The organism is Mycoplasma sp. 5370 (assembly GCF_054343435.1).
The window spans coordinates 1-57,671 of the sequence record NZ_JBTGVF010000002.1; the positions used below are offsets into that span (position 1 = coordinate 1).

Consider the following 57,671-nt stretch of genomic DNA (forward strand, 5'->3'; position numbering starts at 1 on the left):
GCCAATCACTAAATCTGCTTCTCAATGACCGAATTCTTCCCTTAAATTTATGGATCTTGGTCTAGATCACATAGGAAAAACATATTTTGCATCAATTAATCTTTTTCTTACATCTATTTTTCTTTTTCCTCCTTTTACATAAAATTTTCTTAATCTATGTTTAGGAGTTAAAATTCATTTTCCTGTGTTTATTCAATTAAAAACCGTTCTTAAAGAAGGTATTTTTATGTCTTTTATGTTATTCTTTATTAAGTTATATGTCATAATAATTCCACATGTTTCTTTTTCATAATGACTTTTAAAAAGAATATTAAATTCCTTATATTCATTCATTTCATAAAAAAAGAATAATCTTTTATGTAAAACTCTATTTCTTGTTTTAATTTCTGCTTCTTTATGATCGTAAAAACCAAAACTATTAGAATTTCTTTTTATTTCTCTTGAAATAGTTGAGTGACTAACATTTAAAATTTTTGAAATTTTTCTTATTGAAAATTGTTCATAAAATAATTTTTCTATTAAAAATCTTTTTTCGCTATTTAAATGAGCATAATGTTTGGTTGTAGTATAATTCATATTGGTCCTTAAATTAAAAAGTAGTGGTTATAAAACTTTTTTGGGCCACTTTTTTTATACAAAAAAAATCAAGTGTCCCATACTTTAAATTTTACTTTAAAGTGGTGCACTTGATCTTACAATTAAGCAATAGACAATTAATATTGTCTATTTTTTAATATATATTTTTAAATTAATGTTCGCTATTCTATTTCATCTTTATATAAAAATTCTATATTTTTAAGTTTCTGAGCTAAAATCAAAATAGAAAATAAAAAATTCCTTTGGGTTTTTAATTATTTTCTTCTATATCATCACTATATAAGAAATTAATATTTTCATCATGTTCAAAATTGTCATTGTCAATAACATTACTTTTAATAAATAAATTTTTAATTAAAGGTTTTGAATATAATGAATTAAAATTATTTTCAATGTTATTGAAATAATTATTTATTAATATTGGATTAATAAATATATGTTCATTAGTTAACATTCATTTTTTCTTATTATCTATAAATTCTTTTTTGGAATCAAAAGAGAAAAATAAATATTGTAAAAAACTTTTATAAATATTTTTTGTAAAGAATAAAACAAAAGTAGTTTTATTATTTTGCTTTCAAATAGTTAGAGCATGTCTTTTAATTGGTTCAATTTCATTTTTAATTAAAGAAGATTTGGCATCGTGTGTTGTTATTTCTGTTATTATGTTTAAATGTTCCAATTCAGCAAAACCATCTGGTCCATTACCAGGAGCAGTAAATTCTGGAAAAAAATAATAATTTAATTTCGTCCTTGCAAAGTCTTTAAATGACATTTTTTTACTAACTTTAAATTTTTTATCCAAAGAATATCATATAAATAAATTAATAAAATATTCATATAAAATAGAATGCTTAAGTCCATCTACTTTAGCAATATTTTTTTCTAAATAAGTGAATTTATTTTTTACTTCATCAAAGTTCATTTTATTTTTCAAAATAGATAATGTAAATTCATAGTTAAAAGGTAATACGTTGTTTTCCGCTATTTTTTCTAATTTATTTTCTCTAAAAAATTCTTCTATTAATTTAATAATATTAAAATAATAACTTTTTAAATTTGTTATTTCTAATATTTTTATAAATTGTTCTCTTTTTTTGATAAGCAAAAACGAAAACAAAAATTTTATATTTTTTGATTTAAACTCAATATACTTATTTTCATTATTTTTATTAAAATTAAAAATATTTAAATTTTCTAGTCAATAATTAGTAATGCTTAAATATTCATCTTCTGCTGTTATAATATCAGAATATTTTTTAGTTATTTTATTAAATTCAGAAAAACTCATTTCTTTAAAATAATTATTAATATACATCAAATTATCTTTATTAAATTTTCTTTTTAATTCATACCAAGAAATCAAATTAAAAATTTTTCTAATTTTTTCAGAAGATTTTAATTTTTTTACCATTTCTTCCAAAGCAATAAATAAACCTTCTTTATTTTTTGTTTTCATAATTTCTTTCACTTTAATAAAAAATTCTTTATTTTTAGGTGGTTTTCTAAATTCTCATTCATTTTCAGTTTTTTCTTTTTTATTTCCTTCAGATAAATGAAATTTAACCAATTCTTCTTTTTTCAAATAATTTTTAATAACTATTGAAGAAAAAAGTTCAAAAAAAGGAAATTTATTTATATATCATTCATTAATTTGTTTTAAATTAAATTTTAAAATTAAGAAAATTCAGGAAAATTCATTAATTGTTATTGCTAAAAAATTTTCAATATTTTCTTTGTTATTGTCGTTTATAACATCTTTTGTATTTTCTTGTTCTGTTGTTAAATTATAGAAAAAAATTCCGTTGCCGTTTAACATTGGAAAGACTTCTATATTTTGATTTTTATTAATTAAATTAAAATTGATTAAAGTTTTAAAAAGTAAACCAGAATCTTTATTAATATTATTAGATATTTTTTGTTTTAAACCTTCGTTTATACAAAATTTTCAGAAATTTTCCAAATTATTTAAACTATTATATGAATCTGAATTTTTGTCAAAGAAAAACGATAAAACAGAATTATATAAACCAATTTGATTTTTCTTTCTTCAAGAAGTATCGCCTATTTTTCAAAGTATTTCAGAATTATTTGTATTCATAATTTCAAACTAAAATTTCTTTAGTTTGTTTCTCCTTTCTTTGATAATTGCTGTTTTTATAATTTGATTTTATTTCTTTGATAAACAAATTATTTTCTTTTATAAAATTATATAAAATTGAATTTTTTTGTTCACCATTTTCTAAAAAATTAGAAAGTAAAAATTTAATATTTTTTGAATTAATTTTTTCTAAAAGTTTAATTAATCTTTTTTCTTCTTCAATATTTCAATTTGAATTATAAGTTGCTTTTGAAATTAAATATGGAGGATCAAAGTAAAAAAATATAATCTTATTATCAAAAGTAGAAATAATTTTTTCTACAATTTTTTCAAAATCTTCATTGAAATATAAAACATCCTTTTCTTTAATTTTGTTATTATAAGACTTTAGATTATTTTTTCTAAATTCAGTATATCCGCTTTTTCCTATTGGTACATTAAATAAATTATCTTTATTAAATCTTATTTCCGAATTAAAACTAAAGAAAACTAAAATTATTAACAAAACAAGATTTTTATTTTTATTATATTCTTCTCTTAACATCAAATATTTTTCTTTATTTTTTTTATATTCTTTATTATAAAAAAGAGAAAATTTATTTAATTCTTTTGTTATTAATTTATTTATTATTTCAAAATTATTTTTAGAAAGGAATTTTATAATTTCAAAAAGATTTTTATCTTTTTCATTATAAATTAGTTTTTTATAAGGACTGTTTATTCCTACATTAAAACTTCCACCGAAGACATCTACAAATATATAATCATTATCTTTTGGCAAGTGTTTAAATATTTGATCTAAAATTCTAAATTTATTTCCTAAATGATTTAAAGGAGATCTTACAAATAAATTTTTATTCATTTTTTACCGCCATTTTCGAAATTCTCTTAACAGACTTATTAAAATAATCAGTATTAATTTCAGAACCTAGAAATTTTCTATTTGATAATAAAGCGGCAACTGCTGTTGTTCCACTCCCCATAAAAGGATCTAAAATTAAATCCTTTTCCTTGGTGTGAATATTAATTAAATCTTGAATTAGTTTTAATGGTTTTTGAGTAGGATGGATTCTAACTTTTTTAGAATTTTCAACAGAAAACTTATATTCAGGTCTTTGATAAGGTTGTTCTTCTGTTTTTTTGAAATTGAAAGTCCATTTTTTACCAGGTTTTATAGCTCAAATAGCTAATTCGAAATCTACAATATATCTTCTAGAAATGTTTCTTGGCATTGGATTTGGTTTTATCCATCTTATTAAATCTTTAACTAAAAAACCATTTTCTTCTAACTTAGAAGCAATCATACCTAAATTTTTTCAATCATTAAAAATAATTATACTTCCACCAGGTTTAATCAAAGGATTTATTGAATTAATCCATTTTAGTTGATCAAAATCTTTATCTCATAATCCGAAATCAATACCGTTTCTTCCTATTGTTTTAAAATTATTTTGTTTGCTAATATTATATGGAGGATCTGTAATTATTGCATCAACTAAAATTTTTTCTCTTTTCATTTTTTCAAATAATTCTAAACAATCAATATTATAAATTTTATTTTCCATTTTTTACACCTTACAAAATTATTAATAATATTTTACCTTATATAAAAAAAATAATAATTTATTTATAAAAAAATAAAAACTCCCTTTAAGGAGTTTAATTATTTCAATATTAAGCAACATTTAAATTTAAATGTTTGGAAACAAAAGCATCAAGTCTTGAAGTTTTTCTAGAACCATTGTTTTTGTGTAAAACACCTTTAGAAACAGCAGTATTAATTTCTTTATGTGCTTTAGCAACTAATTCATTTACATTAGTAGCATTTTGCACTGCAGCTAGTTTAGCTTTTTTAATAGCTCCACGAACTCTTGATTTAATAGCATTATTTCTTATTCTAGATTTTTCATTTGTTTTGATTCTTGTTATTTTTGATTTAATATTTGCCATTCTATCTCCTTAATGTTTTGTTTCTTAATTATACAATAATTTTTTGTATTTTTAACTATAATATTTTACATTATTTTTATTTTTTGGAAAATAATATTTTTTATTTCAAAAAACTTACTTTATTTTTTTATCAAAGAATTATTAAAAGCAACAATTTCATTGAAATGTTGTTTTAGTCAAGAGTGATTTTGATCTACATTTTTTAAATAAAAAATCAAAGGGCTTTTATCTTGTTCTTTTTCTAGTAATCTGTGAATATTTAAAGTATTAAAATTTTCATCATCATGTTTTAAACCTGCATTAGATGAAAAGAAAATTCCCACTGCTTGTTTATTTTGATTAAAAACACCAGCTCCGGATGCTCCTTTAAAAAACAAATTAGACTTTGGTACTTTAACATAGTTATCTAAATCTTGATTAGCTAAATATATTGTTTCAATAGATGGAGAATCCTTATTAATTGAATTCTCTATATCAAAAGGTTTATTTGTAAGTTTTTCATTGTCTTGAAATCCTTGGTTGATTACTGGCATATTATTGATTATGCTAATACCATTTTTATAAAAGCTTTTGGTTAATTTAAATCCATCAACTTTTTCAGTAACTCTTGTACTCTTATTGTTTTCTAAATCATCTATTTTTACAGGAAAACCAAAGGAAAAAACTTTTTCACCTTCAATTTTTTCTAAAGTTGTATTTACAGTATTTATTAGTGTTGGAGACTTATCATATTCTTTTAAAAAAGCGGGTTTTTCCACATTATCTTTTAGTTTTATTTTAATAACTGCAAAATCTGATCCTGAAAGATATTCTTTTTCTGAAGGTTTACCATTTTTTAGATCAAAATAATTATAAAAAGTACTTTGATAACTAAGCGGTTTAATAACTTCAAATGATTCAAATATATTGGTTTTATCTTTAAAAACGTCAAAATTTTCATTGAAAGTAGCATCTTTATAATTATAAAAATCATTTTGTCTATTTTCAGTAATTTCTTTTGTTCTTTTACCTGCATCATTTATAACATAAGGATCATTTTTGTATTCTGGATAATTTTCTAAACCAATTAGTGATAAAGTTCTTATATCATGTGAACTAAAATAATTTTCTGGCATTTCTCCATTGTAGTTTGGTTTGAAAATTCCTTGAGAATTGAAATTATCTAATTCTTCTTCTGAAATATTTTGATAAAAGTAATTATCATTTTTATTATTTAAAAGTTTTACAGAATTAGTTTTTATTATTGGTTTATTTATGAAAGCTGCTGCATGAATATTTGTAGCAATATAATAAACTCTTTCATCTGTTGGATCTTTATCTAAAACTCATCCGGTAGCAAATTCGGTTTCTAAATTTGAAATTACAAATTTTCTTCTAGAATCATCAGAATAAAGTTCTACAAAGGTTTTTACATATTCAATTTGAAAACTTCTTTTTTTAATAAAATCAGTCACAGAATCACTATTTTCTGTATTTTTCTTGTATATTTGTTTAATTTCTTCTAGTTTTGCATTGTCTAAAACAGAAGAACTGACTTCAAGTGAGAAATTTGGATTTTCTACATTAATTTCTTGTTTTTTATTTTCAATCGTTTCTTTTCCTTCTTTTTTAACAAAAGGAAAAGAACAAGAAACAAGAGATGTACTTACTAATAAAACAGAAGAAAAAGAAAGCAAAAATTTAGTTTTTTTATTCATAATAAAGAACCTTTCAAAAATATTTTATTAATTATAAAGTAAAATAAAAAAGTTTTTCAAAAAGAAAATATAAATTATGTTTTTTAAAATAATAGTTTGTTTTATAATTTAATAATATGAGTAAAAAAGCAAAGATTTTAATATACTTTTCAATCAACGTTTTTTATTTGATATTATTTGCAGTTATTTTTATTGTTTTATATCAAATAAATTTGATTTCCAAATTTCTTTTATTTGGTTTTTTTGTATTTTGATTAATTGTTGCAACTATAAGTTTATGTTGACTTTTATGAGTATTTCTGCATAAAAGTTCCAAAATTCAATCTTCTTTATATGAATATATTAATGATGTTGTTGAAGAAAATAATTTAGGTTTAGTTTTACATACAACAAATGGAAAAATTATTTGAGTTTCTTCATTTATAGAAAAAAGGTTTTCTAAAAAATGAATAGGAAAAAATATTGATGATGTTCTGAAAAATAAAGTTAAAGCAAATGAAGAAAATTTAGTAGGAGATGGTTCTACTTTTTCTGAAGATGGTTATACATATGCAATTAAAAAATATAGAGATAAAAACGCTATTTCTATTAGAGATATAACCTTATATGATAACCTTTTGAAAAGTTACGAGAAAGATAAAGTTGTAATTGGAGAAATTGAAATAGATAATTTTCAATTATTACTTTCTACATTAGGAGAAGAAGATTTTTTCAAGGTAAAAACATCTGTTATTAATTTACTTGATGAGTTATCTAAAAATTATAATTTCTCTTATAGACAATATATTGAAGGAAAATTTTGAGTTGTAACTAGTTATGAAACATTCGCAAAATTAAAAGCAAAAAACTTTTCTATGTTTAATGAAATGGTTGTTAATTTAAATAATTCTAGTTATGAAGCAAAACAAGAAGTAACTTTATCGGTTGGTTTTGTTCATGGAACAAATGAAATTTCTAAATTGAATCAAATTGCAAAAGATGCAATAATTTATTCAAAAACTAGAGGTGGGAATCAAATTACAACTATTAAATATGGTTCTAGACCTGTTGTTTATGGTTCAAATAGTGAAATAAGTTCCAATTCAAGTAGAAGCGAACTAAACTTTGTATCTAAAAAAATGCTTGCAGTTTTAGAAAATCCAGAAGTAGAAAATATCATTTTATATGGGCATAAATACGCAGATTTAGATGCTGTGGGTTCTGCGTTTGGTCTTGGTCAATTTTTAATTAATTATGCTAAAACCAAATTTAATTTAGAAAAGAAAATGTATATTCAAAATGTAACTTTTGATTCTACAACAACACATTTTTTAGAAACCAATTCTCAATATATAGATAAAAAAATATTCATAAAACCTTCAACAGCATCTAAATATACAAACAAAAACACAATGATAATAATTGTAGATACAGCAGAAGCAACAAGAATTGAAAATCAAAATGCTTTTAATACAGCTGATCCGAAAAAAATATTTATTTTTGACCATCATAGAGTGGTTTCAGGAAAACCTGAATTCCTTTCTAAAGGAAATGATTATATTGAAACCACTGCTTCTTCTTCATCTGAAATAGTAACAGAGGTTATAGCACTTAATTCAGATGGTGAAAACAGAATAATTTCACCTTTTAGTGCCCAAATGCTTTTAAATGGTATTTATATGGATACTAATCAATTTAAAAAATCAACAACTATGAAAACATTTAATGCAGCTTCAATTTTAACTAGATGAGGGGCTCAAAGTGCTAAATCTATTGAAACTTTAAAGATAAGTGAAGAAATTTTTAATATAATTAATAAGATAACTAGAAATGTAGAAGAAGTCAAGCCAGGATTTTTACTTGCTTATACAGCAGAAGAAATTGATTTAGATGTTGTGTCTATGGCGGCTGATTTTATGTTAAATATCCAAGGAAGAAAAGCAACTTTTGTTGTTGCTAAAGTAGTAGGAAAAGATAGATTTAAAATGTCTGCAAGAGGTATAAACAATACTAATGTGCAAATTATTGCAGAAACAGTTGGTGGTGGTGGTCACTTCTCTGCTGCTGCTGCAGAAAGCACAACAGAAACATTAGAAGAATTTGTAGACAATATAAGACAAGCGATAGTGAGTGTGAAAAATGAAAGTAATAATAATTAAAGATTGTAAAGACGGAAAAGTTAATGAAGTAATAGATGTATCCGATGGATATGCAAAAAACTTTTTAATCAAAAATGGTTTAGCTATTCCTGTAAACAAAAAAACATCTTTATATTTAAATAAAAAAATAGAAATTTTAGAACAAGAAGAAGAGAAAAAAATTCAAGAAGCTGAATTATTAAGAGATCAAATTCAAGCTATAATTTTAACCTTCAAATTAAAAGAAACAAATAATGTAGTTCATGGTTCAATAACAGCTAAAAAAATTATTAAAGCTCTTGAAGATATGGACATTAAATTACCTAAACATTCTTTAGAAGAGCATGTTCATATTGTAAGTATGGGATTAACTGTATTGAATGTTAAACTACACAAAAAAGTAATAGCTCATTTAAGAGTTAAGGTTGAAAAAGATGAGTAAAAGTTTATTTTTACCTAAGGAAGTAGAGAAGTCGATCCTTTCTTATGCTTTATCATCAGAGGAAGATCAAGCAAAAATTATTCCTTTTTTACAAAAGGAAGATTTTTACGATTTCAAAAATCAAATTCTTTTTGAAGCATTAAATAATTTATATTTTGCTTCTAAAAAAATAAATTATGTTTCAGTTATTAAAGAACTGGATGAAATGAAAAAACTAGAAGAATTTGGTGGAGCAGCTGAAATAGCAGAATATACAAGCGAAATTCCCGTTTTTTCTACAGTTAAAGAAGTAATGAATGATCTTGTTGAAAAAGCAACATTAAGACAAGCATCTATTGTTTTAAAACAAAGTTTTCAACAATTATCAGAAGCAAATAAAACTGCAGATGATATTTTAAATGAATTTGAATCCAAGATGGTTCAAATCACTAGAAATGTTCAAAATAGTGATTTTCAAAATATGAGAGATGTTGCTGCAAACATCTTAAAAGACTTGCTTTCTAGAAAAGATAGTACTAGTTTAAAAGGAATTAGTACAGGATTTAGTAATTTAGATAAAATTACTTCAGGTTTTCAAAAAGGTGACTTAATTATTTTAGCAGCAAGACCAGCGATGGGAAAAACCGCATTTGCATTAAATTTAACAAAAAACATTGTTGAGCAAAACAATAATGTTGTTGTTTTCTTTTCTTTAGAAATGCCAAGTACTCAATTGGTAACAAGAATATTAGCTTCTGAGTCAGGAGTTCCTGGAGATTATTTAAAAAATCCACAATTTTTAACTAATGTAGATTGAATTAAAATTTCCACAACTTTGAATGAAAAAATCAGTCATTATAACTTATTTATTGATGATTCAGCAGGAGTTAAACTTCATGAAATGATTTGAAAAACAAAAAAATTATTAAATAAAATGAAAAAAATCGACTTAATAGTGGTGGATTATTTACAATTAATAGATCTTGGTGGTTCTAACAATAGACAATTAGAAGTTTCTAAAATTTCAAGAAGTTTAAAACAACTAGCAAGAGAAATTAATTGCCCCGTTATTGCTTTATCTCAATTATCCAGGGACGTAGAAAAAAGAGAAGATAAAAGACCTATAATTTCAGATTTAAGGGAATCTGGAGCAATTGAGCAAGATGCTGATATAGTTGCGTTTTTATACAGGGAAAATTACTATAAAAAGGAAATTTCCCCTTATGACATTCAAGAAACAAAATTAATTATTGCAAAGCATAGAAACGGTGCCATTGGTGATTTATCATTACAATTTAATCCAAAAATAGGTCTTTTCTTTGAAGAAGGAGAAACAAACTAGAATGAGTTGGTCGAAAATTATATTTATAATAATTTTAATTTTCTTATTAGTTCTTTCAGCGTTTTTTTCAGCTTCTGAAACAGCTTATTCAACTGTTTCTAGGGCAAAATTAGAAGAAAATTTAAATAGCAAAAAACACTTTCAAAAAAAAGTGATAATTAAAAGATATGAGATGTTTCCATCTACACTATCCACAATTTTAATAGGAAACAACATAGTAAATATTGGTTCTTCTGTAATTTTATCTTCGTTGTTTTCAAGTTGAATAACAGATGAAACTTTTGAAATTATTGTTTCTACTTTAGTTATGACTCCTATTATTGTTATTTTTGGTGAAATGATGCCAAAAATTTTAGCAAGAAAATATCCAATAAAATTTTTACAGTGTACATATTTATTAATTTTATTTTTCCATTACTTATTTTGACCATTAACTTTTTTAATTTCAAAATTCGTTAAATCAGATCAAGTTACTAATACAGAAAATGAACTTAAACACATTTTAGATTTAGGTTATAAAGAAGGTGTTTTAGAAAAAGAAGAATCTATTCTTGCAAGAAATGCACTAGATTTTGATTCCATAAAAGTAACTAAGCACTATGTTAGATTGAAAAAAATAACTTATGTTTCTTATGAAAATAGCTTAGCAAAAATTAAAGAAATATTCCAAAATACGGGATTTTCCCGTATTCCTGTTCAAAAAAATAAAAAATTTGTAGGTATAATCCTTTTAAAAGACATTTTCGGTTTATCTGATGAAGAAATTTTTAATATAGATGATTATATTGTGGAAGTTCCTTATATTTCTTCAAATTCTTTATTAAAAGTTGCTTGAAAAAAAATGAAAGAAAATAAAAGTCAATTAGGTTTTATCACTAAAAGTAATGATGATAAAAAAGTTATTGGTTTAATAACTTTAGAAGATATTTTGGAAGAACTAGTTGGAGAAATATATGATGAACACGATTATAGAGATGAATTAGATTTTTATGAGTTGGAAGAAAGTTCAAAAATCATGGTTAAATATTCTACATCTATCTCTAAAATTAATGATTTTTTCTCTATAAATTTAGACGAAAATGAAAATGAAAATATTGGTTCTTTTTTAGAGAAAACAACAAACAAAAAATTAACTTTAAAATTCAAATTTAATATTAATAACTTATATTTTAAAGTTGTTGAAAACAAAAGAAAAGAAGAACCTAAAATAGAAATTTGAAAAGAAGAATAAAAAATTATAAAATACAAAAAAATACTTTATAATTAAATATATTATTAATAAAAACAGAGGAGTTTTTTATATGGCAAAAAGAAAAATGCTAGCTGAAACTGCAGAATTAGTAATAACAGTTGAAGCAGATAAACAAGAATGATTAGATGCACAAAAAAAAGCAAAAAACAAATTATTAAAATCAGTACAAATTCCTGGTTTTAGAAAAGGAAAAGTTCCTTTAGCAAAAGCTGAAAGTTTAATTTCAGAAGGACAAGTAATTCAAGAAGCAGCAAATTCAATAGCTCCTAAATTAGCTTCTTTAGCAAAAGAACAAATTATAGAAAGTGATAAAGTATTGGATGAAGCACTTTTAAATCCAGTTAAAGTTTCAAAAGAAGAATTAGTAATAGAATTTAAATATCCAGTTTATCCAGAATTTAAAATTTCTAACTACAAAGGATTAGATATTTCTTATGAAGCACCAACTGTTTCTAAAGAAGAAATTGATTCTGAAGTAGATAAAATTGTAAAATCTCATTCACTTTTAATAAGTTCTGATAAAGCAATTGAAAATGGAGATGTTGTTCTTTTTGATTTTAAAGGATTTATTGACAATGAACCATTTGAAGGTGGAGAAGCAGAAGATTTTGAATTAAAAATCGGTTCAGGAAACTTTATTAAAGGATTTGAAGAATCAATGATTGGTTTTGTAAAAGGTGACAAAAAAGAAATTAAAGTGACCTTTCCAAAAGATTACCATGCAAAAAACTTTGCAGGTAAACCAGCAATATTTAAAATTCATGTAAAAGATGTTAAAAAATATGAAAAAGTAAAATTAGATGATGCTTTTGTTTCTGATTTAAAAATTGAAAATGTTTATACAGTTTTTCAATTAAAAGAATATCTAAAAAAACTTTTACTTGAAGAAAAAACAGAAAAATCAAAAATTGATTTTCAACACAAAGTATTTCACAAAATTTTTGAAAATACAACAATTCCTTTAGCTTTAGTTTTAATTAACAAAGAAAAAATGGCAGTTCAAAGAAAAACAGAAGAAAGATTAAAAGAACAAGGTTTTTCACTTAAAGAATATGCTGATTTACTTAAATTAGACACAAAAACATTAAATGACACATTTGAAAAAGAAGCAATTCACAACTTAAAAACATCATTAATTTTTGCTGAAATTTCAAGAATTGAAAAATTAGAAGCAACAGAAGAAGATTATAAAAAAGAATATGAAAAGTTTGCAAAACTTTACAAAACAATACCAGAAGCTGTTGAACAAATGGTTTCAAAATTCCAATTACAAATTCCTATCATAAACAGAAAAGTTATCGATAGATTGATTGAATACAATTCAGGAAAAATTGGACAAAAAATGAAAACAATAGTTTCTAAAGTTAAAAAAGAAGAAAATAAAGAAACAAAAACTTCTAAACCAAAAACATCAGTAAAAAAACCTGTTTCTAAAACAGTTAAAAAAGAAACTAAAAAAACTTCTTCAAAATAAGACCTATTGGTCTTTTTTTCTTTTTTTTCTTCATAAAAATAGTAAAATTTAAAATAATATGTTACATAAAATTAAAAAATTCTTTTCAACATCCACAGAGATGAAAATCGCAAGAAAATTACTAAAAGAAATAAATGAAAAAAGATCCATTTATTCTTCAATGAGTAATGAAGATTTACAAAATCAAACACAATTATTTAAAGAACGTTTAAAAAATGGTGAAACTCTTGAAGACATCAGGGTTGAAGCTTTTGCAGCAGTTAGAGAAGCTACAAAAAGAGTGTTAAACAAATTTCCATATGACGTACAAATTTTGGGTGGTTTAATATTGGATCAAGGTTCAATTGCAGAAATGAAAACAGGAGAAGGAAAAACTATTACTTCTATTGCTCCTGTATATTTAAACGCACTTGAAGGTAAAGGGGTAATTGTTTCAACAGTTAATGAATACCTTTCAGAACGTGATGCTACTGAAATGGGTCAAGTGCATAATTGAATGGGTTTAACAGTTGGAATTAATAAATCACAGATGGATTCTTTAACAAAAAAAGCTGCTTATGCTTGTGATATTACTTATTCCATTCACTCTGAATTAGGTTTTGATTACTTAAGAGACAATATGGTTACACAAAAAGAATCTAAAGTACAAAGAGGACTCAACTATGCTTTAATAGATGAGGTAGATTCTATTTTAATTGATGAAGCTAAAACTCCTTTGATCATTTCTGGTGGTGAAAAAAGTGGCGGAAATAATTATTTTATTGCCGATCAATTTGTAAGAATTCTTAAAGATGAAGATTTTGATATTGATTGAGAAAGTAAAGCGGTTAAATTAAATGATAACGGAATAGATAAAGCAAATCATTTTCTTAACATTGAAAATCTTTATGATATTCAACATTCAGAATTAGTTCACAGCATTCAAAATGCCTTAAGAGCACATAAAATAATGAAAAAAGACGTTGAGTATATTGTTAGAGATGGAAAAATAGAACTTGTAGATACATTTACCGGAAGAATCATGGAAGGGAGAAGTTATTCAGAAGGACTACAGCAAGCTATTCAAGCTAAAGAAATGATTAAAATAGAACCAGAAACTAAAACTTTAGCAACCATAACCTATCAAAATTTTTTCAGGATGTTTAAAAAACTTTGTGGTATGACAGGGACTGCCAAAACTGAAGAACAAGAATTTATTGATATTTATAACACAAGAGTAAATGTTATTGAAACTAATAGACCGATAAAAAGATTTGATGATACTGATTTAATTTTCCCTTCTGCAAGAGCAAAATATAAAGCAATTGTGGAAGAAATAAAAGAAAAATATAAATTGGGACAACCTATTCTTGTAGGAACTTCACAAGTTGATGAGTCAGAATATTTACATTCTCTTTTAGTTAGAGAAGGTATTCCACACACCGTTTTAAATGCTAAACAAAATGAATATGAAGCAGAAATTATTGCTAATGCCGGACGAGTAGGATCAGTAACAATTGCAACAAATATGGCTGGTCGTGGAACTGATATTAAACCTACGCCAGAAGCTTTAGAAAAAGGTGGATTATACGTTCTTGGAACAGATAAATCAGAATCTAGAAGAATTGATAATCAATTAAAAGGAAGATCAGGAAGACAAGGAGATGTTGGTTATTCCCGTTTTTTCCTTTCTATTGAAGATCAATTAATGACAAGATTTTCTCAATTTGATCAAATTAAAGAAAATTTTGGAAGTGATAGTGATGATCCTATTCCTGGAAAGGCTATTTATAAATTTTTCCAAAGAGCACAGAAAAAAATTGAAGGTTTAAACTACGATAACAGAAAAAATGTTTTAAGTTTTGATGATGTTATTAGACAACAAAGAGACTTAGTTTATACACAAAGAGATATCATTTTAGAAAGCGAAGAATTAGATCATTATATCATTAGAATTATTGAAAGATCAGTAGATAATTTTATGAATTTTGATTTCATTTTAAAAACAAACAAAGAAGTAAAATATGACATTTTAACAAAATTTTTAAATGAGAATTTTTCCAGAATTTCTAAAGTAGAATTTACTTATAAAGAAATAAGTGAACACCATTACGATGAATTGATTGAATATTTAAAAGAAAAAATGAAAGACATTTATTTTAACGTGTTAAGAATTAACTTGATCGAAAATTTAAAAGAAGAATATGTAAAATTAGAAAGACAAATTTTACTAGGTGCACTAGATCAAAAATGACAAAATCACATTGATATTATTGATAAGTTAAGATCATCTGCAAATCTTGTTCAATATTCACAAAAAAATCCATTCCAAATTTTTACTGAAGAAGCAACTAAAAAATTTGAAGTATTTATTGATGAAAGTTCAGATCAAGCAATATTAAATTTATTTAATAATTCATATGCTAGAAAAATAGAGTATATGAATATAGAACTATCTAACGGACAAATTTTAACAATTGAAGTAGGGAAATCTCCAGAAGAAATTCAAGCAATCATAGATATGGAAGAAGAAAAAATAAGAATAGCTAATGAATACCAACAACAAATGAAACAAATAACACTTATTGATGGAAAAATCCTTTCTGTTCCTAAAGATATGGATGATGAACAATTGAAAAGAATTATCATAGAAGAAAACGCAGCTATTTTGGAAAGTCAACAAAGATTATTAGAAGAAGAAAAAAACAATGAAAAAAAAGATTAATATAATAGTGTTAATCTTATTTTTTATATCTTTTATAGTTGGATTAATTGAATTAACTTTTTATATTTATAACAATTTAATTAACTACTTTTGATTGATAGTTAACATTGCTTTACTCTTTTTACCTTTTGTAATCATAATAATTTTTTTAATTTTTATTAAACAAATTTATCCAAAAATTAAAAATCATTTTATTAAAGATCAAAGATTTCATAGTGATCTTTGTAAATTTTTAAATAGAAAAAAACTAAAATTAATTTTTATAGTTCTTTGATTTATGCTAATTTTGATAAATATTTGATTAGCTAAATTGTGATGAGACAACTGAAAAAATCAGATAATTACAATTTCATTTTTATTTGAGAATATGTTGTTTTTTAGTTGTCAATGAGTTTGAGTAAAATATAAATGTTCTGAAAAAGAAAATAAATAATTTTAATTTTTGTTAAATTAAAATTAACAAGTAAAAAAATAAATTCAAACCCGAAAACCACTGTAAAACAGTATTATTTGGAAATTTTGAAACTAAACTGGGAAATAAAAAAAGTCAGCAAATAAATGCTAACTTTCTTATAATGTTTCAAGTTCTTTTTCTTTTTTTCAAGGTTGTTTTTTATCAATATGATCAATAAACAATTTTCCTTGTAAGTGATCGAGTTCATGTTGAAAAACAATTGCAACATATCCTGAAACGGTTCATATTTTTTTTTCTTTACTAAAATATGAATAACCTTCAACTTTAATTCTTTTTCTTCTTCTAACAAAACCTTCTTGATGTGGTCATTTTTCATTAACACTTAAACAACCTTCACCATGATGAAGAGCAATTTTGTCTTCAGAAAAACCAAGTATTTTTGGATTTATAATAATATCTCTAAATACTATATCATCAGGTCCATTATTAACATTAATATAGAACATATTTTTTAAGATTCCATATTGAACAGCAGCAACACCTACACCTGGTCTATACATTTTTTGACCTTCAACTTGTGAATAGTCAATATGATCAATCATTTGTTGTGCTAGAAGTTCATCTTCTTCGGTTAATGGTCAAGGAACATCAATTGATTTTTCTCTTAAAACATTATTTGGTAATTGAATTATTTTAACTTTTTTTCTATTCATATGTATATATTATATAAAAATAATTAAAATTCAAATGCAGCTTTTTTGATTTTATCTTCAATACTTTTAACTTTTTCTTCTTTACTTAAAGAAGCAAAAGGTTCAACTTTTGTACCTGTTAATCAAACTGGTTCAACTACTTGAACTCCTAAAAAGTGTCAGAATCCTTTTAAATTTTCTGTAAAATTTCCAAAAGGATATCAATCAGCAGGCGCTCCTTGAGAAGTTAAAATTTGAACTTTTAAATGATCTAAAAGACCTTTTGCTTCTCCTTTTTTGCTGTATTTGTAACTAAAAGTTACATTAGCCATTGAAATAGCATCAATAAAGTTTTTGACAACTGCTGAATAGTTAAAATTAATCATTGAAGTTGAAAAAACAACTTTTTGCACACTTTTTAATAAATCAACTAATTTCATTGCTTCTACATCTTGTCAAAAAGTTTTCATATTTTCTGAATTTAAAGAGATAGAAGCTACTTTTTCTTTATTTAAATCCAATTCAATAATTTCATGTGTTGGATTTTTTTCTTTATAAAATTCTACAAATTTATCTGACATTAATTTTGAATTTGAAGATTCTCCAGACAAAATAGAACCTTTTATAACTAAAACTTTCATTTTTCCTTCTTTCTTTTTTATTAAATTAATTTGCTAAGGTATTATATTATAAAAAGTAGTAAAATTTTCAAAAAGTTTATTTTTAGTAAAAAAATAGTATAATTTTTTATATTTTATTAAAAAATGAGGTATTTACTATGTTTAAATTATTAAAAGAAATTTTTAAATCTTTATCTAAAAATAAAATAACAACAATAAGTTTATCTATTTTACTTTTTTTAACTACAGGAGTTTTTACTTTACTTTTTAGTGTAAAAGAATCTTTTAATAGACAAATAAATAGATATAATGCAGTTTCTAAATTACATGATTCAACAATAGATTTAGATGTTAACTTTAGTGGTAACGCTAAAGATAACGGATATAAAAAAGAAACACCAATTGAATACACTTTGGATCAAAAAACTATAACAGAAATTTTAGATTTTCAAATAAAATCACAATTTATTTTGCTTTCTGATTTAGGAGTTAAGGGTGAAAAAGCAAATTATTATATAAGTGCTCAAGACTTTTTATTTCAGTATGAAGTTAATAAAAATATAAATAATATCGATAATAAAGATTTTAATTTTGATTTAAAAAATAAACAATTTCAAGTTTTAAAAAACGATAGCAAATTTTTTAAAACTTATTTAAAAAATGCTGATGGAACATTTAAAGAAAAAGAAATTTCCTATTACTTAAACAAGGATAATACTGCAGTTTTTTTAGACAAAAGATACAAAATTTCTGAAGTTATAAACATTTCAAGTAACGGTTCAGAAGGCTACTTATTACATAATCAAGGTGAAGATCATATAATATCTTCCATAAATAGAATGGGAATTAATTTAAATACCAAAGAAGCAACTTTTGATGTTTCTAAAATCAACTCATGAGAAAGAAATGGTATTTTATATTTATTAACAGAAGATGAAACAGCAAAATTAATCGGAGTTCATAAAGATAATAACAATAATTGAAAGTTATTTTATAAAAAAGATTATACAAGTGAATTATTTAGTTGAGATAACATAGCAAAATGATCGGCTCCTCAACAAGTTTGAAACTATAATATTGTTTTAAAACCTGATGGTTTAATGAATGGTAGTGAAAATACAACTCCTGTAATTAAAAAATTATTTTTAAAAAATGACATTCATAAATCACTGCCAGATTTTTTCCAATTTTCTAAATCTAATGTATACAAACTTAAAGATGAATGAGTTTCAAGAGTGAGTTATGAAACCAAATTTATTTTACATAATTTTAGTTTATTAGATATCGAACTAGAAAAAGGAAACTTTTCAAAAAACTTTTCGAATTATTTAGTAAATTTAAAAGAAAATGACCCTGAAGAATTCAAAAAAATAGAAAAACTGCATTATTGAGAAAAGCAAATAATTAAAAATGTTTCAAATAAAGAACCTGTTATTATTAGTCAAAATCTTTTAAAAGATGATTTAACCTTATTAATAAAAGGACCCGATGGTAAAACTACATCAATTAAGGATATTGAAAATTTAGGAAATGATTATAATATTCAAAATTTAACTTCACAGCAATTAGCATCTTTATCCAATGAAGAAATAGTAGATTTAACTTATTTAAAACTTAGAAATGCAGTTTCTACAACAATAAAAAACAAAATCTTTGATTATGTGAAAAACGAAAAAGAAGTTGATTCAGTTGGTAGAAGAAGATTTATTACTACAACAGCAATAGATGAAAAAAAAGGAGAAAACAAAATTTTTCAATTTATTGATGCAGGAATAAATGAAGAATATTTTGATCCAAACCACAAGCAAGAAGTGGGAAAACTTTTTAATGAATATTTTCATAAAAGTAACTTATTTATTAATGCTGATCCTAATTTTGATAAAAATGAATTCAATCCTGTATATAGTGCAGAAATTATAAATGCCATTTTTCAAGGTTTTGTTCCTGATTCTAAATACTTAAATCCAACCATTGAATTTATTGATATTCCTTCTAGTCAAAAGTTAGCTTTATTTCCTGCAAATTTTTCAAAAGAAAAAGTAGTAATTTTAGAAAATAAAGAAAAAACAGTGAATTTTGCTGTTGGAAATTCAAAAAATGGTTATACTCTTTATGAAAAAACACAAGATTCCTGAATTAAAGTTTTAGTTGATAATAAAGAGTTTTTAACTCTTACAGAATTAAATAATTTTATGGAATCTAAACATTTAGGTCTAAAAGTTTCTGTAGGAGAAAATGGTTGATACAAAACAGATGAAAACTTTTCAAATACTTATAATGTTCCTTTCATATATAGAGCACCTTCCAGCGCCTTACTAAAAGAAATAGAAACATCAAAAACAGTAAAAACACTTTTTGATAGTCTTAAAAAAACAATAGTTAATAGTGAATTAGTTAGAGAAAACTTCATAAAAGTAGATGAATTAGATAAACTATTAACTGCAACTCAAGATGCTTTTTTCGTTACTGAATATTATGATATTTTTACAAAAGGTAAAAATAATCAATCTTTAATGCAAAGAATGATTTTTGAGTCACTTTATTTAGCAACTATTCAAAATGATGATCAATTTTTAAACAAAATATTTAATAATTTTCTTGAAAACATTCAAAACAAAATTAGAGATAATGGAACTACATTAGATGAACAAAAAACTTATTTTATTGATAACATAGATAAAATAGGTCAAATTCTTTCTAATTTAGGAATTAATGTTTGAAGTGATATTTTAAAAGATAATACAAAAGAAGAGTTAAAAACTATAATAAATAACCCAATTGAATTTATTGATGGTTTAAAAACAATAATTTTATCAATTGATTTTAAATCTTTTTTAACTGATATTCACAATTGATACGAAAACAAATGAAATAAACAAGAGAGAAACGATTCCACTCATGCTTATTATTATTTTAGTGTTTCAGATTTAGTTATTCCATTAATTAAATCCGTTGATTTTGATGTATTTAAAAAAGGTGCAACTATATTAGTTAAAAATATTAATTTTGATTCTTTACTTTCTACCGCTTATAATAAATCAGAGCAAAAATATAAAGGAATTTTATTCAATAAACTTATTAATTCTTATAAAGAAAGTGTTTTAAAAGAAAAAATCACCACTTCTTTAGTTAATATTTTTGACAAAATTAACACAAATAAAGATAAAAATAATTCTTCTGAAAATTTTAAAAACATAAATTCAGGTTTAACTAAAATAATTTCTATTTTAGATAAAGATAGACTTTTAAATATAGTAGAAAATTCTTTAGAAAACACTTATTTTGAAGATTATAAATTTGTAAATGAATCAAAAGATCCACAAAAAGTTTTATTTGTTGCTAAAACTCTTAAAACATCTAATTTAATAACTGCATTTATTTCAACATTTTTTAAAGATTCTGCAACTACCCATACTCTTTTTAGAGCAATAGAAGAAACATTAAATTTATCTGGTAAAACCAAAAAAGAAGGTGCATTAGGTATAACTTATTCAGTACCAGATAAAGATGCTGAAAAACTTGACTTGTTCGATTTACAAAATTTAGAGTTATTATCATATGCTAAATTTGAAGAATTAATTAAACTTTCTGATAAAGTTGATAATAAAATTTTAATCGATAAAGAATTTGATAATACGGAAATTTCCTTTATAAAAAGATATTTATTTTTTGGAAAAGATATCATTAAAGATGTTGATGAAATAAGTCAAAGAAACTCTATTTTCAAAGAAACATTAAAACTTTTTATTTTTAATAAGTTCACTAAAGCAAATAATTCATTTGTTATAAAAAATACAAATACTAGTTCTACTTTAGCAGATAATTTATATGAGATTTTTATTGAGAACACACAAGGTAACAGAGCCTTTAATACAGCAAAACCAAAAGCTAGAGAAATTGTAAGTAATGTTGTTTATTCTTCTGAATATTCTAGTTCTGTAAATAGTTTGATTTTTTATGATTTTTGAATTAAATTTGTTTCTGAAAATAGTCAATTGAGTTCAACGGAATTAAAAGAAGTTTTCAATTTCTTTTTTAGAGAAGCACAAAATCAAAATTCTTATTTATACAAAGAATTAATGGAAACACAATTGTATGATTCTAAGAAAAACTTTGAAAATAGATCATTTTTCTCTAAAGGACTAGACATTCAACCAATAGCACGTGGTATAGCACAACCTTTTGATTCTGCAGATACTTTATTTAAAAACATACCAAATACTGCTGATGCTAATGAATGAAAAAATAAAATAAATAAATTATTTGATTCTGAAATTTATAAAAAGAAAAATGCTATTACAGGTTTAGATTTAGCTGATTGACTTATTTTAAATAAAGTTTCTTTAGTTTCTAATTTAGCACAAATTGCAACAAATGAGAGATATCATAAAGACGCTACAAATTACTTTGTTAATTTACAAAAATCATTTGATTTATTAAACGATTTTGCTTCTAAAGGTGACTTAAATAGAGAAATTTTAAATAATTTAAGAAAGAATTTTACAACTCAATCTGCTGTTTTTACTTCTTTAGGTTTATCAGACACTGTATCATCAACATATTCTAGTGTTATTTTCCCAATAGTAGCAGCTTGATTTACCTCGAATCCAGCAGGAACAGATAATGCAGAAAATAACTCCAATTTAACCTTTGTTTTAAATAATAGAGTAACTGATTTTTCAAAAATTATTAATGAAAATCCTGATAATTATAGAGATATAATAAAAGGAAGATTTTATAATTTATATAGCGATTCTCTTTTTGAATATCATTTAGAAAATCATAGTGTTAAAGGTTTATCATTAGATCTTTCCTATGTAGATTACTTAAATAAAAAAGTATTTTCAATTGACAATCAAGACACCATTTTATTTGATATTAACATTAATAAAATCTTTTTAGATTTAATTAATGCTTCTACAATAATAAGAGAAGAAAATAAATTTTTAGTATTTAAAGATGTTCGTTCCTTGGTTGCAAAAGTAAATTCTAGTTTTTTAAATGAAAACAATAAAGAAATATATAAAGAAAAATTACCTTCTAGTTATATAGAGTTAGAAAAACTAATAAATAGTTTAGATGAAAAATACATAATAAATGTAAGTGGTTCTAAATTTTTAATAGTAGGTGATGAGCAAACTATCGATTATTTATTCCCTGTAATAAATGAAGAAAATTTACAAGTTAATATTAAAAATCAAGCACTTGTTTATGTTAATAAATGAGGTTTTGATAGAGCTCGTGAATCCTTTAGAGGTAGTGCTTTAAAAGATTATTTACTTGTTAAAACAAAACCAGGAACAAATGTTCAAGAATTTAATGAAAAAACAAATAGAGAAATAGCTACTAATTTTGGAAATATAGTAACTAAAAAAGTCTTTTCTAAAGATGAATTAGATATTATTAATCCAGAAAGAAGTTTAAGAATTTCAACAGCTTTTTCATTGATTCAACTTATATCAAATGCTAACTTTTATATGGTTGTGTTAATGTCTATATTAATAATTATTTCTACCGTATTTATTACAAAAAGATATATTTCTACAAGAAATAAGGTACTAGGGATTTTAAGAGCACAAGGTTACAACTCTTGAATGATAGCTTTCTCATTTATATCCTTCCCTTTCATTACAACCTTTATAGGTGGAACTGTTGGGTACATAGTAGGTTTATCATTGCAACAAGTGTTAAAAAACGCCTTTTCATCTTATTGAACTTTACCAACGCAGAGTATATCATTTGAATGAATTCCTTTTGTTTTAACCATTATTCTTCCATTTTTCTTACTTTCAGCTTTAGTTATATTATCTGCTTTATGAATTTTAAGAAAAAAAACAATTGATTTAATGTCTGGTATAGTTGAAATTAATGTTTCAAAATTTGCTATGGTATTTCTAAAAATATTTAGATTTGCTAATGTAAAAACTAAATTTGTTGCTTCATTATCTGTAAATAGTTTTTGAAAATTAATTTCATTAATGATTTCAACAACCTTAACAGCCTTTATTTCCATTTTCTCAATTTCTTCAAACGGAGTATTTAATGAGACTGTAAATAAAACATACCAAAAGAGAAATTATAAGTATAAGTTAGATTTAGAAACACCTACTATCGAAGCTGGACAATATCAAACTTTTGATAAAAATCAATTAGAAAATCTTTTATATGTTCCTTTAGGGGTTGCTTCTGAATCTAATGTTGAAGCAAATAATTACTTCAAACCAGGTAGAGCTCTTGTAAATGGTGATTCAGACAAAAATGGTAATCCAAAAGAAAATGATCCCCATATTTTAACAAGAGCGTCACTTCAATTACAAGTAGAATCATCATTATCCATCTCACCTTGAGATATAGTTTTAAATTCAATGCCTGATAGTCAAAGATCAAGAACTTTAGAAATTTCTAAAATGGCAATTTCAGAAATAGAAAAAACTCAAGATATTCATTTTGTAGAAAAAGTTGATATCACAGGCAAAAAATACAACTTTGAATTTGTAGGAACAGAAGCAAACCCACAAAACTATTTTAAATACATTGAAAATGAAAATGTTTCAACTGGTGGTAAATTCTGATATATGGTATGAAATGTTCAAACTCAAGAATATGATAGAGAAGCAATAACTACTTCTCAACATAGAGATTTATATAGAAAATTCTTAGTAGATGCTTATAAAAAAATTCCTTCTAATGATTTTTATATAGCGTTTAATGGTATTTTATTTAACAATCAAACAAACGAAAAATACACATATATTAATACTTCTTATAATGAAGAAAACAGTTTAAAAATTTATGGTTATAATAACAATTCTAAATATGTATCAATCCAAGATGAAAAAGGTGTTAATTTAATCGAATTAATGGAAAAAACACAGGTAATTAATGATGTTTATCCTATTTCTGTTAATTATGTATTTTTAAATAAAAACAACTTAAAACTCGGTGATACAATTGAATTAGAAGTTAAAAATCCTATTGATAGATATATAAGAATTTTAGAAGGAAATTCCTTTAGAAAATATAAATTTAAAATAGTTGGTATTATAAATACTTTCATTAATAGTGAGTTAGTTACAACAAGAAAAATAGCAAATCATTTAACTGGATTAAGTGAACTAGATCAAGATGGATTCAATGGTATTTTATCTAACGATGTTACTCCAGAGCAAACTATTGGTTCTGTTGGTTTATATGCAAATTCTGGATATTGATTTGGTGGAGACCTAATTAATATTGAGACAAAAGAACAATATGAAACAGCCTTTGCACAAATATATTCAAACAGCGATGATCAACCTGGTGTATTAAAAAATAATGGTTATAGTGATGAATTAATCAAAAAATTATTAACATTTAAAGAAAGAACAATTACTGATGTTGAAAATATCGATTTAAGCTATAAGAATATTACAAGTGATAAATTTAAGAGTGAAAACGCAACCTTAATTAAACAAGGTGTAAATAATTTCATCGACTTATATTCTAAAAATGTTTATAATTCGCTTTCTACAAATGTAGATGCTAAAGATATTCAAATAGGTTTTGTTAATAATATTGCTAATACAGTTTCAAAATTAACACTATCTATAGTTATTATTTTCTTTTTAGTTTCTGTTGTTATTCTAATTATGATTTCAAATATCATAATTACGGAGAACGAAAAAAACATTGCTATATTTTCAATCTTGGGATACAATAACAAAGAGAAAATAAAACTATTTTTTGGAATTTATTTACCTTTAATAATTGTTGCTACAATTATTGCTATTCCATTAGTTATTGGATTTATTGCTTTATTTAATGCGTTTTTAGTTTCATCTAGTTCTATTGCTCTAATACTTACTTTAAAATGATGACATGCTTTAACTGCAATAGGAATTTTATTCTTTGTTTATGGACTTACATCTCTTATTGCTTGAATTAATTTAAATAAAATTAAAGCTATTTATTTATTGAAAGGAAAATAATGACAGAAAACCAAAATAAGAAAGAACTAAAAGGTAAAATAAAAGAAGAAAATGCAGTTTTACTTACTAAAAAAGAAATAAAAAAAATCAAAAAAGCAAATAGTAAACCAAAGAAAAAACACAAAGATATGATCACACAAAATACAGAAAATAATATCATTGAAATTTTCGATGTTAAAAAATCTTATCTTTCTGGTTCGATAATAACTTCTGTTTTAAAAGGTGTTACTTTAAAAATAGAAAAAGGAGATTTTGCTGTTTTATTTGGAAAATCAGGTTCAGGAAAATCTACATTATTAAACATTATTTCTGGTTTAGATAGAGCATCAGAAGGTGAAGTGATTGTTGCAAATAATAATTTGACATATTACAACGATTCAAAATTAACAAAATTTAGAAGAGAAAATGTTAGTTTTATTTTTCAAAGTTATAATTTACTGCAAAACTTAAATGGTTATGATAACGTTGAAACAGGTGCATATTTACAAAAAGATAAAAAGAAAGTTTTAAATATTAATAACCTTTTTAAAGAATTTGAAATAGAAGAAATTAAATATAAATATCCTTCTCAAATGTCTGGTGGACAACAACAAAGAATTTCCATTTTAAGAGCGTTATCAAAAAATGCAGAAATCATTTTTGCTGATGAACCTACAGGTGCTTTAGATGAAAAAACATCAAGAGCAGTTTTAAAAATATTACAATATATTAATAAAACCTATGGAACCACAATTGTAATGGTTTCTCACGATCCGACAGTTGCTGAATTATGCAATAAAGTTATTAAATTAGCTTCTGGAAAAATAGAAGAAATAATAATAAATTCTAATCCTAAAGTTTTATAAATAAAAAATTCCTTTATATAAGATTTGTTCTTTTATAAAGGAATTTTCTTTATTTTAGAGATCGGATTCCAACTCTAAAATCAGGTCTCTGATTTGAATTGCTTTTTCTAAATCATCTTTAGCAATATATTCATTTTTTTGTTTTATTAGTGCTTTTATTATTTCTTCTTTTTCTTTTTTATCTTTGACTTTAGAAGATTTTTCTAAAGCATCAATTGTTTCAACTGATTGAATTGGATCAAAAATAGGTTTAATAATAGTTTTAGGAATAATGTTGTTCTTTTTATTATATTCCATTTGAATTTTTCTTTTTTCTTCATTATCTTTTAAAGTAGCTACAATATTACTTGTAATAGAATCAGCAAATAAAATTGCTCTACCATGATCATTTCTAGCTACTCTACCAATCATTTGAATTAGTGCAGCTTTTGTTCTGGAGAATGAGTTGGTATCGGCTTCAAGAATCATAATTAAAGAAACCTCCGGTAAATCTATACCTTCTCTTAATAGATTAACTCCCACAACAACATCGTAAATTCCCTTACGTAATTTTCTTAATATGTCATTTCTTTCAAAAGTTTTGTGTTCAGAATGGATATAAGCTGATTTATAGTGTTTTTCTCTAAAATTAGATGATAACTCTTCTGCCATTCTTTTGGTTCCTGTTATGATAATAACTCTTTCATTATTTTTAATTTGATTATCAATTTCTTTATACATAGTTTCTAATTGATTTTTAGTTGATTTAATTTCAATTATTGGATCAACAAGACCAGTAGGTCTTATGATTTGTGTTGTAATTTCTCCGTGCGTTTTGTCAACTTCATAATCTGAAGGAGTAGCTGAAATATAAATAATTTGATTATCTATTTCTTCAAATTCTTCAAATTTTAAAGGTCTATTATCTAAAGCGGAAGGCAAACGAAAACCATAATCTACAAGATTTCTTTTTCTTTGATAATCACCTTTATACATTGCTTGTAGTTGTGGAACTGTCATATGGGACTCATCGATAAAGATAAGTGTGTCTTTAGGTAAATAATCAAAAAGTGTATAAGGTTTCTCGCCTTCTTTTCTATCATCCATATGTCTTGAATAGTTTTCTATTCCAGAGCAAAAACCAAATTCTTTTAGTGAGTCAATATCATTACGAACTCTGTCATTTAATCTTTGTTTTTCAACTAATTTATTTTCCTTGTCAAAATAAGATAATCTTTCTTCTAATTCTAATTCAATAGTTTTAACAGCTCTTTCAATTGTATCATTAGTTACTGTATAAGAGTTTGCTGGATAAATAACAAAATTTTTAACTTTTTTTGTAGTTTTTTTACTTAATTTTTCTTGATAGACTATATTTTCAATTTCATCATCAAAAAAATCAATTCTAATAGTTAATTCTTCAGTTCATACAGGAAAAAGTTCTACAACATCCCCTTTAGTTCTAAATTTTCCTGGTTCTAAATCAATATCAGTTCTTTCATAACCTATTTTTGCTAAAGTTCTAAATAAATCACTTCTATTTAATTTCATTCCTACTTCGATATAAAATAGATTAGATTGATATTCTTTTGGATCAAGTGCCCCGTAAATTGCAGCAACAGAAGAGACAACAATTGTGTCTCTTCTAGTTACTAAAGCATTGATAGTGGACATTCTCATAGATTCTAAATCTCAGTTTGTTTTACTGGATTTTTCCGTATAAACATCTTTAGCTGGTAAGTAAGATTCTGGTCTATAGTAGTCAAAGTGAGAAACAAAATATTCTACTTTGTTTTCTGGAAACAAACTTTTCATCTCTGAAAAGAGTTGTGAAGCTAAAGTTTTGTTATGTGATAAAATCAGAGCTGGTCTATTTGTTTCTTTGATAACATTAGCCATAGTAAAAGTCTTTCCACTACCTGTAACACCAAGTAAGACTTGGTATTTTTTATTATTTTTTATTCCGTCGGAAAGTTCTTTAATTGCTTTTGGTTGATCGCCTTGAGGCTTATTTTTTGAAATTAAATTATACATATTATTAAATTATAATTGGAAAATAAAATAATAGTGTAAAATTTAAACTATGAAAAAAATATTTTTATCTATAAGTCCATTATTAGTTTTACCTATCGTCGCTGTTTCTTGTGGCGACAATAATGCAAATACCAAACAAGGAGAGAATCTTGTAAATAAGAAAAATGATAAAGGAGAATTTGTTAATGTTATATTTGATAAAGAACATAAAACCTTTACATTAGACTTGAGCAAAGAATCCATTACAACTATATACACAGGAGCTTTTGCTGGTGAAAAAAGTAGAGAAATTTTATTAAGTGAAACAATAAAAAAAGATGGTGTTGATAACCAAGTTATCGTTTCTTATCATCTTAAAAAAATTATTTTTCCTCCAACTTTAGAAATAATTGAAGATTCAGCTTTCACAAATAGAACATTACCAACATCAAAAATAGATTATGAGTTGCAAGAATTAGATTTTTCAAAAGCAACTATTTTAAAAACAATAGGTAATTATGCATTTGAAACAAACAAAATAAAAGAAGTTATTTTACCAGATTCAGTTACTTATATTGGAAAGCAAGCATTTGCAAATAATCAAATTTCAAAATTTGTTATTTCAGAAAATTCTAATTTAAAATCAATAGGAATTTCAGCCTTTTTTAACAATGAAATTACTTCTTTAGATTTTAAATCAAATAAATTGGAGTTAATTTCAAAAGCAGCATTTGAAAGAAATAAAATAACATCAGTTCACTTTGTAGAACCATTATCAAAATTAATAATAAGTAAAGAAGCATTTAAATTAAATAATATAAAAACAAATAATATTAATGAAATTGATAAAGAAAAAGTAAGTATTGCTTCTGATGCATTTGACAAATCAAATTAGTTTTAAAAAATAAATTAAAAATATCAAACTTGTTAGTTTGATATTTTTGTTTTTATTTTTTGTCACCTTCTTTAAATATTTCAGAAGCAACACTCATTGTTTTAGCAACGTCACCTAAGTTAGGTGGTAAAATAATTTTAGTTGCTTGGCCGTTAGCTAGAACTCCAAGTTGTTCAATAGATTTTAAAGTAAGAATATTTTTTGTAATATTTGTTTGATTTAATAATTCAATTGCTTTTTGATCGGCTTCAGCTTTTAATACTTCAGCTGTTTTTTTAGCTTCAGCTTTTAGAATTTCTGATTGTTTATCAGCTTCAGCTTCAAGAATTTTAGCAGCTTTTTGCCCTTCAGCAAGAAGGATTTGAGAAGCTTTTTTTCCTTCTGCTTCAAGAATATTTGCTCTTTTTTCTCTTTCTGCTTTCATTTGTTTTTCCATTGCTGATTGAATTTCTTTAGGAGGGATAATATTCTTAATCTCTACTCTATGTACTTTAATTCCTCAAGAATCAGACGCTTCATCTAAAATTAATGTTAATTGAGAGTTGATAGTATCTCTTGAAATTAATGCTTCATCTAATTCTAATTCACCAAGTAAATTTCTTAGTGTTGTAGCACAAAGGTTTTCAATGGCTTTCATAGAATTTTCTGCTCCATAAACAAAGAGTTTAGGATCTGTAATTTCTAAAAAGACAACTGTATCAACTCTTATTCCTGCATTATCTTTAGTAATAACATCTTGTTCTGGGAAATCTAAAACTTTTTCTTTAAAGTTTTCTCTTTTAACAATTCTGTCTACAAAAGGTAAAAGGAAATTTATTCCATTTTTAAGTGTTTTGTTATATTTACCAAGTCTTTCAACTACAGCAAACTCAGATTGTGGAATAATTCTAATGCTTCTTATTAAAGCTATTATTAATAATATAATTATCGCAATAGCAAGAACAGAAACAATAATAATTCAAATCATACTAATTTTCCTTTTGAGTTGTTTTTTCTATGTAAAGGATATTTCCTTTTACAAATTTAACTTTTACTCAATTTCCTTTCTCTATTTTTCCTTGACCTTCAACTGAAATAGTTCTATAAAATTTACCATCAATTTTAATTTTTCCATAATTTTGAGTATCTTCTCCATATTCATAACTATCTTCAATTAAAATGTTAGGCTTAGATTTAGTTAAACCTTGAATTCTTTCTACACCTATTTTGGTAGAATAAAGTCTATTTTTAAGTAATTTATATGTTGAAAAATAGATAATAATTCAAACAACAATAAAAGTAAGAATTTGAGCTATTATGCTTCAATAAACACCTTTAGTTGCTAAAGCGATAATTAATGAAGGGATAGCACTTATACTTGTTAATGCTGCTCAAATTCCATTAGTAGCTAGTTCTAAAATGATAAAACTTAATATTATCAATAATCAAATTACTATAAAAATAATTTTTATTACATCTTGTGGCATATTAAAATAATTTAATTACTTAACATTTCTTTTTAAGTTGTGGAAAGTTTTTTCTCCATCGTATTCAGCTGCTTCAGCTAATTCTTCTTCAATTGCTAATAATCTATTATATTTTGCAACTCTATCTGTTCTTGATAAAGAACCGGTTTTAATTTGACCTGCATTTACTGCAACTGATAAATCAGCAATTGTTGTATCTTCTGATTCACCTGAACGGTGTGATACAACAGCTGTAAATCCTGCTTTATGTGCTAATTCAATTGTGTCAAGTGTTTCAGAAACTGAACCAATTTGATTTAATTTAATTAAAATTGAGTTAATTGAACCTTGTGCAATAGCTTCTGATAAAATAGAAGCATTTGTAACTGTTAAATCATCTCCCATTATTTGGTGAGTTGAACCGAATTTTTGATTAAATTTTTTAAATCCTTCTCAGTCTGATTCTGCAAATCCATCTTCTACAGAAATAATTGGATATTTTGCAAATAATTTTCCATAGTATTCTACTAATTCATCTGTTGTAAATTCAACTTTATTAGTTAAACTTGCAAATCCTTCTTTTTTAGCTTCAATAGCTGCTTTTAATTTTCCAAAAGTATATTTTTTAGTTTTTGAATCATATAATTCTGATGATGCAGCATCTAAAGCAATAGCAACAGCGTTTTCACCTTTAGTTGCTGGTGTAAATCCTGCAACTTTAATAGCTTCAACTAAAAAGTCTAAAGCTTCTTCGTGTGATTTTAAGTTAGGAGCAAATCCACCTTCATCACCAACTTGTGTTCCGTGTCCCGCTTTTTTTAATAATTTAGCTAAGTTGTGGAAAACTTTATTAGCCATTTGTAAAGCTTCTCTTATTGTTTTTGCTCCTAATGGCATAACCATAAATTCTTGGAAATCAATGGTATTTGATGCGTGTTCTCCACCATTAATAACGTTTAACATTGGAACTGGTAATTTTCTTGCGTTTGTTCCTCCGATATATTTATATAAAGGAATTTCTAATTCATCTGCTGCAGCTCTAAGAACAGCTAATGATACTCCAAGAATAGCATTAGCACCTAAATTTTTCTTAAATGGAGTACCATCTAATTTAATCATTGCTAAGTCTATTTTTCTTTGATCTGTAACTTCCATTCCTAAAACAACAGGAGCAATTTTTTCATTAACGTTTTTAACTGCTTGCATAACTCCTTTTCCACCAAATCAATTTGATGCAAAAGCGTTATCTTGATCTCTTAATTCTAAAGCTTCTCTTGTTCCTGTTGAAGCACCTGATGGAACAATGGCTGAACCAAAACCACCAAATTCTGTTTTAACTTCTACTTGAACAGTAGGATTACCTCTTGAATCTAACACTTCACGAGCGTGAATGCTTGTAATTTTTGACATTTTTCTCCTTAATAAAATTTTTTATATTTAATAAAAATTATACATTAAAAAGAAATAAAAATGTTTATATTTATCTAAAAAAAGAAAAAATCAAGAACAGATAAACAGTGAAAATTTGTTCTTGATTTTGATATTGAAAACGTAATATAATTTTCAAAATGGATTTTCAATTTTTTTATATTTTTAATTATTAAGATTAGTTATTATAATAACACTTTAAAAGATTTAAAAACTTAGAAAGGAGACTAAAATATAATAGGGGGTATACACAAAATAATCTAATAACAAGAATATAACAATAATAAAAAAATAAATACAATAATTTTAAATTTAATAAATGAAAATATTTGGTTGATTACAACCATAAATAATTATATACCTAAAATAAATAATTGGTTAAAAAAAAATCATTTTTTTCAAAAAAACATAAAAAAATTTGAACTTTTTATTATTATTTCAGAAGTAAATTGCTTAAAATATAATTAAATTAAATAAAAAGTTTAAATAAAAATAGTTTTGCTCTATAAAAAACTCAAAATATTTTGTAATTTTTAAATTAGCACTAAGATAATGCCTAAAAAGTCTAGTAAATTATTTTCAGATATAAAAACTTTTATTAAAGTAATATTTTTGTTAGTTAAAATGATTAAAACTTAAAAGCAGTCCAAAAAAAGCAATTATTTTTTTATTATATTATAACCAAAAAAACATTGCAAAATGATATAATTTAAAAAGATTTAAATAAATTTAAGTCAAAAATTAAAAAAGGATCAAAAGTATTAAAAAAAATGAAAAAAAATATTTTATTTATAACTGCAGTACCTGGTATATTAGTACCTATAACACTAACACAAACAAGCATTGCAGCAAATGAAGAAAAAAGAGTTGAATATAATCCACAAGTAAATTGATGATGATTTTTAGGTCCTTTGGGGGGTGCTATTGCAAATGTAGCAGAACTAAATAGAATAAATTCTGAAAATGAAAAATGAGAAAAAGAACACATAAATGAGTTACAACTTAAAAAAGAAACTGCTTTTTCAAGACAAAATAATAGTAAGTTTTCTGATTATGATTTAATTTTAGAAAAAATGGATAATTCAGGAAATTGAATACAAGTAAGTAGTTCTATTTCTAGTGATTCAAATGATGAATTGATAGAATATGATGTTACAGAATCGTCTAATTTTAGACTAGTTATTAAAAAGTATAAATCTTCTTTATTTGAAAATTCAATTGAGGATAATTTAGCATTTACTTATGTGGTTAAAAAATAAAAGAAAAATATTAATTAGTTTAAGTTTTCCGATGACATTTTCATTATTTTCTTGTGCTCAGAAAGAAATAAAAGAATATATTGAGCAAATTAAAGTAAAATCAATTTATTTTGAAAATCTCATTAAGATTAAACAAGATCAACAAAATATAAAAGCAAACAATAGTTTTATTTTTGATCAATTTAGAGAAAAATTATTTGAAAGCAAAGAAAATAATTTTAACTTTTTAAATGAAAAAAAATTAATAATAAAAACTATTGATGATTTTGATGAAAAAATTTTTAGTAAAATTAATGAATTATATGATAAATTCAATATAAATAATAGATTAACCAAAGAACAAATTACAAAAATGTTTGAACAAGATTTTCTTAATGGAAATAAATTAGAAAATGAATTAACACAAAACAATTTAATTTTATTAGAAAATGAATCTTTATGATATACTAATGATTTTTTAAATTTTATAATTGATGAAAATACAGTTGATAAGTTTAATATCTTAGAAATATCAGTTTTAAATTTGCCTGGAATTGATAGTGGAGAAACTACAAGAAAAACATCTTTAGTTTCACAAAAGAAAAGGTTTACGTTAATAAAAACAGACAAAAATAAAGAAATTATATTTTCTAAAACAAATGAAGAAGAAAACAAAAAAATTTTACTTAATTTATATAAAGAGTTTCAATACAAAGAGATTTTTTTTATTAAAAATGATTTATTTAAAGATTATTGACCTTTAATATTTCAAAAACAAAAAGAGCAAAATATTTTTATATTAGATGTTTTAATTTTTAAAAATAATTCACTTAATTCAAATAATCTTTTATTAAATGATGACATACACATTATCAATAACAAAGAAGAATTTAAAAATAAGATTATTCCTTCTATTAAGGAATTTTACACAGAAGAGAATAGCAAAACTAAAAAAAGCGAAAATGATATTTTAACAGAATTTGAAAAGATTTTTTTCAAAGATAAAACATTTGATCAAATTTTTGAAAATAATAGCATTGTTATTCATAGAACACTAGAATATAAAACTAATTATAATTGTTTAAAACAATCAGTATTAATTAAATCTAAAATTGATGAAGAAAATAAAGTTATTGATTTTTCATTAATTAATGATTCGGATTTTAACTATAATTTAAATGAAAGCTATAATTTATCCAACAGTAAAATTCAATACAATTTCTCTATTGTTCCAAAAAAATATAAAATTAACATTGTAAAAAGTTTATCTTTTAAAACAATTAATGAATTATTGAAAAATAATTAATTTTATGTTTTTGGTTTGTTTTTTTTTATAAAGTTTTTTAGCAGTTTCTAATTTTTTAGTCATAAAAAAATTTTTCCTTATAAATATTTTAGTTTAAATATTTGCTATTGAGAAATTTTTACACAAAATGTGTTACGGTCCCTAATTAAAGGTATTAAAAATAGAAAAAGGTATTAAATTACCTTTTTCTATTTAAATTATTCCTCCTTAACATCTGCTTTAAAAGAGTCATTATCTTCATTTGAAGCGTTTGCTTGTGAATTAGCACTTTGTTGTGCAAAAGCTTGAGCAGCTTGTTCTATTTGGTCTAATTTTGTTTTTAATTCATCAATTTTTTCTTCTTTTAATAAAGTTTTTAATTCTTCAATTTGTTTAGTTAACATTTCTTTTTGAGATGCTTCAATTTTATCTCCTTGTTCAGTTAGTGATTTTTCTAACTGGGAAATTAAAGTTTCTGCTCTAACTGTTGTTTCTACTTTTTCTTTTTTCTTTGCATCTGCTTCTCTGTTTTCTTCGGCTTCTTTTATCATTTTTTGAATTTCTTCTTCAGATAGTGTAGATGTATTTTGAATTGTTATTGTTTGTTCTTTGTTTGTTTTTTTGTCTTTTGCTGTAACTTTTGTAATACCATTAACATCGATTGAGAAAGAAACCTCAATTTGTGGTACTCCTCTTGGAGCTGGTTCGATTCCTGATAAGTTAAATGTTCCAAGAACTTTATTATCTGCAGCCATTTGTCTTTCACCTTGAACTACAGAAATTGTAACTTCTGGTTGATTATCAGATGCAGTTGAGAAAATTTGTGACTTAGTTACTGGAATTGTTGTGTTTCTTGGGATTAAAGGGGTTGCAATCCCACCCATTGTTTCAATACCTAGTGTTAAAGGAGTAACATCTAATAATAAAACATCATCAATTTCTCCTGCAAGCACTCCACCTTGAATAGCTGCACCAATTGCTACAACTTCATCAGGGTTAATGCTTCTATTTGGTTTTTTACCTAATGTATGTTCAATCATTGTTTGAACAGCAGGGATTCTTGTAGAACCACCAACTAATAAAATTTCATCTAAATCTTTAGCTTCCAGTTTAGCTTCTTTTAAGGCATCCATAATTGGTTTTCTTGTTTTATCTACAAGATAAGCAGTCATTGCTTCAAATTCTGATCTTTTTAGTTCTAATTCTACATTTATTGGACCGTTTTCAGAAACTGCTAAAAATGGTAATGAAATTGTAGTGATTGATTGTTCAGAAAGAGAAATTTTTGCTTTTTCTGCTTCTTCTTTTAATCTAGCCATTGCCATTTTGTCGTTTGTGGCATCATATTTATATTCACTTTTAATTTTTTCTAAAAGTCATTTAACAATTTCATGGTCTCAATCATCTCCACCAAGTCTATTGTCTCCACTTGTAGAAAGTACTTCGAATGTTCCTGCTGCTAAATCAAGAACAGAAACGTCAAATGTTCCTCCTCCTAAGTCATAAACAAGAACTTTTAATTCTTTATCTGTTTTGTCAAGTCCAAAAGCAAGAGCAGCTGCTGTAGGTTCATTTATTATTCTTAAAACATCTAATCCTGCTATTTTTCCAGCTGTTTTGGTAGCTTCACGTTCTGCGTTATCAAAATAAGCAGGAACAGTAATAACTGCTTTTGAAACCTTTTTGCCAATTTTTTTCTCTGCATATTCTTTTAAATAAGAAAGAATCATTGCTGAAATTTCTTCTGGTTTGTATTCTTTTCCATTTGCTTTTACAGTTTTGCTTGTCCCCATTAATCTTTTGATAGAAGCAATTGCATCTGGATTTGTTTCTAATTGTCTTTTTGCAATTTCTCCAACAATAATATCTCCATTTTTAAAGGAAACTACAGAAGGAGTTGTTCTTTTCCCATTTGGATTTTCTAAAACTATAGGTTTTTTATCTTCAATTATAGAAACAACAGAGTTAGTTGTCCCTAAATCTATTCCTAATACTATTTCTTTTGCCATATTTATTCTCCTTTTTAATAAGTGATTTTTTTTATTTATGAAAACATTATAGCATATTTTTTAGCACTCACAAGTAAAAAGTGCCAAATTTTTAAATTTATAAAAAAATTAAGTTGGAACTCAACTTTTATTTTGATAAATTTTTAATTCTCACTAGATGTTTTTTAATGTTTTCTTCAAATTTTTCTTTGTTTGTTGTTATATTGATAGTTTCTGTAATATATTTATTTTCTGGATTAGAAAAAAACTTATATAAATTTAAATCAAAGAAAATTTTTCCTCATTCAAATTCTTTGTCACATGTAGGACAAAGCAAAAAACCGTTACATCCTTCAACAATCAATTTATTAGCATCATCGAAAGAAATTTTATTATTTTTAAATTCATTTTTTACATCCGAAACTCTATGTATGTGTGCTGAAATTAAATGTTCTGAAAATTGATAACCACAAACTAAACATTTATCTGGATTTAAATTATTTTCACAATATCAAATTTTTATATTTTCTTTAAAAAGAGGTTGATTTCTTTTTAAGTCTTCTTCAGAGTGGGTTATATCAAAAATAGGTTGAGAAAAGATTGGTTGTTTATTTACTTCAAAATTATTTTGTTTTAAAATTTTTAATAAATTTTGCTTAATTTCAAATAATTTTTCGTTTGTTTTTAAAATTAAAAGTTTTCTCTTAATATCTTTATCTTTTTCAAATATTTTATTGATTACTATTGCACTGATTAAAGAATCTGATGCATTAGCTCCATCAAATTTAGCATATAGTTTAATCTCTTTTTTTAACTCATCATACTCAATATAACTTGATAAATTTCTTTTATTTTGCCTTTTTAAATTTTCTTTTTCTAATTGAAAATGTTTTATATTTTCAAATTTAGTATTCAAATTATTCTTTTGTCTTGCTGTTAAACTATAATTAATTTTTATGCCCAAAGTACTAAAAATTTTAAAATCTTTTAAAATTGTTTTTGGGAATTCTTCAATATATAAAAACAAATCTAAAGGATGTAATGATACAGAAATATTTTTTATATTATTTTCATAACTAAACAACAAAACTGGCAAAAAATTCTGCATAATATAAGTGTTTCTAGATTTTGGTTTACCATTTTCTCCTAATTTTTGAGTAAAATAAATTAATTCATTTAATTCTTCAATAACTAAACCCTGAAACTTTGCTTCTGTATTTTTTCATTCTACTTCATCATTTATATCAATTTTTTTATCTAGACTTAAAATAAGTTTTATATCACTATATAGTTTGTCAGATTCTTCTTTATTCGCTTCTTTGGTTAAATTTGAAAATAAAGACTTTGAGACAAGTATAGTAAATTTTCTTTTATTACATAAATTCTTTTCCATCTTTTTTATAATCTACTCCTTTTCATACTTGAATATCTTTTTCAAACATTTTATTTGCTATTCACATACTTGCAAAAGAAGGTCTATCTAGATTAAAAACATCATAATTTAAATAATCTTTTGTAAAGCACATTCTCCTTTTTAAATGGACATATTGAACTCTTTCAAATTTTTGTAACTCATTACAAAATTTTTCACTATTTAATGCTTGAATTCCAAAAATTAGTGCTCAAGGTTTGTTAAATTCTAACAATCTTTGCAATAATTTAAATTTACCTCTAAAAGGTGGATTGCTGATAATAATGTCAAAATGTTCTGGTTGATAACTGTAAAAATCTTTGTTTTCTAAGATATGAGATGAAATCACTTTGTAACCGTTTTTTTTAAAAACAGTAACAAAATTAGAATCTGGTAAGTCGAAAGGACATCAAATTATTTTATCTTTAGGAATTTTTGCATTATCAATAAAAAATTGAATATCTTCTTTTGTTGTGTATCACTCATCATCGTTAGCATAATTAAACGCTTTTGTAATTTTATTTTTATTTTTTTCAATTTTGTTTTCAATATACTCATCTAAAAAAGAGTTTAAACCAGATTTTTCTTGAATTTCAATATTGTTTATTTTTTCCATTAGTTCTGCTTTAATTTTTTCTTTCATACTTCTCCCTATATATAATTATTATTATAATTCAAATTATTTTTTATAAAAATTTTTTTATTTTTTTGTATGTTTAATAAAAGAAATAAACTAAAAAATAAACAAAATTCAAATAAAAAAAAGTTATCACTACTTTCATAGTAATAACTATAATTTAGTACTCACCTTGCTATATATTGTAACTATCAGATTTTTTTCATTTTACTTATTATTATTCTCTAAATAAGTTTTATAAAGATCATAATATTTCCGTTCAATGTTCTCTATTTTCAACTCACTCTTGCTTAAACAAGGACATAAATTTGGTTTCTTACCAAAGTTATGTCCTTGTTTATATAGAAATGTTTTTTATGTTTAAAACTGGAAATGTTTTTACAAAGTAAAATAAAATTTTAAAACTTTTAATAAATCTTTAACTTTACAAATATAATTAAATTTTCGCCTTTTAAGTTTTTAAAAAAGCAGTTTTCTTATATAATTAAAATTAATATGGAAACTTCAATGTATAAATCACTAATTTCAATTAAAGAAAAATATAATGAATTAAATAAAATTTTATTAGATGAAAAAACAATGAGTGATATAAAAAAATACACTCAAATTGTTAAAGAAATTTCTTCAATCAAAGACATAGTAGAAACATTTGACAAATATTTAGCATTTGAAAACACTATAAAAGAAGCTAAATTTCTTCTTGCAGAAAAAGATGCAGAAATTATTGCTTTTGCTAAATCTGAAATAACAAACTGTGAAGAGCAAATGCCTATTTTAGAAAAAGAACTTATTATTTTATTATTGCCAAAAGATGAAAATGATGAAAGAAACGTTATTATGGAAATAAGAGGGGCAGCTGGCGGCGATGAAGCAAACATTTTTGCTGGTGACCTTTTTAAAATGTACAATAAATGAGCTGATTCAAATGATATGACAGTAAAGGTTCTTGATTCTACATTTGCTGTAGCTGGAGGTTTTACTCAAATAGTTTTTTCAATTAGTGGTGAAAAAGCATATTCAAAACTTAAGTTTGAGTCAGGAGTTCATAGAGTTCAAAGAATTCCAGAAACTGAAACTCAAGGTAGAGTTCACACTTCAACTGCAACAGTTACTGTAATGCCTGAAGCAGATGAAGATGTTGAAATTGAAATTAATCCAAACGATATTAGAGTAGATACTTTTAGATCTTCTGGTGCAGGTGGTCAATCCGTTAATACAACAGATTCTGCTGTAAGAATAACACACATTCCTACAGGTGTTATTGCTACTTCTCAAGATGGAAGAAGCCAAATAGCCAACAGAGAATTAGCAATGAAAATTTTAAAATCAAGACTTTATGACTTAGAAATTAGAAAAAAACAAGAAGTAGAAGGTGCTTTTAGAAAATTAGCTGGTTCTGGTGCAAGAAGTGAAAAGATAAGAACTTATAATTATCCACAAGATAGAATAACAGATCATAGAATTGGTTTTTCTACATCTTTAAAAAATGTTATAGCAGGTCAATTAAACCCAATTATCGAAGCTTTATTAGCAGAAGAACAAGCAGAAAAGATTCAAAATGCAGGACTTGAGTAAAAGAAGAGAATCTTTATTACGAGAAAAAATAAGAAATAATTTACCATTAATAATTACTAAAGAAGAAGAAAATAAATTAAAAACTTCAATGCCTATTCAACAAATTATTGGTTTTGTTCAAATGGACAGACTAAAATTTTTAATTACAGACGATAAGGTTTTAATCCCAAGATATGAAACAGAAGAAGTTATTAATGAATCTTTAAAATTTTTGAATAAAAATTCTAAAGTTTTAGATATGTGTGCAGGTTCTGGCTTTATAGGATTAACTATTTTTGATAAGATAGGTTGTGAAGTAACTTTAGTTGATAATGATGAAAAAGCAATAAGTAAAATTTTGACTAATATAAAGGAAAATCACTTATTTTCGTCAAAAATTAAAGTAATTAAATCTAATCTATTTAAAAAATTAGATTCCAATCAAAAGTATGATTTAATTATTTCTAATCCCCCATATATACCTGAAAATATAAAACTGGATCACTCTGTTTTAGAATGAGAAAATCACAATGCATTATTTGCAAAAGAAGATGGAAATTACTTTTATAAAAAAATTATTAATGATGGTAAATCTTTTTTAAAAAAGGAAGGAATTCTTATATTTGAAATTTCAGATTGAAATTTAGATTATTTTAAGTCTCTTGAAAATTTAAATATAGAAATAAAAAAAGATATTAATCAAAAAAACAGAATAGTTATAATTAAAAAAGGAGAAAAATGATAGCTTATATAATAACTTTCTTAGCAATTCTTGTAGCAACAATTTTAACAATTTCAATCACTTTTATTAGATATAAGAACATAATTAATTTAAAAAATGTAGATTTAAAATTATGAAAAAAATTTCTTATTACAAATAAAAAAATTTCTTATTTTGATATTATCTATTTATTTTTTGAAATTATTTGTTTAATATTTGGAATAGGTTTTTTGATTATTGATTTTTTTAATTCTAAAACTTTTAATATCAATGTTATATTATTTATTGTTTCTATTGCTTATATTTTGTTTTTAACTTTTATTTCATTTATAGTTTATAAAATAAAATTAAAAAAAGAAAAGAAAAAAGCAAACTGAGATCAAATTGAAGTAAATCAAAATGACTTAGTTTATTTTGAAAAATATTTAAGTAAAGATTTTTATTTTGAAGAAAATGAAGTCGTTGAATTTTACAAAAAAGAGGAAAATATTTCTTTTAAACTTTTAAATTATATAGATCAAAACAAAATAGATTTTAATGAAAAAATAAAAGATGAAAAAGAAAAATTTATTAATATAATAACTTGTACTTTTTGATTTAATAATAGACTATACTTTGGAAAATCTTACATAAAAGTTAATGATACAAAAATTTATAAAAATGATAAAGATTTTTATCCTTTTATTCTTTGATATTCAATAAATTTTTATTTAAATAAGAATTGAAATAATTAATCAAAATTAGCAAACTTTCAAAAAGGAAGTTTGCTTTTATCTTGAAAATAAATAAAGAAGTTTTATTGCATTTATTCAATTTTTTTAAAAAAATAAAATATAATTATTTATAAATTAATAACTAAGGAGAAACAATGAAAAAAATAAGAACTAGATATGCACCAAGTCCAACAGGATATCTCCATATAGGTGGAGCAAGAACAGCTTTATTTTCATACTTATTTGCTAAGCATTATAGTGGAGAATTTGTTTTAAGAATTGAAGATACTGATGTTTCGAGAAATGTTGAAGGAGGAGAAGAATCACAATTAAATAATCTAAAATGATTAGGTATTATTCCAGATGAATCACCAATAAATCCTAATTCAAAATACGGAAAATACAGACAAAGTGAAAAACTTGATAGATACAATGAATTAGTAGATTGATTAATTTCTAAAAACCTTGCTTATAAAGCATATGATACTTCAGAAGAATTAGATCAACAAAGACAAGAACAAGAAAAACAAGGAATTTTCAGCTTTAGATATGATAGAAATTGGCTAAAAATTTCTGAAGAAGAAAAAGAAACAAGAGAAAAAAATAAAGAATATTCAGTAAGATTAGCTCTTAAACCTAATAAAGATTACGCTTGAAATGATATTGTAAGAGGACAAATTTCTGTAAATTCAAACGATATTGGTGATTGAGTAATAAAAAAATCTGATGGATTTCCAACTTATAATTTTGCAGTTGTAGTTGATGATCATGATATGGAAATCACCCATGTTTTAAGAGGTGAAGAACATATTACAAATACACCTAAACAACTTGCGGTATATGATGCTTTTGGTTGAGAAACACCAAAATTTGGACACTTAACAATAATTACTAATATGGAAGGAAAAAAACTTTCTAAAAGAGATTTAAGTTTAAAACAGTTTATTGAAGATTATAAAAATGAAGGTTATATTTCTGAAGCTATTTTTAACTTCTTAGCATTACTTGGATGAACAAGTGAAGATGCACAGGAAATCTTAAGTCACAAAGAATTAATTGAAAAATTTGATGAAAATAGATTGTCTAAATCTCCTTCAAAATTTGATATTAAGAAAATGGAATGATTTTCTAAACAATATATGAAAAATCAAAGCAACACTATTTTAAAAGAACAATTACAACTAAATAGTGATTCTGATTGAAATGAATTATTTGTAGAAACATATAAACAAAGTGCTGCTACTTTAAATGAAATTAAAAATAATTTAAGAATTTACAAGTTTCCAAAAGATTTAACAGAAACATTTATAAAGGAAAACCCTATAAATTTAGAAGTTATTTTTGTTTTTTACAGTCATTTAAATAATTTAAATTTTTCAATTGATAATATTCAAAAAGCAATAGATTTAACAAAAGAACAAACAAAATTATCTGGAAAGAATTTATTTTTACCAATTAGAATTGCTTCCACTCTTGAACAACATGGACCAGAATTAGCAAAAAGTATTTATTTATTTGGAGAAAACATTATTAAAGAGAGATTGAAAAAATGACTATAAAATTTGTTTCAACAATTATCAAGGATGATGATAAAAAAGTAATTGAATTTATTTCTCCTTTAGAATTAGATAAATGAGAAGAATTTGATGCATTTATTTTTAAAGATCCAAATACAAATATTGCTATAAGAATTGAAGTTTCAAAAAACAAAGTTAATATTTTTCAAAGTCATGCAACTGTTAATTTAGAGTTAAATAAAGAAAAAGTATGTCCTTTTAAAACTGAATATGGTGAGTTAGATTTCATTTATAAAATGACAAAATTAGAAAGAGAAGAAAATTTTATTTCCTTTTATTACGATTTATTTTCTGCTAAAGAAGAATACATTTCAAGTTTTCAAATAGAATTATTTATAAATAGATAAAATGAAAAAATGAATTAAATGATTTTCTTTTCTTTCTTTACCTTTAGTTTTTACTTCATGTGGTTCAAAACAAACACATCAAGAACCTATTACAAAACAGACACAACAGGAACAACCGTCAAAAGAGAATATTAACTCTTCTATTCCAAGTAACGATGAAAAAGGACAAAAAGAATACAAAAAAAATAATGATTTAAACAAAAAAACAGATAATAATCAAGAATTATGATTTGATAAAATAAGAATTGGTCATTGAAATATTTTAAATCACACTGGAAAACAAGATTGAAAAAATGAAGCAATAGCAAAAATTATTAATCATGAAAATCTTTCCTTAGTTGGTTTAACTGAAGTTACAATTGATAATGAAAATAATGAACTTGCTGTTTCTAAAATAATTGAAAAATTAAAAGAATATGATCCTGATGGAGATTGAAAATATTTATTAAGTCCTAAATTATTTGGTAAAGGTAAAGAATCACAGCAAGAATATATAGGTATAGTTTATAAAAATAAATTTTTAGAACCAATTCCATTTGCTGGATATCAAAACAATAAAAACCCTTATTTAGGAATTCCTTATCCAAACCCAGAATTTACTTCTTACTTTAATAAAAAAGAAAAAACTGTTTATGCAAGACCGCCATATGGAGCACATTTTAGAGTTAAAAATCAAAAACATAATGATTTTACCGTAGTATTCTCTCACTTTGATTCTCCAGGACAAAAAAGAGGTGTTGAACCAGCAGCGAGCGGTTATTCCGGTCAAGGTCAATTTGAAATAAATGAAGCTAAAGAGTTAAAAAATGTTTTAAATTGATTTGATTTACAAGATGGCAAAAATAACGATATTTTCTTTATGGGAGATACAAATATAAAGGAAAATAACGGAGCAAAAGCATTTGATTTAACAATTAAAGCAGGTTATAAAACATTACTTGATTGAAATTTAGAAACAAGTCTTGGCAGATCTCGACAATGATCAGAACCATATGATAAAATCCTTTATAAAGGTGATTTAAAAACTTCTAACGCTCAAAGATTTGATATATTTTCTGTCTTTAAAAAAAATATTATTGAAGAAAAAGAATGAAAGAAAAAAGTTGATAAAAAACCTTCAAAGGATACCTTACAAAATTGAATTTTAAAAATTAGCGATCACACTTTAGTTTATACAGATTTAGATGTATCAAAAGATGATATAGATGAATAATAATATACAAAATTTTAGCACTCTAATATAAAATGTGCTAAAATTTTATTTATGAAAAAAAGAGATTATTATGAAGTATTAGAAATAAATAAAAACGCAACGGATAAAGAAATAAAAATAGCTTATAGAAAATTAGCTATGAAATATCACCCAGATAAAAATAAAGAAACAGATGCAGAAGAGAAATTTAAAGAAGTAAATGAAGCATATGAAGTTTTATCAAATCCAGAAAAAAGAGCACAATATGATCAATATGGTCATGATGCTTTTGATCCAAATGCACAAGCAGGTTTTGGTGGATTTGGAAATTTTGGTGGATTTAGCGGATTCAGTGACTTTTTTGGAGATATTTTTGGTGGATTTGGCAGAAGAAAATCAAGAGAAAATTATCCAGAAGATGGTTCAGATTATAAAATTGAATATTCAATAAGTTTTCTTGAATCAATTTTAGGAACAAGTATAAAGAGAAAATTTGATAAATATAGCACATGTAATAATTGTCACGGTAGTGGTGCAAATTCTACAGCAGATATTAAGCAATGTAGTACTTGTGGTGGAACAGGAAGTGTTACAAAAGTTATTAAAACACCTTTTGGAGCAATTCAAAATAGTGCAACTTGTTCTGATTGTTCTGGTAAAGGAAAAAGAATTCAAAAATTATGTAAATTATGTTCTGGTAAAGGAATTATAAAAGAAAGTAAAGAGTTGACAGTTTCTATCCCTGCAGGTATTAAAGAAGGGCAATCTGTAGTTTTAAATGGATATGGTGGTCCTGGATTAAATGGTGGGCAAAATGGAGATTTATATATAGAAATAACTGTTAGAGATCATACGCATTACACAAGAGTTGGTGATGATATTCATTTAACTGTGCCAGTTTCTGTAATTGATATTATTTCTGAAAATCTTATCACAATTCCAACACCATATGGAAATGAAGAGATTAGAATGAATAATTCTTATAAATCAGGTGATGTATTAACTGTAAAAAATAAAGGTTCTAAAAATCCAAAAAATAATTCTTATGGAAACTTAAAAATTCACTTACAATTATATGTTCCAAAATTATCAAATTCAGAGAAAAAAGCAATGGAATCAATTTTTTCAGGTGTAAAAGATGATCGAAAAAATAAATGATTGAAAGATTTTGATTAATGAATGAAATTGACAAATATAAAGATGTATTTATTACTACAACCGATACAGTTGTTGGTATAGGAATTCCTGTAAAAACAAAAAAAATAGATCTTTTATATGAACTTAAACAAAGAGATATAAATAAAAAAATAATAATTTTAGTTGCTTCTATAGACCAAGCAAGAGAATTTCAAGAATGAAATTCACAAGCAGAGGAACTGGCTAAGAAATTTTGACCTGGAAATATAACTTTAATTGTTAATAATCAAGGTTTTAGAATGCCAAATCAAAAAGGATTACAGGCGTTTTTGGAAAAAACTGGTCCTTGCTGAGTAACAAGTGCAAATATTTCTGGTCAAAAAAATTTAACCCTAAAAGAAGCACAAAAAGTTTTTAATAAAATAAAACAAGTTTATAATTTTGGAGAAGGAAGCAACGAACCTTCACAAATTATAAAAGTAGAAACATTGGAAAGATTAAGATAGTATGGAAAAAATTAGAGTAGCATTCGCAAGTGATCATGCTGGTTATGATTTAAAAGTAAAAGTTTTAGAATATGTAAAATCCAAAGGATACGAAGTAGAAGATTTAGGTCCTTTTAACGGAGTAGAATCAGTATCCTATGCAACATATGGTAAAAAACTTGGAAAACACTTACAAAACAAAAAAGCAGACATAGGAATGGGTTTTTGTGGAACAGGACTTGGAATTTCATATGCTTTAAATAGATTCAAAGGAGTTAGAGCAGCAAGAATTACAAATGTTAATGATGCTTATTTAGCAAAATTACACAATAACGCAAATGCAATTGCTTTAAGTGGTAGATTTACAACTTTTGAAGAAGCAAAAAAAATGGTAGATGAGTATTTTGAAACTAAATACGAAGGCGGAAGACACCAAGCAAGAATTGATGAGTTAGATAAATTAGACTAATTTTAATTTAAAAAAAGCAAAATATGGTAAAATTTTAATTGCAATATTTATATTGCCTTAGTGGAAGAGAAATCGTTATTACCACCAAGAGAAAGAAAGGAAGCTCGCAATGGCAAAAGAAATAGTTCGTGTTGCTAAATTGCAATTTAACGCTGGACAAGCTAAACCTGGTCCTGCATTAGCTGGTTTAGGTATTGTTATGCCTGAATTTACAAAGCAATTTAACGATCAAACAAGAGATAGAGGGAGCGAACCAGTTCCTGTAGCTATCACAATATATAAAGATAAATCATTTGATTTTAAATTATTCACTTCACCTGCTTCATATAAAATTAAACAAGCAGCAAAAATTCAATCAGGTTCTTCAAATTCTAAAACTAAAATTGTTGCTACAATTACTTTAGAACAATTAAAAGAAATAGCACAATACAAATTAGTTGATTTAAACACAGACTCATTAGATAAAGCTATGCAAACAATCGCAGGAACAGCTAAAAATATGGGTGTTTTAGTTGAAGGTTGAGACGATGTTGTAGCTGCTAAAAAAGAAGCTGAAAAACAAGCTAAAGCAAATGCAAAAGCTGCTGCTTCAGCTGCTAAACTAGAAGAAGATGCAAAAGCTGCTGCAGAAAATAAAGGTTTTGTAGATGCAGAAGTTATAAAAGAAAAACAAGAAAGTGAAGAAAACTAATATGAGAAAAATTGGTAAAAAACTTCAATCTGCAAGAGAACTTGTAGAAAAAGATAAAGTTTATTCTTTAGAAGATGCAATGGAGTTAGTAAAGAAAACTTCATATGCAAAATTTGATGCATCAGTAGATTTAGCAATTAGATTAAATTTAGATACAAGAAAAGCAGATCAACAATTAAGAGGGGCTGTTGTATTACCTAACGGAACAGGAAAAAATATTAGAGTTTTAGTAGCAACAGATAATCCCGATATGCAAAAATCTTCAAAAGAAGCAGGAGCCGATTTAGTTTATACAACAGGTGAATTAGAAGAAGCTTTAAAAAATGATGTATTTGACTTTGATGTAATGGTAGTTGATCCAAAAATGATGCCTGTTTTAGGTAAATATGGTAAAAAACTTGGACCAAAAGGATTAATGCCTAACCCAAAAACTGGAACAGTTACTCCTACACCTTCAAAAGCTGTAGAAGAACTTAAAAAGGGTAAAGCAAACTATAGAGCAGATAAATCTGGTATTGTTCACTCATTAATTGGAAAAACTTCAATGAGTGCACAAGCATTAGCAGAAAATGCACAAACATTAATTTCATTAATTAAAAAATTAAAACCAAGTGTTGTTAAAGGTGCATATATTTTAAACTTAACAGTTTCTGCTTCAATGGGACCTTCAATTAAAATCAAGTTTGATTAATAATATACAGAAATTTCCTATAAATTAGGAAATTTTTCTTTCTTATTTTTTTAAAAATACATTATAATAATTGATATGATTCAATGATTCCCAGGCCATATGGCAAAAGCGATGAAACAAATACAAGAAAAACAAGTTTTAGCAGACTTGTTTTTAATTGTTTTAGATGGTAGAGCTCCAATAAGTAGTTACAATGAAGAATTTGATAAAATATCCCCTTCTAAGCCTAGGTTGTTTGTAATTACAAAAAGTGATATGTCAGATAGAAGTAAAATAAATAAAATTTTATCAAGATTTAATAGTGAAAATTCAAAAGTAATTTTTGTTAATTTAAAAGAAAATAGCAGCAAAAAAATAATTTTAAAAGCTATTAATGACCGATTGGAAGATAAGAGAAAAAAAGATTCTGCAAAAGGTTTACTAAAACCACGATTAAGAGTTTTTATTATGGGTGTTCCTAATAGTGGAAAATCTACATTAATTAATTTAATTTCAAATGCAAAAACTAAAGTTGGAGATATGCCAGGAGTAACAAAAGGACAACAGTGGATAAATGCAGGTGATATACAATTATTAGATACTCCTGGTATTTTATGACCTAAATTTCAAGATGAATTAATAGGGATAAAGTTAGCTATAATCGGTTCAATTAAACCTGAAATAATACCAAAAAAAGATTTTTTTAATTTCGGTTATAAACTTCTTTCTGAATATTATCCAAATAAAATTATTGACTTAGGTTTAACTCCTTCAACCGATGAAACAGAAATTTATAATAATTTATACAAGCTAGGAAAAATTAAACTTTTTCTAACTAAAAATAATCAACCAGACTTAGAAAAAACTATGCAATGATTTATAATATATTTACGAAAACTTACAAATGTTACATATGATTAGAAAGGAAAAATGAATAATAAATTACTTGTTTTAGTTCAAGATGATTTTCAAGATTTTGAATTAACTGCTGTAACTACAACTTTAGAAAGAGCGAAAACTTTTTCTGAAATAATTTTTTATAATAATAACGAATCAAGAGAATATATAGGACAACACAAAATTGTAAAAATACAAACTAAAAAAGAAATTGATTTAAGTGAATTTTCAGCTATTTTTATTCCAGGCGGTAAGGGAGCAACTTATTTAAGAAAAGATTTTAAAAATTTAAATATAGTCAATCATTTTTTAGAAAATAAAAAATGAATTTTTGCTATTTGTGATGCACCAAATGCTCTTTTTGAAACAAAAATTTTTGATGATAAAACTGAATATGTAGGTTTTCCAAATGAATCTAAAAAAGGGGAAAAATTCCAAGACAAAAACATAGTGCATTTTGATAAAATTATAACCGCTAAAAGTGCTTTTTATTCATTGGAATTTTCACTAAAAATAATTGAAATTATTCAAGGAATTGAAATTAAAAAACAAATTTTAAAACAACTAACAGGATAAAAAATAAACATAATTTTTATAGTTTTAAATTAAAACATTTTAATATGACAACTATCAATAAGAAATATAAAAATTTAATTTCAATATTTAGTTCAAAAAACCAAAAAGTGTCAAAAATATTAGGAAAATTGCCCTATTTTTCCTAATTTTTTCCTTTTTTTATGATTTTTTTAAAAATATTTAAAAATTATAATGGGTAGAATATTAAAAAATTACCCAAAAAAGGAGAAAAAAAACATGGCAAAATTACATAGAATCATTACTTTCGTAGAGAAAAGAAAATTTATGGAATTAATTATTTTAATGCATAATAAATTAAAACTAGAACAAAGTTTAGAAATAAATTTAGATCCAAATAATCAAAATAAAATTGTTGCTGAAAAACCAGTTTCTATTTTTGAAAAAATAATGGACTTAATTGAACCAGAATATTCTTATATTTTAAGAAAAGAATTTCTTGAAAATAACAAAAACTGATTTAAAAAACATTGATCAAAAAGTACATACTATAAAAATATCAACAAAGCAATCGACAGATTCTTATTTTACTTATATGGACAATATCCAGCATCTATCTGAGTATAAAGAAATAAATGAAATAGAATCAGTTTTTGAAGTTAAAAAAAGTAAAATCATTTCTAAAAATACACCAATGGGTGAAAGACATTTTATAGAAATCAAAAGAAACATTATTGATGATACATTTTCAATTAAATCTACATATTTTTCTAGAAATCAAAAGAAAGTAGAATTTAGTATCCAATTAAATAACCAACCTTTAGATTTTTCTGTAATTAAAGAGATAAATGAGGAATCTTATGAAAATTTTATAATTCCGTTTTTGGAATTTAAAAAAAATACTTTTTCAGATATTAAAACTTTAAGTTTAATTAGTTCAATAGAAAATAAGAAAGAAGATCCTTTAATTGTAACTCAATTAAAATTAGTTAAAAATCCACTTTTACAAAAAGATTTTTTTGTAGATGATAGTATTATATTTAAATCAGTTAAAGCCCTTAGAACTTCAAGTTTTGCAAACACAATAAATGATAAATATCAAAATTCTTATGATAAATTACTTTATAACAATTTAGTATTTTATCCTACAAAACTAAAATTAGGAGAATACAACGAAACATTATTTGATGTAGTTGCATATAACGATGCATATAATGAAGAACTTATAGAAAGAGATTTAAATTTAAAACCTAAGTTTGTTGAAAACTTACCAATCGAAAATCAAGAAAAACTAAATTTATATTTTGAAAAAAATGATAAAGTTGAGTTTATTAATGGTAAAAAAGTTATAGGAAAAATCAAAATTGTAGATAATACATATTATGATTTTGAGAAAAAAACCACTGTAAAGGGCATAAATAGTTATTCTAAGCGAGGTTTTATTATTCCCTATAATTTCTCAGGAGAAATCTTTCCACGCATTAAAATTGATATAAATAAAGATTTCGAAGACATCACTTTGAGTTATAAACAAAAAATTAAACATAAATTTTTAGATAAAAATGATGGAAAAGTAAAATTTTATATTTCTAGTTATAAAGAACCTAGAATTTCAGAAGTGGATCATTATCTAATAAAAAATAGTCAATTTAAATTTTTATTAGATACTACAATTACTCTTGATGGATTAAAAAAATTATACAAAAAAGATGAAGAAGAAATTGTCGAAAATAAAGGAAATTCTCTTTAAAAAGAAAAAAATAATTTTATACTCTTCTCTTTCTGTTGCTTCTGTTATTGCTATAACTATCCCAGTTATATATTTAGCTTTAAAAAGCGAAGATTCTTCAAAAAATAAAAAAATTACAAATAATAACGAATCATTTTTCTTAACTGAAAATGATATTTTCCCAGAAGTTGATGCAAGAGAATATTATGATTATATTGAAATTGAAAATGGAGAACCTGTAATAAATGATAAAATGATTTCTTTTTTTATAACAGATATTATAAAAAGACTTGGTGTGTCTTATGGTGATATAAAGTTCAATTACAAATACGAAAATAAAAAAAGTGTTTTAGTAGAGTTTATTTGGATTAATGAAGATCAAAAAGTTTATAAAAATTATCATTTAAATATAGAAAATAATGATATATAATTTATTTTATGAAAGATTTCGTTTTTGAAAAATTAAAAAAAATTACAAATAAAAAATTCACTGAAGAAAGTGATATTTTTGAAATTGGAGTTGATTCTCTTGACTTAGTTGAAATGATAACAGATATTGAAAGTGAATTATCAATATCTATTTCAGATGAAGAATTAATGAAAATATCAAAAATAAAAGACGTTATAGTTCTTTTAGAAGAAAAGAAACAATAAAATACATTATAAAATGTCAAATAAAAAAGTTATATTACATATTGATATAGATTCTTTCTTTGTGTCTGCAGAGAGAAAGAATAATAAACTTTTAGAAAAAAAAGAAATTGCTATAGCTTACAATAGAAAAAATTCTATTGTTGTTTCGTTGTCTTACGAAGCGAAAAATAAAGGTGCTAAAGTTCCTTGATTATTGTCAAAAGTAAAAGAAATAATTCCAAATATAGTTGTTGTGGAACCAAACTATAATTTATATTTAAAAGAATCTGAAAATTTTTTTGATTTTTTAAAAAGAAAATATACAAAAAAAATTGAAATCATTTCTATTGATGAGTGTTTTATGGATGCTACTGAATTAGTTAAAAAATTTAATAACAATTTAAATTTTATGATTTCTTCTATTCAAAATGATGTAAAAAAATTTTTAGATTTGCCTATTACAATTGGTGTTTCTTATAATAAATTTTTGGCAAAAATGGCAACCAATTTAGCTAAACCATTTGGTTTAAAAATATTAGAGCAAAAAGATATTAAAAAAGAAATTTTACCATTATCAATCGATAAATGTTATGGTATAGGAAAATCTTCCTATATCAAATTTCAAAATTTAAAAATTTATAATATTGAAGATTTTTATAAAAAAATAAAAAAAGATTTAGCAATAAATCAAAAGGTTCATAAAAGAGATTTCGATCTTTTAAATAATTTAGAAAACAACGGTGATGATTTTGTAAATTATAAGTATGAAGAACCTAAAGGAATTTCACAACAAATATCTTTTGATGCTGATAATTGGGTTACAGAAAGAAAAGTTTTATTAGAAAGTATAAAACATATTTCCAGAACAATTTGTTCTAATTTACAGAGAAAACAATTATTTTCAAAAAATTTATTTTTAGTGATTTATACAGATTTAGAAAAAAAATCCAAAAAATTGACTCTTTCTAATTTAACAAATAATGAAGAAGTTGTTTATAATCATTTAAGCAAAATGCTAGATCAAATATGAAATGAACAACCAGTTAAGTTTATTACTTGTGGTTTTAATAATTTGGTTGCAAGTTTTTCACAAATAAGCATAATTGAAGAAGAAGGAGAAAATAAAAAAATTCAAAATTTAATAACAAAATTAAATAATAAATTTTATAAAAAAACCTTTATGTCATTATCTGAACATAAAGATAATAAAATTAAAAATAAAGAAACTACTTATAAAGGTTTTGGTGTAAAGAAATAGTTTATTTATGCTTTATTTTGGCTGATTTTTCTTTTAATAACAACACTATTTGTATTGTATAAATTATCATTGCAATTGCTTGAACAATTAAAATGTAAATTATATCTACTTTTGTTATTAATCCTGTTGAAAAACCAATGATGAATCAATAAATTTCTCAGCTAAAATTAATTAAAAACCCTAAAATTAAAGTAATAAGAGATAAATCTTTAACATTTCTTGTTTTGATAATCATAAATGTTTGTGGTGCAAAAGCAAAAGAGGTTCCTGATGCAGCAGCTATTCCAAAAATAGCATCAGCAATTGAGTTCAATTTTCACCCGTTGTGATATGCAATCGAAGCAAAGCAAATTACTCCTATATTGTATATTGTTGATAAGAAAATAAAAGGTTTATAAAATTTTGATTCTCTATACTTTAAAAATAAATTAATAGTAATTGTTAAAAGAACTAAAGAAAGTAAATTGGCAACTACTAATTGAATTTTTTTAAATTCAAGTAAAGAAGCATAAATTGATCATAAAGTAACCCCAAAAAAGAAAATAAAGAAACTTAATAAATTAACTTTCCCGCTTTTTTCTTTAAAAGTCTTTATTAATTGCGGAACTGCAAAAGCAACCGTAAAAATAACTCCAAATCAACCGAAAATTTCTCCAAAAATTTCTGTCATTAAATTGTGCCTTTCTAGTTTTAATGTTTTTACCTTATGAAATTTTATCATTTATTGCATTATTTTTTTAAATAAATGAAAATTAAATCAGTTTCTTTTTTTAATATATTAAATAATTTATTAGTTTTTTATTAAAAAAGTATTAAAATTTAAATAAATAAATTATAAGTTGGTGAATAATGGAATATAAATATAAGAGAATTTTGTTAAAACTTTCAGGAGAAAGTTTAGCAAATAAAGAAACTAGGTTAGCAATTGATAATAACATGGTAAAAAAAATTGCAAAACAATTAAAAGAAGTTATTAAAATGGGAATCGAAGTTGCTGTTGTTGTTGGTGGCGGAAACTTTTGAAGGGGAGCTTCAGCTGAAAAAAACGGAATTTCCAGAAATAGAGCTGATTATATAGGGATGCTTGCAACTGTGATGAATGGTTTAGCATTACAATCAGGTTTTGAACAGGAGGGTTTATCTGCAAGAGTATTGTCTTCTATAAACTTTGATAAAAGAGTTTCAGAATACTATATTAATGAAAAAACAGATAAATATTTATCACAAAAAGAAATAATAATTTTTGTTGGAGGAACAGGAAGACCATTTTTTACAACAGACACTGCAGCCACTTTATTTGCTTCAGAAATAAATGCTGATGTAATATTAGTTGGTAAAAATAATGTTGCAGGAGTTTATGATTCAGATCCAAAATTAAATCCTAATGCACAATGATTTGAAAAAATAACATATGATGAAATTTTAGAAAGAAATCTAAAAGTAATGGATTCTACATCCTTTTCTATGGCAAAAGATAATAATATTGAGCTTATAGTTTTTAACATAAATGAAGAAAATTCAATTTTAAGAGCTATAACTGGAGAAATAAAACATACAAAGGTAATTAATTAATATGGAATTAGATTTATATTTATTAGAATTTGAAGAAAAAACAGAAAAAGTTATTGATAATTTTGAAAGACAATTAACTAAAATCTCTACAGGACGGGCAAATCCGCAATTAGTAGCATACATAAAAGTTAATTATTACGATACATTAACTCCTATTGAACAATTAGCATCAATTTCAGTGCCACAACCACAACAATTGTTAATAAAACCATTTGACATTTCTTCTGTTAAAGAAGTTTATGCAACATTAGTAGCACATAATTTAAATATTCAAGTAACTAATGAAGGACATCAAATAAGATTAACTTTTCCGCCTTTAACTACAGAAAGAAGAAGAGAACTAGTTAAAAGTTTATCTAAAACAATTGAAGAAGCAAAAGTTGGAATAAGATTAATAAGACAAGAAATAAATAAAGATGTTAAAAAAGATGAAGAATTAAGCGAAGATGAGCAAAAAAGATATTTAGAAGTTATTCAACAAAATGTTGATAAAAAAATTGATTTAATTTCTAAAATAGCAGATGAAAAAGAAAAAGATTTAATGACTATCTAAAGAATATTATGAAAATAGAAAATAAATGAAATTGCCTTCTAAAAAATAAAATTTTAGTAAGAACAATTGTGGTATTATTGATTTTTTTAATTTTATTTCCAAGTTTTTTTTCAATTTATTTTTTGGGAATTGGTGGAAGAATTTTTGGTTTACTCTTTTTTATTGTTTTAAGTTCTTATGGTTCATACGAAATTCTCAAAAATTTTAAAATTAAAAAGTTGATATTCATTCCTTTAATTGTTTTATCCAATATGACTTACTTTTTATCTATAGATAATTTCTTATCAATAGTTAAAGATGGTATAAATCATTTTGAAGATTTAATTTCTTATCTAACATTAGATTTAGAAACTGGAATATTTTTAATTTCTTTATTTATTTTGCTTTTAATTATTAGTTTTATTGATAAAGAAACACAAAATGTTTTTAACTATATATTAATTTATTTAGTACTTTCTTCAATTTCTTTATTTGGAAAATATTTATTTATTTTTAATGTTTATAGTGTTTATGCTATTCTTATAATTGGATTTATTGCAGGAATTTCCGATACTTTTGGTTTATTTGGGGGTTCTTTACTGGGCAACAAAATTTTTAAAAGAAAATTAGCACCAAAGATTTCGCCTAAAAAAACTTGAGAAGGAGCAATCATTTCTGTTTTATTTTCTGGAATTTTTACTTTTTGTTGTTTATATTTTAGTTCCATTTTTCCTTTTGCAAACAATGAAAAAATAATTTTTGCATTAGTTATGTCATTGATTTTACCAATTGCTTCGATTCTAGGAGATTTATTATTTTCATTAATAAAAAGACATTTATCTATAAAAGATTTTTCAAATTTATTGCCCAATCACGGCGGGATAATGGATAGATTTGATTCAACATTTTTAGTTCTTTTTTGTTTGGTTATAGGAATTTTAATAATTAATATTTTTTAGGAGAAAGATGAAAAATAAAAAACAAAGATATTTATTTGCTTTGGACTTAGATGGTACAGTTTTAGCAAATTCAGCAACTGGAGAAATGCATCCAGACACAATAGAAGCAATAAAATTAGCAAAAAGTCAAGGGCATGTAGTTTGTATAATAACTGGTCGTCCATGAAGAAGTACTAAACCAATTTATGAAAAATTAAATTTAGACACAGTTGTTGGTAATTACAATGGTGCTCATATTCATAATCCTGTTGATGACTTTTTTATTCCACAAATTCATTATCTAAATTTAAACGAAATGCTTTATATTTTAGGGGATAAAAGGGTAAAAAAAGAAATTTCTAACATTGCAATTGAAGGACCAGGTTGAGTTCAGCTTAAAAAAAGAGATGAGGCTTTAGAGAGAGTTTTTGGATTTAGTGATTCTTTAAAATTTACTGTAGGAATTAATTTAAATAAATTACCTTTAAAACCAACAGGAATTGTTTTTGATGTAAAAGAAACCACTGATGTATATGAATTAAAAACCTATTTAGAAAGAAAATTCGGAGATTTAGGGGAATTTTCTTCTTGATCAAAAGGTGAAGGTTTAACACCTGTATTTGATATTACTTCAGTTGGAGTTAATAAAGCTAAAGTTGTTTCTTTATTAATGAGATATTACGATATAGATGTAGATAATACCATAAGTATTGGTGATGGTTATAATGACGTTTCGATGTTTCATGTTACAAATGTTGCAGTTGCTATGGGAAATAGCGAACAAAGAATTAAAAGAATTGCAACAGTAGTCTTGAAAAAAACAAATAAAGAAGGTGGTGTAGGACACTACATTAAAAAATTTTTAAAAGATCCAAGTAAAGAAAAAGAAAAAAGCAAAAAAATAAGAGAATCTAGAAATAACAAAGAAGCAGAAATAACTTAAAATGATTGATGGAAAAATCGGCTGTGATGAAACTGGAGTGGGTGATTATTTAAGTCCATTAGTCGCTGCTGCAGTTTTAATACCTAAAGAAAATTTGGAAAAAATTTCTTTATTAAATATTAAAGATTCCAAAAAAATAACAGATTCTAAAATTATTGAACTTACTCCTAAAATAAAGGAAAATTGCTATTTTTCAATCAGTTTTTTAAGTCAAAAACAATATAACTATTTATCTAAATTTCTGAATGCAAATGAATTAAAAATGTTGTTACATTTACAAAATATAAATAAACTAGAAAAAAAATATACAGCAAATGAAGTTATTATTGATCAATTTTCTACAACAAATTCCATTAATAAATATATTAATAAATTAGTGAATTCATCACTACAAGTTACAACAATTAAATCTAAATTGAAACTAGAAACAAAAGCAGAAGACAAATTTTTAGAAGTTGGCTGCGCTTCAATTATTGCAAGAGAATTTTTATTGCAAAAAATGGAAGACCAAAACCAAAAATGAAACTTTAAATTTTTATTAGGTGCTACTAAAGATGCAAAAAAAT

At 24.3% G+C, this 57,671-nt stretch carries 51 protein-coding genes (1 of these 51 running past the window's edge); 35 read left to right on the forward strand and 16 right to left on the reverse strand.

What is annotated here, in order from left to right; all coding sequences use genetic code 4:
- The 6 genes from ACXX88_RS00380 to ACXX88_RS00405 form a co-directional block, all read right to left on the reverse strand.
- On the reverse strand, nt 1–576 hold a 576-nt coding region (locus ACXX88_RS00380; RefSeq protein ID WP_458559238.1), incomplete at its 3' end, for a helix-turn-helix domain-containing protein.
- 271 nt (nt 577–847) lie between these two features.
- Complete coding sequence (locus ACXX88_RS00385; RefSeq protein ID WP_458559239.1) at nt 848–2,698, reverse strand: hypothetical protein; 1,851 nt, start codon at nt 2,696–2,698, stop codon at nt 848–850.
- Nucleotides 2,685–3,560, reverse strand: a complete 876-nt coding sequence (locus ACXX88_RS00390; RefSeq protein WP_458559240.1) for a Dam family site-specific DNA-(adenine-N6)-methyltransferase — start codon at nt 3,558–3,560, stop codon at nt 2,685–2,687. Before ACXX88_RS00390 ends, ACXX88_RS00385 begins: the two co-directional genes overlap by 14 nt.
- Nucleotides 3,553–4,263 (reverse strand): DNA-methyltransferase, encoded by a 711-nt coding sequence (locus tag ACXX88_RS00395; RefSeq protein ID WP_458559241.1) that lies wholly within the window; start codon nt 4,261–4,263, stop codon nt 3,553–3,555. The genes ACXX88_RS00390 and ACXX88_RS00395 overlap by 8 nt, the downstream gene beginning before the upstream one ends.
- Before the next feature lie 109 nt (nt 4,264–4,372).
- Entirely contained in the window at nt 4,373–4,648 is a 276-nt protein-coding gene (rpsT, locus tag ACXX88_RS00400) for a 30S ribosomal protein S20 (RefSeq protein ID WP_458559242.1), read from the reverse strand.
- A 119-nt stretch (nt 4,649–4,767) separates the two neighbouring features.
- Nucleotides 4,768–6,345, reverse strand: coding sequence for a DUF31 family putative serine protease (locus tag ACXX88_RS00405; protein ID WP_458559243.1), 1,578 nt, complete (start codon nt 6,343–6,345; stop codon nt 4,768–4,770).
- Between the two features lie 116 nt (nt 6,346–6,461).
- Between ACXX88_RS00405 and ACXX88_RS00410 the strand changes: the two genes are divergently transcribed.
- The 7 genes from ACXX88_RS00410 (at nt 6,462) to ACXX88_RS00440 (ending at nt 16,088) form a co-directional block, all read left to right on the forward strand.
- Nucleotides 6,462–8,483 carry a GGDEF domain-containing protein gene (locus ACXX88_RS00410; RefSeq protein WP_458559244.1) on the forward strand — a complete coding sequence of 674 codons (2,022 nt, stop codon included), beginning with the start codon at nt 6,462–6,464 and terminating at the stop codon, nt 8,481–8,483.
- The gene (rplI, locus tag ACXX88_RS00415) at nt 8,464–8,904 is read left to right on the forward strand and encodes a 50S ribosomal protein L9 (protein WP_436358863.1); all 441 of its coding nucleotides are present in this window, start codon (nt 8,464–8,466) and stop codon (nt 8,902–8,904) included. Before ACXX88_RS00410 ends, rplI begins: the two co-directional genes overlap by 20 nt.
- Nucleotides 8,897–10,225, forward strand: coding sequence for a replicative DNA helicase (dnaB, locus tag ACXX88_RS00420; RefSeq protein ID WP_436358864.1), 1,329 nt, complete (start codon nt 8,897–8,899; stop codon nt 10,223–10,225). Before rplI ends, dnaB begins: the two co-directional genes overlap by 8 nt.
- A gap of 1 nt (nt 10,226) precedes the next feature.
- Entirely contained in the window at nt 10,227–11,456 is a 1,230-nt protein-coding gene (locus ACXX88_RS00425; RefSeq protein ID WP_458559245.1) for a CNNM domain-containing protein, read from the forward strand.
- Nucleotides 11,457–11,526: 70 nt separating this feature from the next.
- Nucleotides 11,527–12,951: a trigger factor gene (gene tig, locus ACXX88_RS00430; RefSeq protein ID WP_458559246.1), complete on the forward strand. Its 1,425-nt coding sequence runs from the start codon at nt 11,527–11,529 to the stop codon at nt 12,949–12,951.
- Between the two features lie 58 nt (nt 12,952–13,009).
- On the forward strand, nt 13,010–15,655 hold the full coding sequence (gene secA / locus ACXX88_RS00435) for a preprotein translocase subunit SecA (protein ID WP_458559247.1): 2,646 nt from the start codon (nt 13,010–13,012) through the stop codon (nt 15,653–15,655).
- Nucleotides 15,639–16,088, forward strand: a complete 450-nt coding sequence (locus tag ACXX88_RS00440; protein ID WP_458559248.1) for a hypothetical protein — start codon at nt 15,639–15,641, stop codon at nt 16,086–16,088. The genes secA and ACXX88_RS00440 overlap by 17 nt, the downstream gene beginning before the upstream one ends.
- 137 nt (nt 16,089–16,225) lie before the next feature.
- Here the strand turns inward: ACXX88_RS00440 and def are convergent, their stop codons facing one another.
- Together def and ACXX88_RS00450 are read right to left on the reverse strand one after the other, a co-directional pair.
- On the reverse strand, nt 16,226–16,783 hold the full coding sequence (gene def / locus ACXX88_RS00445; protein ID WP_458559249.1) for a peptide deformylase: 558 nt from the start codon (nt 16,781–16,783) through the stop codon (nt 16,226–16,228).
- A 23-nt stretch (nt 16,784–16,806) separates the two neighbouring features.
- Nucleotides 16,807–17,403: an FMN-dependent NADH-azoreductase gene (locus ACXX88_RS00450; protein ID WP_458559250.1), complete on the reverse strand. Its 597-nt coding sequence runs from the start codon at nt 17,401–17,403 to the stop codon at nt 16,807–16,809.
- A 137-nt stretch (nt 17,404–17,540) separates the two neighbouring features.
- On the opposite strand from ACXX88_RS00450, the gene ACXX88_RS00455 reads away from it, so the two are divergent.
- Together ACXX88_RS00455 and ACXX88_RS00460 are read left to right on the forward strand one after the other, a co-directional pair.
- Nucleotides 17,541–25,349 (forward strand): ABC transporter permease, encoded by a 7,809-nt coding sequence (locus tag ACXX88_RS00455; protein WP_458559251.1) that lies wholly within the window; start codon nt 17,541–17,543, stop codon nt 25,347–25,349.
- Complete coding sequence (locus ACXX88_RS00460) at nt 25,349–26,194, forward strand: ABC transporter ATP-binding protein (RefSeq protein ID WP_436358874.1); 846 nt, start codon at nt 25,349–25,351, stop codon at nt 26,192–26,194. Before ACXX88_RS00455 ends, ACXX88_RS00460 begins: the two co-directional genes overlap by 1 nt.
- 54 nt (nt 26,195–26,248) lie before the next feature.
- Here the strand turns inward: ACXX88_RS00460 and uvrB are convergent, their stop codons facing one another.
- Complete coding sequence (uvrB, locus tag ACXX88_RS00465) at nt 26,249–28,207, reverse strand: excinuclease ABC subunit UvrB (RefSeq protein ID WP_458559252.1); 1,959 nt, start codon at nt 28,205–28,207, stop codon at nt 26,249–26,251.
- A 49-nt stretch (nt 28,208–28,256) separates the two neighbouring features.
- On the opposite strand from uvrB, the gene ACXX88_RS00470 reads away from it, so the two are divergent.
- Entirely contained in the window at nt 28,257–29,081 is an 825-nt protein-coding gene (locus tag ACXX88_RS00470) for a leucine-rich repeat domain-containing protein (RefSeq protein ID WP_458559253.1), read from the forward strand.
- Between the two features lie 52 nt (nt 29,082–29,133).
- On the opposite strand, the gene ACXX88_RS00475 is transcribed toward ACXX88_RS00470, so the two are convergent.
- From ACXX88_RS00475 to eno, 3 genes are read right to left on the reverse strand one after another with little or no spacing between them, the layout of a single operon-like run.
- Entirely contained in the window at nt 29,134–30,048 is a 915-nt protein-coding gene (locus tag ACXX88_RS00475) for an SPFH domain-containing protein (RefSeq protein ID WP_458557402.1), read from the reverse strand.
- Nucleotide 30,049: 1 nt separating this feature from the next.
- Entirely contained in the window at nt 30,050–30,547 is a 498-nt protein-coding gene (locus ACXX88_RS00480) for an NfeD family protein (protein ID WP_458559254.1), read from the reverse strand.
- Between the two features lie 15 nt (nt 30,548–30,562).
- Nucleotides 30,563–31,936: a phosphopyruvate hydratase gene (gene eno / locus ACXX88_RS00485; protein ID WP_458559255.1), complete on the reverse strand. Its 1,374-nt coding sequence runs from the start codon at nt 31,934–31,936 to the stop codon at nt 30,563–30,565.
- A 788-nt stretch (nt 31,937–32,724) separates the two neighbouring features.
- Between eno and ACXX88_RS00490 the strand changes: the two genes are divergently transcribed.
- Together ACXX88_RS00490 and ACXX88_RS00495 are read left to right on the forward strand one after the other, a co-directional pair.
- A complete protein-coding gene (locus tag ACXX88_RS00490) occupies nt 32,725–33,213 on the forward strand; it encodes a hypothetical protein (RefSeq protein ID WP_458559256.1) in 489 nt (162 codons plus the stop codon).
- Nucleotides 33,214–33,244: 31 nt separating this feature from the next.
- Nucleotides 33,245–34,498 (forward strand): hypothetical protein, encoded by a 1,254-nt coding sequence (locus ACXX88_RS00495; RefSeq protein WP_458559257.1) that lies wholly within the window; start codon nt 33,245–33,247, stop codon nt 34,496–34,498.
- Between the two features lie 197 nt (nt 34,499–34,695).
- On the opposite strand, the gene dnaK is transcribed toward ACXX88_RS00495, so the two are convergent.
- The 3 genes from dnaK to ACXX88_RS00510 form a co-directional block, all read right to left on the reverse strand.
- A complete protein-coding gene (gene dnaK / locus ACXX88_RS00500) occupies nt 34,696–36,486 on the reverse strand; it encodes a molecular chaperone DnaK (RefSeq protein ID WP_458559258.1) in 1,791 nt (596 codons plus the stop codon).
- Between the two features lie 127 nt (nt 36,487–36,613).
- Nucleotides 36,614–37,858 carry an HNH endonuclease signature motif containing protein gene (locus ACXX88_RS00505; protein WP_458559259.1) on the reverse strand — a complete coding sequence of 415 codons (1,245 nt, stop codon included), beginning with the start codon at nt 37,856–37,858 and terminating at the stop codon, nt 36,614–36,616.
- Entirely contained in the window at nt 37,839–38,519 is a 681-nt protein-coding gene (locus tag ACXX88_RS00510; protein ID WP_458559260.1) for a hypothetical protein, read from the reverse strand. The genes ACXX88_RS00505 and ACXX88_RS00510 overlap by 20 nt, the downstream gene beginning before the upstream one ends.
- Nucleotides 38,520–39,008: 489 nt before the next feature.
- Here ACXX88_RS00510 and prfA point away from each other — a divergent pair, with 489 nt between their 5' ends.
- From prfA to ACXX88_RS00600, 18 genes are all read left to right on the forward strand, one after another.
- Complete coding sequence (prfA, locus tag ACXX88_RS00515) at nt 39,009–40,088, forward strand: peptide chain release factor 1 (RefSeq protein WP_458559261.1); 1,080 nt, start codon at nt 39,009–39,011, stop codon at nt 40,086–40,088.
- On the forward strand, nt 40,081–40,812 hold the full coding sequence (locus tag ACXX88_RS00520) for a peptide chain release factor N(5)-glutamine methyltransferase (RefSeq protein ID WP_458559262.1): 732 nt from the start codon (nt 40,081–40,083) through the stop codon (nt 40,810–40,812). The genes prfA and ACXX88_RS00520 overlap by 8 nt, the downstream gene beginning before the upstream one ends.
- Nucleotides 40,806–41,522, forward strand: a complete 717-nt coding sequence (locus ACXX88_RS00525; RefSeq protein ID WP_458559263.1) for a hypothetical protein — start codon at nt 40,806–40,808, stop codon at nt 41,520–41,522. The genes ACXX88_RS00520 and ACXX88_RS00525 overlap by 7 nt, the downstream gene beginning before the upstream one ends.
- Nucleotides 41,523–41,656: 134 nt before the next feature.
- Complete coding sequence (gene gltX, locus ACXX88_RS00530) at nt 41,657–43,060, forward strand: glutamate--tRNA ligase (RefSeq protein WP_458559264.1); 1,404 nt, start codon at nt 41,657–41,659, stop codon at nt 43,058–43,060.
- On the forward strand, nt 43,051–43,425 hold the full coding sequence (locus ACXX88_RS00535) for a hypothetical protein (protein ID WP_458557346.1): 375 nt from the start codon (nt 43,051–43,053) through the stop codon (nt 43,423–43,425). Before gltX ends, ACXX88_RS00535 begins: the two co-directional genes overlap by 10 nt.
- 1 nt (nt 43,426) lies before the next feature.
- Entirely contained in the window at nt 43,427–44,638 is a 1,212-nt protein-coding gene (locus tag ACXX88_RS00540) for an endonuclease/exonuclease/phosphatase family protein (protein WP_458559265.1), read from the forward strand.
- A gap of 51 nt (nt 44,639–44,689) precedes the next feature.
- Nucleotides 44,690–45,793: a molecular chaperone DnaJ gene (gene dnaJ / locus ACXX88_RS00545; RefSeq protein ID WP_458557344.1), complete on the forward strand. Its 1,104-nt coding sequence runs from the start codon at nt 44,690–44,692 to the stop codon at nt 45,791–45,793.
- A complete protein-coding gene (locus tag ACXX88_RS00550; protein WP_458557343.1) occupies nt 45,772–46,260 on the forward strand; it encodes a Sua5/YciO/YrdC/YwlC family protein in 489 nt (162 codons plus the stop codon). Before dnaJ ends, ACXX88_RS00550 begins: the two co-directional genes overlap by 22 nt.
- Nucleotide 46,261: 1 nt before the next feature.
- Nucleotides 46,262–46,708, forward strand: a complete 447-nt coding sequence (locus ACXX88_RS00555) for an RpiB/LacA/LacB family sugar-phosphate isomerase (RefSeq protein WP_458559266.1) — start codon at nt 46,262–46,264, stop codon at nt 46,706–46,708.
- A 109-nt stretch (nt 46,709–46,817) separates the two neighbouring features.
- Nucleotides 46,818–47,399 carry a 50S ribosomal protein L11 gene (gene rplK / locus ACXX88_RS00560; RefSeq protein WP_436358898.1) on the forward strand — a complete coding sequence of 194 codons (582 nt, stop codon included), beginning with the start codon at nt 46,818–46,820 and terminating at the stop codon, nt 47,397–47,399.
- A gap of 1 nt (nt 47,400) precedes the next feature.
- The gene (gene rplA, locus ACXX88_RS00565) at nt 47,401–48,090 is read left to right on the forward strand and encodes a 50S ribosomal protein L1 (protein WP_458557342.1); all 690 of its coding nucleotides are present in this window, start codon (nt 47,401–47,403) and stop codon (nt 48,088–48,090) included.
- Nucleotides 48,091–48,165: 75 nt separating this feature from the next.
- A complete protein-coding gene (gene ylqF, locus ACXX88_RS00570; protein ID WP_458557341.1) occupies nt 48,166–48,990 on the forward strand; it encodes a ribosome biogenesis GTPase YlqF in 825 nt (274 codons plus the stop codon).
- 9 nt (nt 48,991–48,999) lie between these two features.
- Complete coding sequence (locus ACXX88_RS00575; RefSeq protein WP_458557340.1) at nt 49,000–49,542, forward strand: DJ-1/PfpI family protein; 543 nt, start codon at nt 49,000–49,002, stop codon at nt 49,540–49,542.
- A gap of 237 nt (nt 49,543–49,779) precedes the next feature.
- On the forward strand, nt 49,780–50,127 hold the full coding sequence (locus ACXX88_RS00580; RefSeq protein WP_436358902.1) for an MG284/MPN403 family protein: 348 nt from the start codon (nt 49,780–49,782) through the stop codon (nt 50,125–50,127).
- A complete protein-coding gene (locus ACXX88_RS00585; protein WP_458559267.1) occupies nt 50,096–51,250 on the forward strand; it encodes an MHO_1580 family protein in 1,155 nt (384 codons plus the stop codon). The genes ACXX88_RS00580 and ACXX88_RS00585 overlap by 32 nt, the downstream gene beginning before the upstream one ends.
- Complete coding sequence (locus ACXX88_RS00590) at nt 51,222–51,659, forward strand: MHO_1590 family protein (RefSeq protein WP_436358904.1); 438 nt, start codon at nt 51,222–51,224, stop codon at nt 51,657–51,659. The genes ACXX88_RS00585 and ACXX88_RS00590 overlap by 29 nt, the downstream gene beginning before the upstream one ends.
- Nucleotides 51,660–51,667: 8 nt before the next feature.
- The gene (locus ACXX88_RS00595) at nt 51,668–51,883 is read left to right on the forward strand and encodes a phosphopantetheine-binding protein (RefSeq protein WP_436358905.1); all 216 of its coding nucleotides are present in this window, start codon (nt 51,668–51,670) and stop codon (nt 51,881–51,883) included.
- A gap of 13 nt (nt 51,884–51,896) precedes the next feature.
- Nucleotides 51,897–53,120: a Y-family DNA polymerase gene (locus ACXX88_RS00600; protein WP_458559268.1), complete on the forward strand. Its 1,224-nt coding sequence runs from the start codon at nt 51,897–51,899 to the stop codon at nt 53,118–53,120.
- Nucleotide 53,121: 1 nt separating this feature from the next.
- Here ACXX88_RS00600 and ACXX88_RS00605 read toward each other — a convergent pair whose 3' ends face one another.
- Complete coding sequence (locus ACXX88_RS00605; protein WP_436358907.1) at nt 53,122–53,841, reverse strand: PQ-loop domain-containing transporter; 720 nt, start codon at nt 53,839–53,841, stop codon at nt 53,122–53,124.
- Nucleotides 53,842–53,969: 128 nt separating this feature from the next.
- Here ACXX88_RS00605 and pyrH point away from each other — a divergent pair, with 128 nt between their 5' ends.
- The 5 genes in view from pyrH to ACXX88_RS00630 are tightly spaced (at most 8 nt apart) and all read left to right on the forward strand, a layout consistent with a single transcriptional unit that may run on beyond the window.
- Complete coding sequence (pyrH, locus tag ACXX88_RS00610; protein WP_436358908.1) at nt 53,970–54,692, forward strand: UMP kinase; 723 nt, start codon at nt 53,970–53,972, stop codon at nt 54,690–54,692.
- 1 nt (nt 54,693) lies between these two features.
- Nucleotides 54,694–55,245 carry a ribosome recycling factor gene (frr, locus tag ACXX88_RS00615; protein ID WP_458559269.1) on the forward strand — a complete coding sequence of 184 codons (552 nt, stop codon included), beginning with the start codon at nt 54,694–54,696 and terminating at the stop codon, nt 55,243–55,245.
- An 8-nt stretch (nt 55,246–55,253) separates the two neighbouring features.
- Nucleotides 55,254–56,183 (forward strand): phosphatidate cytidylyltransferase, encoded by a 930-nt coding sequence (locus tag ACXX88_RS00620; RefSeq protein ID WP_436358910.1) that lies wholly within the window; start codon nt 55,254–55,256, stop codon nt 56,181–56,183.
- Between the two features lie 7 nt (nt 56,184–56,190).
- The gene (locus ACXX88_RS00625) at nt 56,191–57,105 is read left to right on the forward strand and encodes a Cof-type HAD-IIB family hydrolase (RefSeq protein ID WP_436358911.1); all 915 of its coding nucleotides are present in this window, start codon (nt 56,191–56,193) and stop codon (nt 57,103–57,105) included.
- A 1-nt stretch (nt 57,106) separates the two neighbouring features.
- Nucleotides 57,107–57,671: the 5' portion of a ribonuclease HIII gene (locus ACXX88_RS00630; RefSeq protein WP_436358912.1), read on the forward strand. Its footprint extends 98 nt past the window's final position; only the first 565 of its 663 coding nucleotides appear in the window; it begins with the start codon at nt 57,107–57,109; its stop codon lies off the right edge, out of view.